Source organism: Ruegeria sp. H9, assembly GCF_056532915.1.
The window spans coordinates 614418-671670 of record NZ_JBQFNX010000002.1; the positions used below are offsets into that span (position 1 = coordinate 614418).

Annotated in this window: 53 protein-coding genes, 3 tRNA genes and 1 pseudogene (2 of these 57 only partly in view); 33 read left to right on the forward strand and 24 right to left on the reverse strand. The window is 57.0% G+C overall.

Annotation, left to right across the window (positions count from 1 at the left end; genetic code table 11):
* From trpC to lexA, 4 genes are all read left to right on the forward strand, one after another.
* On the forward strand, nt 1–275 hold the final stretch of the coding sequence (trpC, locus tag ACR0CZ_RS11595) for an indole-3-glycerol phosphate synthase TrpC (RefSeq protein ID WP_170392973.1). 538 nt of this gene lie to the left of the window's left edge; only the last 275 of its 813 coding nucleotides appear in the window; its start codon lies beyond the left edge, outside the window; the stop codon is at nt 273–275.
* The gene (gene moaC, locus ACR0CZ_RS11600; protein WP_480503277.1) at nt 275–748 is read left to right on the forward strand and encodes a cyclic pyranopterin monophosphate synthase MoaC; all 474 of its coding nucleotides are present in this window, start codon (nt 275–277) and stop codon (nt 746–748) included. The genes trpC and moaC overlap by 1 nt, the downstream gene beginning before the upstream one ends.
* Nucleotides 745–1917, forward strand: coding sequence for a molybdopterin molybdotransferase MoeA (locus ACR0CZ_RS11605; RefSeq protein ID WP_170465328.1), 1173 nt, complete (start codon nt 745–747; stop codon nt 1915–1917). Before moaC ends, ACR0CZ_RS11605 begins: the two co-directional genes overlap by 4 nt.
* 70 nt (nt 1918–1987) lie before the next feature.
* Nucleotides 1988–2686, forward strand: coding sequence for a transcriptional repressor LexA (lexA, locus tag ACR0CZ_RS11610; RefSeq protein ID WP_170465326.1), 699 nt, complete (start codon nt 1988–1990; stop codon nt 2684–2686).
* On the opposite strand, the gene ACR0CZ_RS11615 is transcribed toward lexA, so the two are convergent.
* Nucleotides 2680–4707: a ComEC/Rec2 family competence protein gene (locus tag ACR0CZ_RS11615; RefSeq protein WP_170465324.1), complete on the reverse strand. Its 2028-nt coding sequence runs from the start codon at nt 4705–4707 to the stop codon at nt 2680–2682. The genes lexA and ACR0CZ_RS11615 overlap by 7 nt on opposite strands.
* Nucleotides 4708–4785: 78 nt before the next feature.
* Here ACR0CZ_RS11615 and gltX point away from each other — a divergent pair, with 78 nt between their 5' ends.
* The 3 genes from gltX to ACR0CZ_RS11630 all read left to right on the forward strand — a co-directional run bounded on the left by gltX (nt 4786) and on the right by ACR0CZ_RS11630 (nt 8715).
* Nucleotides 4786–6192: a glutamate--tRNA ligase gene (gene gltX, locus ACR0CZ_RS11620; RefSeq protein WP_170392968.1), complete on the forward strand. Its 1407-nt coding sequence runs from the start codon at nt 4786–4788 to the stop codon at nt 6190–6192.
* A 114-nt stretch (nt 6193–6306) separates the two neighbouring features.
* Nucleotides 6307–7602 (forward strand): citrate synthase, encoded by a 1296-nt coding sequence (gene gltA / locus ACR0CZ_RS11625; RefSeq protein ID WP_170392967.1) that lies wholly within the window; start codon nt 6307–6309, stop codon nt 7600–7602.
* Between the two features lie 171 nt (nt 7603–7773).
* Nucleotides 7774–8715 (forward strand): autotransporter domain-containing protein, encoded by a 942-nt coding sequence (locus tag ACR0CZ_RS11630; protein ID WP_170392966.1) that lies wholly within the window; start codon nt 7774–7776, stop codon nt 8713–8715.
* Nucleotides 8716–8724: 9 nt separating this feature from the next.
* Here the strand turns inward: ACR0CZ_RS11630 and ACR0CZ_RS11635 are convergent, their stop codons facing one another.
* Nucleotides 8725–9792: a PA0069 family radical SAM protein gene (locus ACR0CZ_RS11635; RefSeq protein WP_170392965.1), complete on the reverse strand. Its 1068-nt coding sequence runs from the start codon at nt 9790–9792 to the stop codon at nt 8725–8727.
* A 315-nt stretch (nt 9793–10107) separates the two neighbouring features.
* Here ACR0CZ_RS11635 and ACR0CZ_RS11640 point away from each other — a divergent pair, with 315 nt between their 5' ends.
* Together ACR0CZ_RS11640 and ACR0CZ_RS11645 are read left to right on the forward strand one after the other, a co-directional pair.
* Nucleotides 10108–10806, forward strand: coding sequence for a corrinoid protein (locus ACR0CZ_RS11640; protein WP_170392964.1), 699 nt, complete (start codon nt 10108–10110; stop codon nt 10804–10806).
* Nucleotides 10807–10907: 101 nt separating this feature from the next.
* Nucleotides 10908–11573 (forward strand): DUF1638 domain-containing protein, encoded by a 666-nt coding sequence (locus tag ACR0CZ_RS11645; RefSeq protein WP_170392963.1) that lies wholly within the window; start codon nt 10908–10910, stop codon nt 11571–11573.
* A 3-nt stretch (nt 11574–11576) separates the two neighbouring features.
* Here the strand turns inward: ACR0CZ_RS11645 and ACR0CZ_RS11650 are convergent, their stop codons facing one another.
* The gene (locus ACR0CZ_RS11650; RefSeq protein ID WP_170392962.1) at nt 11577–11987 is read right to left on the reverse strand and encodes a SufE family protein; all 411 of its coding nucleotides are present in this window, start codon (nt 11985–11987) and stop codon (nt 11577–11579) included.
* A 141-nt stretch (nt 11988–12128) separates the two neighbouring features.
* On the opposite strand from ACR0CZ_RS11650, the gene ACR0CZ_RS11655 reads away from it, so the two are divergent.
* The gene (locus ACR0CZ_RS11655; protein WP_170392961.1) at nt 12129–12653 is read left to right on the forward strand and encodes a hypothetical protein; all 525 of its coding nucleotides are present in this window, start codon (nt 12129–12131) and stop codon (nt 12651–12653) included.
* On the opposite strand, the gene rnd is transcribed toward ACR0CZ_RS11655, so the two are convergent.
* The 3 genes from rnd to purM all read right to left on the reverse strand — a co-directional run bounded on the left by rnd (nt 12650) and on the right by purM (nt 15557).
* Nucleotides 12650–13807, reverse strand: a complete 1158-nt coding sequence (rnd, locus tag ACR0CZ_RS11660) for a ribonuclease D (RefSeq protein ID WP_170392960.1) — start codon at nt 13805–13807, stop codon at nt 12650–12652. The genes ACR0CZ_RS11655 and rnd overlap by 4 nt on opposite strands.
* Before the next feature lie 110 nt (nt 13808–13917).
* Entirely contained in the window at nt 13918–14514 is a 597-nt protein-coding gene (purN, locus tag ACR0CZ_RS11665) for a phosphoribosylglycinamide formyltransferase (protein WP_170392959.1), read from the reverse strand.
* Complete coding sequence (purM, locus tag ACR0CZ_RS11670; protein WP_170393681.1) at nt 14511–15557, reverse strand: phosphoribosylformylglycinamidine cyclo-ligase; 1047 nt, start codon at nt 15555–15557, stop codon at nt 14511–14513. The genes purN and purM overlap by 4 nt, the downstream gene beginning before the upstream one ends.
* Nucleotides 15558–15664: 107 nt before the next feature.
* On the opposite strand from purM, the gene ACR0CZ_RS11675 reads away from it, so the two are divergent.
* Both ACR0CZ_RS11675 and ACR0CZ_RS11680 read left to right on the forward strand, forming a co-directional pair.
* Nucleotides 15665–15741 (forward strand) — tRNA-Ile (locus tag ACR0CZ_RS11675).
* A gap of 183 nt (nt 15742–15924) precedes the next feature.
* A complete protein-coding gene (locus tag ACR0CZ_RS11680; RefSeq protein WP_170392958.1) occupies nt 15925–17025 on the forward strand; it encodes a glycosyltransferase family protein in 1101 nt (366 codons plus the stop codon).
* A gap of 24 nt (nt 17026–17049) precedes the next feature.
* Here the strand turns inward: ACR0CZ_RS11680 and ACR0CZ_RS11685 are convergent.
* Nucleotides 17050–17237 (reverse strand): annotated as a pseudogene (locus ACR0CZ_RS11685) (IS5/IS1182 family transposase); the annotation flags it as partial.
* Between the two features lie 762 nt (nt 17238–17999).
* Nucleotides 18000–19319: an ATP-binding protein gene (locus tag ACR0CZ_RS11690; RefSeq protein WP_170465322.1), complete on the reverse strand. Its 1320-nt coding sequence runs from the start codon at nt 19317–19319 to the stop codon at nt 18000–18002.
* 44 nt (nt 19320–19363) lie between these two features.
* Between ACR0CZ_RS11690 and ACR0CZ_RS11695 the strand changes: the two genes are divergently transcribed.
* Nucleotides 19364–20278, forward strand: coding sequence for an MBL fold metallo-hydrolase (locus ACR0CZ_RS11695; RefSeq protein ID WP_170392956.1), 915 nt, complete (start codon nt 19364–19366; stop codon nt 20276–20278).
* Between the two features lie 73 nt (nt 20279–20351).
* Nucleotides 20352–20426: transfer RNA gene (locus ACR0CZ_RS11700), tRNA-Asn, on the forward strand.
* 750 nt (nt 20427–21176) lie between these two features.
* Here ACR0CZ_RS11700 and fsa read toward each other — a convergent pair.
* From fsa to ACR0CZ_RS11725, 5 genes are all read right to left on the reverse strand, one after another.
* Entirely contained in the window at nt 21177–21830 is a 654-nt protein-coding gene (gene fsa, locus ACR0CZ_RS11705; protein WP_170465320.1) for a fructose-6-phosphate aldolase, read from the reverse strand.
* A 93-nt stretch (nt 21831–21923) separates the two neighbouring features.
* A complete protein-coding gene (locus ACR0CZ_RS11710) occupies nt 21924–22595 on the reverse strand; it encodes a nucleoside/nucleotide kinase family protein (protein WP_480459330.1) in 672 nt (223 codons plus the stop codon).
* Nucleotides 22592–23374 carry an ATP-binding cassette domain-containing protein gene (locus ACR0CZ_RS11715; protein WP_170402609.1) on the reverse strand — a complete coding sequence of 261 codons (783 nt, stop codon included), beginning with the start codon at nt 23372–23374 and terminating at the stop codon, nt 22592–22594. The genes ACR0CZ_RS11710 and ACR0CZ_RS11715 overlap by 4 nt, the downstream gene beginning before the upstream one ends.
* A complete protein-coding gene (locus ACR0CZ_RS11720; protein ID WP_170392953.1) occupies nt 23374–24444 on the reverse strand; it encodes an ABC transporter permease in 1071 nt (356 codons plus the stop codon). Before ACR0CZ_RS11720 ends, ACR0CZ_RS11715 begins: the two co-directional genes overlap by 1 nt.
* 117 nt (nt 24445–24561) lie before the next feature.
* Nucleotides 24562–25581: a sugar ABC transporter substrate-binding protein gene (locus tag ACR0CZ_RS11725; protein ID WP_170392952.1), complete on the reverse strand. Its 1020-nt coding sequence runs from the start codon at nt 25579–25581 to the stop codon at nt 24562–24564.
* 186 nt (nt 25582–25767) lie between these two features.
* Between ACR0CZ_RS11725 and ACR0CZ_RS11730 the strand changes: the two genes are divergently transcribed.
* On the forward strand, nt 25768–26967 hold the full coding sequence (locus ACR0CZ_RS11730) for an ROK family transcriptional regulator (protein ID WP_170393677.1): 1200 nt from the start codon (nt 25768–25770) through the stop codon (nt 26965–26967).
* Nucleotides 26968–27314: 347 nt separating this feature from the next.
* A tRNA-Asn gene (locus ACR0CZ_RS11735) sits at nt 27315–27389 on the forward strand.
* Nucleotides 27390–27407: 18 nt separating this feature from the next.
* On the opposite strand, the gene ACR0CZ_RS11740 is transcribed toward ACR0CZ_RS11735, so the two are convergent.
* The 4 genes from ACR0CZ_RS11740 to zwf all read right to left on the reverse strand — a co-directional run bounded on the left by ACR0CZ_RS11740 (nt 27408) and on the right by zwf (nt 32872).
* Nucleotides 27408–29027, reverse strand: coding sequence for a long-chain-fatty-acid--CoA ligase (locus tag ACR0CZ_RS11740; protein ID WP_170396987.1), 1620 nt, complete (start codon nt 29025–29027; stop codon nt 27408–27410).
* A gap of 106 nt (nt 29028–29133) precedes the next feature.
* A complete protein-coding gene (pgi, locus tag ACR0CZ_RS11745; protein ID WP_170396938.1) occupies nt 29134–30744 on the reverse strand; it encodes a glucose-6-phosphate isomerase in 1611 nt (536 codons plus the stop codon).
* A gap of 5 nt (nt 30745–30749) precedes the next feature.
* Entirely contained in the window at nt 30750–31421 is a 672-nt protein-coding gene (gene pgl / locus ACR0CZ_RS11750; protein WP_170396937.1) for a 6-phosphogluconolactonase, read from the reverse strand.
* The gene (zwf, locus tag ACR0CZ_RS11755) at nt 31418–32872 is read right to left on the reverse strand and encodes a glucose-6-phosphate dehydrogenase (protein ID WP_170396935.1); all 1455 of its coding nucleotides are present in this window, start codon (nt 32870–32872) and stop codon (nt 31418–31420) included. Before zwf ends, pgl begins: the two co-directional genes overlap by 4 nt.
* 163 nt (nt 32873–33035) lie before the next feature.
* Between zwf and ACR0CZ_RS11760 the strand changes: the two genes are divergently transcribed.
* Nucleotides 33036–33989: a radical SAM family protein gene (locus ACR0CZ_RS11760; RefSeq protein ID WP_170396933.1), complete on the forward strand. Its 954-nt coding sequence runs from the start codon at nt 33036–33038 to the stop codon at nt 33987–33989.
* A gap of 3 nt (nt 33990–33992) precedes the next feature.
* On the opposite strand, the gene ACR0CZ_RS11765 is transcribed toward ACR0CZ_RS11760, so the two are convergent.
* A complete protein-coding gene (locus tag ACR0CZ_RS11765) occupies nt 33993–34262 on the reverse strand; it encodes an usg protein (protein ID WP_039535770.1) in 270 nt (89 codons plus the stop codon).
* Nucleotides 34263–34456: 194 nt separating this feature from the next.
* Here ACR0CZ_RS11765 and gyrA point away from each other — a divergent pair, with 194 nt between their 5' ends.
* A complete protein-coding gene (gene gyrA, locus ACR0CZ_RS11770; RefSeq protein ID WP_170396932.1) occupies nt 34457–37180 on the forward strand; it encodes a DNA gyrase subunit A in 2724 nt (907 codons plus the stop codon).
* Between the two features lie 126 nt (nt 37181–37306).
* Nucleotides 37307–37975, forward strand: a complete 669-nt coding sequence (trhA, locus tag ACR0CZ_RS11775) for a PAQR family membrane homeostasis protein TrhA (protein ID WP_170396930.1) — start codon at nt 37307–37309, stop codon at nt 37973–37975.
* 23 nt (nt 37976–37998) lie between these two features.
* On the opposite strand, the gene ACR0CZ_RS11780 is transcribed toward trhA, so the two are convergent.
* The 3 genes from ACR0CZ_RS11780 to ACR0CZ_RS11790 are packed head-to-tail and all read right to left on the reverse strand — an operon-like array spanning nt 37999 to nt 41421.
* The gene (locus ACR0CZ_RS11780; protein WP_170396921.1) at nt 37999–39468 is read right to left on the reverse strand and encodes a carboxypeptidase M32; all 1470 of its coding nucleotides are present in this window, start codon (nt 39466–39468) and stop codon (nt 37999–38001) included.
* A 4-nt stretch (nt 39469–39472) separates the two neighbouring features.
* Nucleotides 39473–40618: a heme A synthase gene (gene ctaA / locus ACR0CZ_RS11785; RefSeq protein WP_170396919.1), complete on the reverse strand. Its 1146-nt coding sequence runs from the start codon at nt 40616–40618 to the stop codon at nt 39473–39475.
* Nucleotides 40619–40677: 59 nt separating this feature from the next.
* A complete protein-coding gene (locus ACR0CZ_RS11790) occupies nt 40678–41421 on the reverse strand; it encodes an RNA methyltransferase (RefSeq protein WP_170396917.1) in 744 nt (247 codons plus the stop codon).
* Nucleotides 41422–41585: 164 nt separating this feature from the next.
* On the opposite strand from ACR0CZ_RS11790, the gene ACR0CZ_RS11795 reads away from it, so the two are divergent.
* The 4 genes from ACR0CZ_RS11795 (at nt 41586) to ACR0CZ_RS11810 (ending at nt 44807) form a co-directional block, all read left to right on the forward strand.
* Nucleotides 41586–42206, forward strand: a complete 621-nt coding sequence (locus ACR0CZ_RS11795; RefSeq protein ID WP_170396915.1) for a thiamine phosphate synthase — start codon at nt 41586–41588, stop codon at nt 42204–42206.
* 55 nt (nt 42207–42261) lie between these two features.
* The gene (locus tag ACR0CZ_RS11800; RefSeq protein ID WP_170396913.1) at nt 42262–43155 is read left to right on the forward strand and encodes a PfkB family carbohydrate kinase; all 894 of its coding nucleotides are present in this window, start codon (nt 42262–42264) and stop codon (nt 43153–43155) included.
* Complete coding sequence (locus tag ACR0CZ_RS11805) at nt 43152–44066, forward strand: pseudouridine-5'-phosphate glycosidase (RefSeq protein ID WP_170396911.1); 915 nt, start codon at nt 43152–43154, stop codon at nt 44064–44066. Before ACR0CZ_RS11800 ends, ACR0CZ_RS11805 begins: the two co-directional genes overlap by 4 nt.
* A gap of 63 nt (nt 44067–44129) precedes the next feature.
* Nucleotides 44130–44807: a DUF502 domain-containing protein gene (locus tag ACR0CZ_RS11810; RefSeq protein ID WP_170396909.1), complete on the forward strand. Its 678-nt coding sequence runs from the start codon at nt 44130–44132 to the stop codon at nt 44805–44807.
* Here ACR0CZ_RS11810 and ACR0CZ_RS11815 read toward each other — a convergent pair whose 3' ends face one another.
* Nucleotides 44808–45833, reverse strand: a complete 1026-nt coding sequence (locus ACR0CZ_RS11815; protein ID WP_170396907.1) for a patatin-like phospholipase family protein — start codon at nt 45831–45833, stop codon at nt 44808–44810. It abuts the gene before it with no gap.
* Between the two features lie 64 nt (nt 45834–45897).
* Nucleotides 45898–46671 (reverse strand): 3-hydroxybutyrate dehydrogenase, encoded by a 774-nt coding sequence (locus ACR0CZ_RS11820; protein WP_170396905.1) that lies wholly within the window; start codon nt 46669–46671, stop codon nt 45898–45900.
* 293 nt (nt 46672–46964) lie between these two features.
* Between ACR0CZ_RS11820 and ACR0CZ_RS11825 the strand changes: the two genes are divergently transcribed.
* From ACR0CZ_RS11825 to ACR0CZ_RS11845, 5 genes are all read left to right on the forward strand, one after another.
* Complete coding sequence (locus ACR0CZ_RS11825; protein ID WP_480536932.1) at nt 46965–48791, forward strand: extracellular solute-binding protein; 1827 nt, start codon at nt 46965–46967, stop codon at nt 48789–48791.
* 32 nt (nt 48792–48823) lie between these two features.
* Complete coding sequence (locus tag ACR0CZ_RS11830; protein ID WP_170421885.1) at nt 48824–49648, forward strand: arsenate reductase/protein-tyrosine-phosphatase family protein; 825 nt, start codon at nt 48824–48826, stop codon at nt 49646–49648.
* Between the two features lie 26 nt (nt 49649–49674).
* On the forward strand, nt 49675–50151 hold the full coding sequence (locus tag ACR0CZ_RS11835; protein WP_170626896.1) for an arsenate reductase ArsC: 477 nt from the start codon (nt 49675–49677) through the stop codon (nt 50149–50151).
* Nucleotides 50148–50807, forward strand: coding sequence for an aquaporin (locus tag ACR0CZ_RS11840; RefSeq protein ID WP_170465314.1), 660 nt, complete (start codon nt 50148–50150; stop codon nt 50805–50807). Before ACR0CZ_RS11835 ends, ACR0CZ_RS11840 begins: the two co-directional genes overlap by 4 nt.
* 187 nt (nt 50808–50994) lie before the next feature.
* Nucleotides 50995–51231, forward strand: coding sequence for a hypothetical protein (locus ACR0CZ_RS11845; protein ID WP_170465312.1), 237 nt, complete (start codon nt 50995–50997; stop codon nt 51229–51231).
* On the opposite strand, the gene ACR0CZ_RS11850 is transcribed toward ACR0CZ_RS11845, so the two are convergent.
* Nucleotides 51220–51843 carry an XRE family transcriptional regulator gene (locus ACR0CZ_RS11850; RefSeq protein WP_170396891.1) on the reverse strand — a complete coding sequence of 208 codons (624 nt, stop codon included), beginning with the start codon at nt 51841–51843 and terminating at the stop codon, nt 51220–51222. The two genes, ACR0CZ_RS11845 and ACR0CZ_RS11850, sit on opposite strands and share 12 nt — an antisense overlap.
* 65 nt (nt 51844–51908) lie before the next feature.
* On the opposite strand from ACR0CZ_RS11850, the gene ACR0CZ_RS11855 reads away from it, so the two are divergent.
* From ACR0CZ_RS11855 to ACR0CZ_RS11875, 5 genes are all read left to right on the forward strand, one after another.
* On the forward strand, nt 51909–53426 hold the full coding sequence (locus ACR0CZ_RS11855) for a class I adenylate-forming enzyme family protein (protein ID WP_170465310.1): 1518 nt from the start codon (nt 51909–51911) through the stop codon (nt 53424–53426).
* Complete coding sequence (locus tag ACR0CZ_RS11860; RefSeq protein WP_170396887.1) at nt 53423–54082, forward strand: DsbA family oxidoreductase; 660 nt, start codon at nt 53423–53425, stop codon at nt 54080–54082. Before ACR0CZ_RS11855 ends, ACR0CZ_RS11860 begins: the two co-directional genes overlap by 4 nt.
* Nucleotides 54083–54155: 73 nt before the next feature.
* Nucleotides 54156–55364: a multidrug effflux MFS transporter gene (locus tag ACR0CZ_RS11865; protein WP_170396885.1), complete on the forward strand. Its 1209-nt coding sequence runs from the start codon at nt 54156–54158 to the stop codon at nt 55362–55364.
* Between the two features lie 56 nt (nt 55365–55420).
* Complete coding sequence (locus ACR0CZ_RS11870) at nt 55421–57085, forward strand: hypothetical protein (RefSeq protein ID WP_170396883.1); 1665 nt, start codon at nt 55421–55423, stop codon at nt 57083–57085.
* A protein-coding gene (locus ACR0CZ_RS11875) for an SH3 domain-containing protein (RefSeq protein ID WP_170396881.1) crosses the window boundary here: on the forward strand, nt 57082–57253 show its start. Its footprint extends 506 nt past the window's final position; only the first 172 of its 678 coding nucleotides appear in the window; the start codon lies at nt 57082–57084; the stop codon falls past the right edge of the window. Before ACR0CZ_RS11870 ends, ACR0CZ_RS11875 begins: the two co-directional genes overlap by 4 nt.

Genomic DNA, 57253 nt, shown 5'->3' on the forward strand with positions numbered 1-57253 from the left:
CATCGCAGCTGAAAAGCCCGCTGATCGGGATAAACAACCGCAATCTCAAGACCTTCGAGACGACTCTTGATACAACTCGTCATCTGTCAAAGCTGGTTCCAGCGGATCGCACGATCGTCTGCGAGAGCGGCCTTAGCACTCCGGCGGACCTCGCAGATATCGCCCGCTACGGTGCGCGCTGTTTCCTTATTGGTGAAAGCCTGATGCGTCAGGATGATGTAGCTTCGGCAACTCGAGCACTGCTCGCCAACCCGCTCATTCCCGGAGTGATGTGATGCCGCTGACCCATTTTGATGCCAAAGGTGAGGCCCATATGGTGGACGTGTCCGACAAGGCTGTCACCGACCGGGTTGCGGTTGCATCTGGATACATCAAGATGGCGAAGGAAACCTTTGATATCATTTCAGAAGGACGCGCTGAGAAAGGCGATGTTCTTGGTGTTGCCCGACTTGCGGGCATAATGGGCGCCAAGAAAACGCCTGACCTGATACCTCTGTGTCATCCGCTACCCGTGACCAAAGTCGCCATTGAACTGAGCTTAGACACGGACCTTCCCGGCGTTCAGATTGAAGCGACTGTAAAGACTTCCGGCCAGACCGGCGTAGAGATGGAAGCGCTGACAGCAGTCTCGACAGCCGCACTGACGGTTTACGATATGGCGAAGGCCGTGGACAAATCGATGGAGATCGGCGGCATTCGTGTTCTACTGAAAGACGGCGGAAAATCAGGGCGTTACGAGGCATCATGATCTCGGTTGAAGAAGCGCGGGCTCTGCTGTTCGATCTGGTCTCACCGCTGCCCGCAGAAACGGTTGCACTTGCCGAGGCTGCCGGTCGTATCCTGGCAGAAAACGTTGCAGCAACGCGTGATCAGCCGCCCTTTGCGGCGTCATCAATGGATGGGTACGCCGTTAACGCGGCCGAAGTCGAACTGCATGCAATGTTCAAAGTGGTTGGCGAAGCAGCGGCCGGACGTCGCTTTGCTGGAAGCGTCGGACCCGGCCAAGCTGTGCGGATATTCACTGGTGCGCCTGTGCCGGATGGTGCAGATTTCGTCGTCATACAGGAAGATGTCGACCGACGCGGTGATCTGATCACCATAATCGACGCCCCCGGTGAAAAGGCCAATATCCGCCCTGCGGGGATCGATTTCAGCATCGGTACGCAGATCACGGCCCCGCGCCAGCTCAGACCCGAAGATGTCGCATTAATGGCAGCGATGAACATCGCTTCGGTCCCTGTGACCCGCAAACCCGTGGTTGCACTAATCTCAACCGGTGACGAACTGGTGATGCCCGGAGAAACACCCGGCCCCGATCAGATCATCGCCTCAAATACCTTTGGTCTTAAGGCGTTACTGGAAGATGCTGGCGCACAAGTTCGTGTACTTCCTATCGCACAAGATACCTTAGCGTCATTAGAAACAGCTTTTGGCTTGGCACAGGGCGCTGACCTCGTGGTGACCATCGGAGGGGCGTCGGTTGGCGAGTACGACCTGGTTGCGGATGTCTCGGAAGGTCTTGGGCTGAAGCAATCGTTCTACAAGATTCGCATGCGACCGGGTAAACCACTGATGGCCGGGCGGCTTGGGGATGCTGCGATGGTCGGTCTACCCGGAAACCCGGTCAGTGCCATGGTGTGCGGTTACCTGTTCCTCATCCCAATGGTGCGCCGCATGTTGGGGATTGAACAGGCCCTACAGCCATTCCAACGCGCCCGCCTTTCTGCCCCGCTCGGAAAAAATGGCCCGCGTGAGCATTATATGCGGGCGGTGTTGGACAACGGCGGCATCCGCGCCTGTGATGATCAGGACAGCTCGCTGCTAAGTGTTTTGGCGCAAGCCAATGCACTATTGGTACGCCAACCCCACGATCCCGCGCGCGAGGCCGGGGATGAGGTCCTTTACCTGCCGATCTAGCAAATCCGTTGACACAAAACGTGAACATGCGTAGAACAAAAGAAAACGCATGAGCGACGAGGTATGAGCAATGCTGACCAAGAAGCAATTGGATTTGCTGGAATTCATCCACAAACGCGTGCAAGCGGACGGTGTTCCGCCCAGTTTTGATGAGATGAAGGCCGCGTTGGATCTACGGTCAAAATCCGGGATTCATCGACTGATCACCGCGCTGGAAGAACGTGGCTTTATCCGCCGCCTTGCCCATCGAGCCCGTGCCATCGAAGTTGTCAAGCTGCCCGAAAGCCTTGGGGGAGAGCCAACTACAGGTTTCAAACCCCGTGTGATTGAAGGCGATCGCCCTGAAGGTCCACGCCCCGCGAACTTTGAACCCATCACAGTTGATGCAATGGAATTGCCTGTTATGGGCCGGATTGCTGCCGGTGTACCGATCGAAGCGATCAGCCATGTGTCGCACCGCGTTGCGGTACCGGGCTCGATGGTTTCGGGCCGTGGTGAACATTATGCGCTTGAGGTTCGTGGCGACTCGATGATCGACGCCGGTATCAACGATGGCGATGTCGTGGTGATCCGCGAAACAACGGCCGCTGACAACGGTGACATCGTGGTGGCATTGGTGGAAGATCAGGAAGCCACGCTGAAACGGTTTTTCCGCCGAGGTCAGGCCATTGCGCTGGAAGCGGCGAATCCGGCCTATGAGACCCGCGTGCTGCCAGAGGACAAGGTGAAAGTTCAGGGCCGCCTGGTAGGCTTGATCCGAAGCTACTGAGGCAGCTTGGGGGACCATAGGCGGCGGCCTGAGATATCAGAACTCGCGAACAAACGCCCCTTGGATAACGCAAGACTGCCTGTCTTCCGCAGAAATTCCGTATCGTAAACGCTGCATTCACCGGTCAAAGTCAACGACACCGGGGCGACAATGATCTGATCTTTCCTGCATTCCTGAAAGGCGCTCGCAGCCCGCTTGCTAGTCAAGTGGACAAGCTCTTTGTCTCCCAGAAGAAAACGTTGAATTCCCGCTGGTGCCTCTGGCCATCGCAAAGCGGCCTTTGGTTGATCTGCCCCGTCCCCGTCATTTTCCAGCCAAACCGACGCGACAAATCCGCTGCCTTTCGGTTTGCTCAGCGCGCGCCCGTGTTCAGTCATCACTCCGACCAGCCCGCCGGTATCGGCGATCAGCACGTCTGGGCGGCTTCCCTGACCCCACAGCGCTATCGCCAATGCCGCCGGGGCGATGCCGAGCCACCGTGCGTGCCCTTGCCACAGCATTAGCCACAGAAGAGACAGAGCCAGAACAGGCAATACGAAATAGTCTGGGCTTACCACGTACCCGCGCGCGCCCTCCAGTCCCGCGACCCAATTGGCAACGGTAAGGATCCATCTCAGCCCAAGACCCATTACGTGCAATGCAATCGCTTCAAGCCCAAAAGGTGCAAGAAGGGCGGCGACCACCGCACTTGGAACGACCAGCGTTCCCATGACGGGCACGGAGACGAGATTTGCCAACAACCCGTAGTGTGAAATAGCGTTGAAATGCGCCGCCCCGATCGGAGCTGTCGCGATCCCCGCGATCGCCGAGGATGTCAACAAGGCCAGCATAGGCCGCAGCCATTTTGGGCCTGGCATTGGGCCATAGCCCCGCAACGCGCCAAACCCTGCGACCAAGGCGGTTGTGGCTGCAAAAGACATCTGAAATCCGGGGCTCAAAAGAGTTTCTGGGCGAAAGGTAAGAACAATCAGCGCAGCCACGGCCACCGCCCGCAACGAAATCGCGCGCCGGTCCAGCAATACGGCCCCCAGCATAACGCAGACCATCACAAAGGCGCGCTCAGTCGCGACGTTCCCACCAGACAGAAGCAGGTAGATTGTCGACGCGAATAACGCGCAGAGCGCTGCCACCTTGCGTACGGGCATGCGAAGCGCGATGACAGGTACCATTGAGAACCCCATGCGGCACGCCACAAAAACGAAACCGGTCAGCAAACCCATGTGCAGGCCCGAAATCGCCAGAAGATGAGCCAGGTTGGACGCGCGCAACGCCTCTAACGAGGCCTGCCCCATCCCGCTGCGATCACCGGTAGTTACGGCGGCGGCAAAGCCCCCGACTTCGCCCGGCAGGATCGTGCGCACCCGATCCGAGATCTCCATGCGCCAGGCCGTGATACGCACTCCGTCCAAACCATCTTGCGCCGCAGCCGACGTCAGGACCGGAACCCGAGTGTATCCAACAGCGCCGAGTTGCTGGAACCAGGCGTGGCGGCGAAAATCAAAACCTCCGGGTTCAACTGGCCCTTGCGGCGGCGAAAGATGTGCTGTGGTCATAATCCGCTGACCCGGGGACAGCGCAACTGACTCCCCGTGAATAGACAGCCGGATGCGCCGGGGTCTTTGATCAGCAGGAACGTCCCCGATCCGCACCTGATCCAATGTCACCCTCAGCGCATCCGACGCAGAGCGGTCTAGCGCTACGACCCTCCCCTCGACCGGGCCATAGTAACGCCATTGCAGGACCGGCTCCGCAACCATATGTGCCCGCGCCCCGGCCAGAGCGAACCCCATCGCGATCAGGGCTAAGCCAGTGGCTAGCGGTGACCACGCGGCCCCCATGAAACGGGTGGAGGCAAGCGCCAGCAAGGCAAGCGCCAGGACGCCGACATAGAGCTCAACCTCGGGTTCGAACCTGAGGCTGAAATACCAACCAATCCCGACCGCCAGGCAGATCGGGGACCACGGAAACAAGTGTCCCCGCTGGGTCAGCAATGCGGTCTCGACCCGTGTCAGAACACGCATGGTTGCCCCCGTCCTTCGGGCTGGGTAGATAGTCGCCAAACTATGCCCGCTAAGGTTACCAAAAGGTTAATCCACACCATGTCCGATCAGGTCGTCACCCGTTTTGCCCCCTCTCCCACCGGATTTCTGCATATCGGTGGCGCCCGCACTGCTCTGTTCAACTGGCTTTATGCGCGGGGTCGCGGCGGCCAGTTCCTGTTGCGGATCGAGGATACCGATCGGGAACGTTCCACGCCGGAAGCAACAGCGGCCATACTGCAAGGCATGGACTGGCTAGGGCTTGATCATGACGGTGAGGTGGTCAGCCAATTCGAGGGTGCCCCTCGACATGCAGAGGTCGCGCATCAATTGCTGTCCGACGGCAAGGCATACAAGTGCTTTTCGACGCAGGAAGAAATCGCTGCATTCCGTGAACAGGCGCGGGCCGAGGGGCAGTCGACCCTGTTTCGCAGCCCGTGGCGCGAGGCTGACCCTGCCATACATCCCGACGCACCTTACGTGATCCGCATCAAGGCTCCGCAAGACGGTGCCACTGTGATCCGCGATCAGGTGCAGGGCGATGTCACCATTCGCAACGATCAGTTGGATGACATGATCCTGCTGCGTTCGGATGGGACTCCGGTCTATATGCTGGCCGTTGTGGTTGACGATCATGATATGGGCGTGACTCATGTGATCCGGGGCGACGATCACCTCAACAACGCCGCCCGTCAGATGATGATCTACGAGGCGATGGGTTGGGATGTACCAGTCTGGGCGCATATCCCTTTGATCCATGGACCCGATGGAAAAAAGCTCAGCAAACGTCACGGTGCGTTGGGGGCGCAAGAATATCAGGCCATGGGATATCCGGCATCCGGAATGCGCAACTATCTGGCTCGGCTGGGCTGGAGCCATGGGGATGATGAGTTCTTTACCGATGCCCAAGCTAAAGAGTGGTTCGATCTGGATGGCATTGGCAAAAGCCCGGCGCGGTTTGATGTGAAGAAGCTTGAAAACCTTTGTGGACAACATATTGCCGTCGGGGAAGATGCCGCGCTGCAGCATGAAATTCAGGGATATCTGAAGTCAGCTGGTTTGCCGCCGCTTTCCGAAACACAATCCAGTGATTTGGTCCGTGCGATGTATTGCCTCAAGGACCGCGCACGCACGTTCCCGGAACTCATTGAAAAAGCTCATTTTGTGCTTACGTCGCGACCTATCCAGCCAGATGAAAAGGCCGCAAAGGCGCTGGCATCTGTATCCGACGGTATACTGAAAGAATTGACGCCGCAGCTGCAAAATGCTAGCTGGTCCCGGAACGAACTGGAGGAGACCCTGAATTCGTTCGCAGAGGCGAATGGGGTTAAGTTCGGCAAATTGGCTGGTCCGCTGCGGGCGGCACTAGCGGGCCGGGCAGTTACACCTTCGGTATTTGACATGATGCTTGTGCTTGGGCGCGATGAAACCCTGGCGCGGCTTTCTGATGCAGCGAACCCGGCCTGATTTCACATAAGGGTAACGCTGCTCCGTTAAGAACGGACTGCGCGACGGAACGCAGTCGTTGCCTGCTTTGTCGGACAGCGATCCGGCATGCGCACGAATGAAGAAGGGACAAACATGACCGAGAGCAAAAAATCAGCCAAACTGACTGTCCACGGCGAAAGCTATGATCTGCCGGTGTTTTCTCCGACCGCTGGGCCCGATGTGATCGATATCCGCAAGCTCTATGGTCAGGCTGGCGTCTTTACTTATGATCCGGGTTTCACGTCCACCGCAAGCTGTGACAGCACCATTACATTCATCGACGGTGACAAGGGCGAGTTGCTGCATCGCGGTTATCCGATCGAACAGATCGCCTCGAAGTCGCATTTCCTCGAACTCAGCTATCTGCTGCTGTATGGCGAGCTGCCTTCGGCGAAGGATCTGGAGAACTTCGAGACCACAATCACCCGCCACACGATGCTGCACGAGCAGATGCAGTATTTCTATCGCGGATTCCGCCGGGATGCGCATCCGATGGCCATCATGGTGGGTGTGGTTGGTGCCATGTCCGCGTTCTATCACGATTCGACCGACATCGCGGACCCGCGTCAGCGTGAAGTAGCTTCGCACCGTTTGATCGCAAAAATGCCGACCATCGCGGCCTGGGCCTACAAATACCATATCGGTCAGCCCTTCGTGTACCCGCGCAACGACCTGGACTATGCGTCAAACTTCCTGCGCATGTGTTTTGCCGTTCCTGCCGAAGATTACGAGGTGAACCCGATTCTGGCACGCGCCATGGATCGTATCTTCATGCTGCAGGCGGATCACGAACAGAACGCCTCGACTTCGACGGTGCGTCTGGCATCTTCTTCGGGTGCAAACCCATTCGCCTGTATCGCGGCCGGTATCGCCTGTCTCTGGGGTCCGGCCCATGGTGGTGCGAACCAGGCTTGCCTTGAAATGCTGGAAGAGATCGGCAGCGTGGACCGCATCCCCGAGTTTATCGAGCGCGCCAAAGACAAAGATGACCCGTTCCGTCTGATGGGCTTTGGCCACCGCGTCTACAAGAACTTCGATCCACGCGCGAAAGTGATGAAGCAATCGGCAGACGAAGTACTTGACCTGCTGGGCGTAGAAAACAATCCCAAACTACAGGTCGCGAAGGCGCTGGAAAAACAGGCTCTGGAAGATCCGTATTTCATCGAAAAGAAACTGTTCCCGAATGTCGACTTCTATTCGGGCATCGTGATGGAAGCGATGGGTTTCCCAACGTCGATGTTCACGCCAATCTTCGCGTTGTCACGTACCGTTGGCTGGGTTAGCCAGTGGAAAGAAATGATTGCCGATCCACAGAATAAGATCGGACGCCCACGTCAGCTTTATCTGGGCGCGACCAACCGCGATTACGTGGACATCGAAAACCGCTGATACACACACAATATCGATGTTAAGACCCCGGTTATCCGGGGTCTTTTTTTCCGTAGCGTTACCAAAATGAGACCGTTCGAAACCAATCGTAAATGACTGTTTCGATGCATCTTTCCGCACTGCCTCAGTCCGCCTAATGTTGCCACGTCCGGCGAATACTGTTTGGTTCTCATGCGTTTCATCTTCTTGTTCATTATGTTGCTACTTGCGCAATCGGCTTCCGCTCAAAGCGTGCTGGAACGTGCTTTTGAGAAGCAGCAGCAGGAAAACGCCGCCGGGTCGCTGGCAATCTTAGGGCTAGCAGGCATCCCGGACGATTCTGCCAGCGCAATCTCGCTGCAGTCAAATACAGACAATCGCGATTACGATTTCAAATCCGCCCAGCTGGGCGGCGGGTTTCGCCTTGCTGAGGGCGTGCCGATCTATCTTGAGGGGTATATAGGCTACGCGCGCTATGACCCCGTTCTGACCTTCAGCGGCACCGGAGATACCACGCGTATTCCGCTGAAATGGACCAGCCTCGCCCTGACCGGCGGTGTCGGCTATCAGTTCGACATCGGCGAGTATTGGAAAATGACCCCGATGGCCCATATCTCGGTCGGACGTACGCAATCCGACGCATCTGTCGGTGCGCAAGCCATCGCCAACCGCCTGGGGCTTGATCGAGACTTTCTCGAAAGCGGCGGCATCTGGGCTGGTGGCGCAGGCGGATCGATGACGGTCTCGTACGAGAAAGCTCTGTCCAACGACCGAGAATTCGAGGCAAGCCTGCGCTATACCCATATCGAATACTGGCCTATCGGAGACAACGAGGACTTGTTGGTTGAATCAACTGCCGCAAATGCAGTTCTGTGGTCACGCTACCGCTTTCCAACTGGAAAACGCATGTTCGGTCGCCCGGTCCGCTGGGTGGGCGATCTGTCCCTGTCCTATCTGATCGGGGATCAGTCACTTGTATTGGGCACCGACTGGCTGGCCCGCGTAGGTGGCGGGATCGAGGTTGATCTGTCCGACACATGGGTGCCTTGGGTATCAACGACACGGTTTATGGTCCGTTATTACGGCAGCGATACGGTTAACGGATTCTCCGCCGGGATTGGCATCAGTTTCTGAACAAAGGTTTCAGAACAAAGCCAGCTGATCACCGGGCTGAGGTGGCGGCGCAAAAGCCGCACAGTTTAGTGGCGGCATATCAGTCGACAGCCCGAGACGTTTGACTGCGGCCTTGAACCGTCGCGCAATCATCTCGGCATAGGTCCCTTCGCCCCGCATGCGATGGCCCCATCGGGGATCATACTCCCTACCCCCATGCATTTCGCGCAGCCGTGCCATCACCTTCTCAGCCCTGCCCGGCTGATGTTCGATCAGCCACTCGCGCCAGAGCGCGGATACTTCACGGGGAAGCCGCAGCATGATCCAGCTTGCAGCATCGGCGCCAGCCTGCTTTCCGGCCTCCAGCAGATTTTCCAGCTCATGATCGGTTAATCCGGGCACGATTGGAGACGTCATAACGCGCACAGGCACGCCAGCCTCGGTCAGGTTGCGGATCATTCCGAGCCTGCGCTGCGGTGAAGGCGCCCGGGGTTCCATCCGTCGGGAAAGATCGCGGTCCAATGTGGTCAGCGAGATGCCAACCCGGACAAGGCCATTGCGGGCCATCGGTGCCAGAATATCAAGATCACGCTCGATCAGAGCCCCCTTGGTCACAATACCGACCGGATGTTGAAAATCTCTCAGAACCTTTAGACAGCTTCTTGTTATCTTGCGGTTTTTTTCGATCGGTTGATAGGGATCGGTGTTGGTTCCCAGTGCAATCGTGGCCACCTTGTAAGAACGTGCTGAGAGTTCGCGACGCAATAGCTCAGCCGCATTGGGTCGCGCAACAAGGCGGGTTTCGAAATCCAAACCCGGAGACAGCCCCAGATACGCATGCGTTGGCCGAGCAAAGCAATACACGCATCCATGCTCGCAGCCCCGATATGGGTTTATGGATCGGTCAAAAGGTAGGTCCGGCGACTTGTTATAGGTGATCAGATTGCGCGCCATTTCTTCCCGAACTTCGGTCCGCAACGGGGGCAGTTCCTCTGGCAAATCCCAGCCATCTTCGGTCAACTCGGTTGTAAACCTCTCGAATCGACCTGCTTCGTTTGAGGTTGCTCCGCGCCCAGGGCTTTTGATGGCAGCAGTCATTTGTTCGCTTTTTGTTCCTATCACTAGATGTAATTAAAACCAGTTTCACTGGCAAGATTCATGTTTCGATTTCCAAAAATCATCAGATGCTCGAAACAGGCGACGCATTAGACTGCAGGTGAATTTACCGTGGCTAATGAAACCAATGCAGGATGATCTTGCAAAATTCGATGTCGCTGAGTGCGAATATTCGGCCTATAGGTCGGTCTCAGAACGACCTAGGTCGCAATCGTCACAGTAGACCTGCGACGAAATGGCCAAAACGGTGAAAATGCCACCACGGGCCGCAGGCCCGCACAGCTCAGGGAAATACCCATGTCTGATGAAGAAGACATCGTCCTGTCCGAACTGAATGACGACGAACTCGTCGAACAGATGTTCGATGACCTTTATGACGGCCTGAAGGAAGAGATCGAAGAAGGTGTGAACATCCTGCTCGAGCGCGGATGGCAACCCTATGACATCCTGACCAAAGCGCTGGTTGGCGGCATGACAATTGTCGGCCATGACTTCCGCGACGGCATCCTGTTCGTGCCTGAGGTTCTGCTGGCGGCCAACGCCATGAAAGGCGGTATGGCGATCCTGAAGCCTCTGCTGGCTGAAACTGGTGCTCCGCGCGTTGGCAAGATGGTGATCGGCACCGTCAAGGGCGACATCCATGACATCGGCAAGAACCTTGTTGCGATGATGATGGAAGGCGCCGGGTTCGAAGTTGTCGATATCGGCATCAACAACCCGGTCGAGAACTACCTCGAAGCGCTGGAAAACGAACAGCCCGACATTCTGGGCATGTCCGCTCTGCTGACGACGACGATGCCTTATATGAAGGTCGTAATCGACACGTTGGTCGAACAAGGCCTGCGTGATGAGTACACCGTTCTGGTTGGCGGCGCTCCGCTGAACGAAGAGTTCGGCAAGGCGATCGGCGCTGACGGCTATTGCCGCGACGCAGCCGTGGCGGTGGAAATGGCCAAGGACTTCATGTCGCGCAAGCACAACCAACTGGCCGGCTAAGGCGCGAGATCATATCGTGAGACAGGCCGTCCTTTTTGGGGCGGCCTTTTTTGTCCGAACCTCGGGCACATATATAGCTAAAGACCAGCCAGAGAGATCAGATGACCGACTCACAGATCCCAGACGATGACAGCCTGACCCGTCAGGGCTATGTCGCAGCGCACAGCGCCGAGTCGATTCTTCTGATCGCATGTGGTGCACTGGCCCGCGAGATTCTGGACCTGAAAGAACGGAACGGCTGGGATCACATGGCCCTGACTTGCCTGCCCGCCATTTTGCATGTGCACCCGGAAAAGATCACACAGGCGGTCGAGGATGCGGTTGCCAAGCATCGAGACTCATACGACCGCATCTACGTTGTCTATGCCGATTGCGGAACCGGTGGGTTGCTACAGGCAGCGTGCAAGCGACTGGGGGTCGAGATGATCCAAGGGCCCCATTGCTATTCCTTCTTCGAGGGCAATCTGGCCTTTGCAGCGCATGGCGACGATGAAACCACCGCTTTTTATCTGACAGATTTCCTTGCGCGGCAGTTTGATGCGTTTGTCTGGAAACCGCTGGGTCTGGACCGTCATCCTGAATTGCGAGAGATGTATTTCGGCAATTACACCAAGCTCGTTTATCAGGCGCAAACCGATGATCCCGACTTGACCCGTCGCGCGCAGGAGTGCGCTGATCGGATGGGGCTGGAATTCGAACGTCGGCAAACCGGCTATGGCGATTTGGAAACCACGCTTGCTGACTGGGCAGCGCGCAAATCCACCTAAAAGTCAGGCGCTGGCCAATGCCACTTCGCGAATACGTTCTATCATAGCGCGTAACCCGTTCGAACGTTGGGCAGACAAATGATCCTGCAACCCCAGTCGCGCGAGTTCTCCACCGGCATCAACACTGGGCACCTCGGCCACCGGCAAGCCGTTATACAGGCTACGCAGAACCGCAATCAGGCCCCGAACAATCAGGGCATCGCTGTCACCGTCAAAGCGGAATTGACCGCCCTCAATGGTTGGATGCAGCCAGACCTGACTGGCGCAACCATTCACCTTGGTCGCAGGGACTTTGAATGCATCATCCAGAGGCTCCATCGCTTTGCCCTGCTCGATCACATGGCGATAGCGGTCTTCCCAGTCCTCCAGGAACTCGAAATCCTCGACTATCTCTTCGAAGGCTGGCGTTGCCATATCGGGTCCGTCCTTGCGTTACGCATTCACAATTGTGAACTATGCTCAGCGCTACCGACTGTCCAGTCCCCAGCGTGGCTTTTCAAACGATCGAATTTGCGTTAACCCGATGCAGGTAAAGTTGCACAAAGTACTGGGTCCATGCACAAAACTCTGCCTGTTCTGATGATCTTCACAATGGCTCTGTCCGCTTGTAGCAACTGGAGCAACTCAAGCGCGAATCCATCGAACTGGTTTGGCAGCAGCACACCCAGCCCATCCGAAGTATCAGCCGATGACGCTAATGCCTTGGTTCCCGAAAATGCCGACAAAAAAGGCCTGTTCGAGCGTCCGGACGCCGAGGATAATAGCGTTCCAATCGCCGTGATCAACGAATTGCGGATCGACCCAACCTCGACGGGTGCAATCATCTATGCGGCTGGCACAGCCATTCGACAGGGTGCGTTCAACGCGCAGCTCGCGCGCGTAAGATCTGAAGAACTCAGCAAAAATGGCGTTATGGAATTCACCTTCCGCGTGGATTACCCGGACTACGCCACTGCGCAGGGCACCGAACGGTCGCGGATGGTTTCAGAGGCCGTCAATGTAAGCCGGAAAGAACTGGAAGGTATTCGTTTAGTTCGGGTCAAAGGCCAGCAGAACGCGTTGGAATCCCGTCGCCGTTAAAGCGAGACAACCTGCACGGCCTGTCCCTTGGCGGCCAAAGCAATCTTGCCTTCGCAAAGCTTCAGCGCGTCCTCGCCAAAAACCTCGAACCGCCAACCAGACATGGCGGGAACTTCTCGTTCTCCTGCAGCGATCTGATCCAATTCCGCGCTGGAGGCGATCAATTTTGCGGCAACGCCTGCGCTTTCGGTCTTTGATTTCAAAAGAACGCGCAGCAAATCTGCAAGTGCAGGGTTGACCTTCAGCTTGTCGCGGCTGTTGTCAATTTTCGGCAATCGGTCTTGCGGGCAACCTACGCCCCGTTTTACCGCCTCCAGAATGCCTTCTGCGATCGCCCCTTTGCGCGCTTCGCGCAGCAACAAGCGCGATCCGCCCAGATCAGAGGGCGTCTTGGGCTTGGTCGAGGCCATCTCGATCAACGCATCGTCTTTGAACACACGGCTTCGTGGCACATTGTTCTCTTGCGCATAGGCCTCGCGGAACTGCGCCAGCTCTCGAACCACGGCCAGAAACTTGGCAGAGTTGGTCCGCGTTTTGACCCGCCGCCACGCCTCTTCCGGGCGAATGTCATATGTCTCGGGTCGGGTCAGTATGCGAAGCTCTTCTGCGACCCAGTGATCCCGGCGCGACTTCTTAAGTTCTGCAGCCAGATGCTCATAGATTTTCCGAAGATGGGTTACATCTGCCAATGCGTATGTTTTCTGCGCTTCCGTCAGAGGGCGCCGTGACCAGTCGGTGAAGCGAGAAGTTTTATCGACCCCTTCCTTGCAAATCTTCCGGACCAGAGTCTCATAGCCAACCTGTTCACCAAAACCACAGACCATCGCAGCGACCTGAGTATCAAACAACGGAGTCGGAAAGACTCCCGCGTCGACCCAAAAAATTTCAAGATCCTGCCGCGCGGCGTGGAAAACCTTGACCACGCTTTCGTCGCTGAACAGCTGGTACAAAGGCTCCAGCGACATGCCGTCAGCCAATGGATCAACCAGAACGGCGCTGTCTTCATCTTCCGATGGCACTGCAAGCTGCACCAGACAGAGTTTCGAATAATAGGTCCGTTCGCGCAGAAATTCGGTATCTACAGTGACATAAGGATATTGTGCAGCAGCCGAGCAGAATGCGGCCAGCTCTTGCGTCGTCGTCAGGGTTTTCATGCGCGGTGCTGTTCTTGCTTTTGGTTATTGTGACTGCCCGTGCCGTCCTCGTCCCGAGCGATATGCGACCATAAGACGAATAACCTTTGCGTGTAAATCACCCCGCCGCGTTAGGGCAGAAGAACTGGGTCTTTGTTGCCCATACAATAACGGCGAAGCACGGCAGGGTAGAGTTTGTGCTCCCAGGTCAACACGCGGGCGGCGAGCTCCTCAGGTGTGTCCCCTACCCGTACACCCACGCGCGCCTGACCCAGAATCGGTCCGTCATCCAACGCGGCAGTAACTTCGTGAACGGTGCAGCCATGTTCGGCGTCGCCTGCTTCAATTGCGCGTGCATGGGTGTTCAAACCCTTGTACTTAGGCAAAAGCGATGGGTGGATGTTCAGCATCCGGCCCTGGAAACGCGTTACAAATTCACCCGTCAATACACGCATGAAACCGGCCAGACAGACAACATCCGGCTGGGCTGCCATAAGCGGCTTAAGCAGTTCTGCTTCAAACGCAGCGCGATCTTTGCCAAAGGGCTTGTGGTCGACGGCTGCGGTCGGAATTCCGCGCTGTGCAGCTTTCTTCAGCCCTCCGGCATTTGCGTCGTTCGACAATACCAGACATGGTCGGCCTGGATGATCGCCATTCATGCTGTCGACCAGCGACAGCATGTTCGATCCGCCCCCGGAGATCAGGATCGCGACGCGCTTGTGGCTCACAGAAATTTGCCTGAATAGGCCACACCCGGCGCTGCGGTGACCGTTCCGATGCGCGCAACGGATTCGCCTGCCTCTGCAAGCAGTGTTGTAAGATCATCTGCCTGATCTGCAGCGCAGACAACAATCATACCGATGCCGCAGTTGAAGGTCTTCAACATCTCGGACTCGGCGATGCCACCGGTCTCGGCCATCCATTTGAACACAGGCGGCAAGTCCCAAGCATTCAAATCAATCTCGGCCCCGAGCCCTTCGGGCAATACGCGCGGCAGATTTTCGGTGAGGCCGCCGCCGGTGATATGGGCAAGCGCGCGAACGCCGCCAGCCCGGATCGCCTGCAGCGCTGGTTTCACATACAGCCGCGTGGGGGTCAGCAGAGCCTCACCCAATGTTCCGCCACCGAAAGGCGACTCTGCCTCCCAGCCCGACCCCGAGATCTCGACCAGCTTGCGCACTAGCGAATAGCCGTTGGAATGCACCCCGTTCGAAGCCAGCCCCAGCAGGACATCACCCTGTTCAACGCCCTCGGGCAATGCGGTCCCGCGTTCCATGGCACCAACCGAGAAACCGGCCAGATCGAAATCGCCGTCAGGGTACATACCCGGCATCTCGGCGGTTTCACCACCAATCAGGGCGCAGCCAGATTGGACACACCCCTCGGCAATTCCTTCGATAATCCGCGCGGCAGTATCGGTGTCCAACTTACCGGTGGCAAAATAATCCAGGAAAAACAGCGGCTCAGCACCTTGGCAGATCAGATCGTTGACGCACATCGCCACCAGATCGATTCCCACGCCATCGACAACGCCGGTATCAATTGCGATCCGCAGCTTGGTGCCCACACCATCGGTTGCGCCCACCAGAACCGGGTCTTTATAGCCAGCCGCTTTCAGGTCGAACAGAGCGCCAAACCCGCCTAGCCCACTCATCACGCCCGAGCGGTTGGTGCGCTTGGCCGCAGGCTTGATCCGATCGACCAGAGCGTTGCCTGCGTCGATATCTACACCTGCGTCGGCGTAGGTGATTCCGTTCTTGCCCGCTGTCATGGCCAATCCCTCATGAGTGCTTTGCGCGCGGGTTATTCGATTGTGGGCCATGTTGCAACGGTCAGGCTTGACGCGGGCTGCCATCGTGATAGGCAAAGCCCTCAGGCGGGCCTGTAGCTCAATTGGTTAGAGCAGAGCGCTCATAACGCTTTGGTTGGGGGTTCGAGTCCCTCCGGGCCTACCAAAACCGCCATTTTCCATATAAATCAACGCCAAATTGCCCCAAGAACTATTGATAGTACCCTCACGTGATTCCAATGGGACAAACAAAAGACAGAGCTTCAACAAAAAAATTTTCGCCAGCCAATACGCCGTCACACTTGTCAGCACAAACTATCATGCCCGGACTTGACCCGCATAGTTGGGTATGATTGAACCGAGCGAGGCAGTTAGCGTCATCCTCATTCCAATCAAAACAAAACAGGCTGACAGCGTGAATTCCAAGCGTCCCAAAATTTACTGCCAATTTCTTGATCGCCCTGTCATGGAGCCTTTGTCTGGGGATCGTATAAACGAAATGCGATTCTACCGAAGTCTCTCCAGCTTTGCAGATGTTTACTACAACGACGTCCTCGTTGACTGGGAACGCGGAATCATAGGTGATCCGGGAGGCTTGAGAACACCGACGCGCGACTATGATCTGTATTATGTTCGGGCGAACCCAGAGTTGTTCAAAAGCCTTCCCCACCCTAAGATAACGCTAGCATATCCTTACGACCCGGAAGCCTTTCGTGTAGCCGATGCTCTGGTGGTCACGACAGAGGCGTGGCAGAATTTGTTGTATGAGCATTCCACCAGTGCTGCAGTACGAAAAAAACTATCCAAATGGTATCCCGACAAGATCGTGCTGCCCGATATGATCCTAAACATCCAGCAAGCTATCGATCCCCTTTTTCTTCAACCAATCTCTTCCAAGTCGAAATTCATTTGGCACGCAAAGATGACTGGTTCTAAGTCTTTTGGATTCTTTGGGCGTGTCACTAAAGAGACAATTCCAATTGAGTTGATCGACAACCTCAGCATTGTCCGAGAACGGCTTGGCTCTTCAACTAATCCGTTGGCCGCATTTGCTGGAAGCATCCGCACAACATTACCCATGCCAGCATTGTCCTTAGGTCACATTCCCTATGGAGAAGTACCCGGAGCGCTTGCAGCCTGCCGCGGGACACTTGGGCAAATGTGCGCAGACAGCGATTATTTGGGGTCTGGGAAACTGCTGGATGCAATGGCAACCAAAACCCCCATTGTCACCCGGCGAAATGCGGTTCGTGACGAACAACTTGGTTCTGCGTATCCTGGAACGTACGACCACAGTGAGGAGGCTTTGGACATTCTCTGGCGACTTTGTACCGAGGATACGTTTCATAGTGATTTGCAGAATTATCTTGCAGAGCGAACGGGGCATTTTTTGCCGACATCAACCGGACAGCGAATAAGTCAGAAGCTTGAGAGAGCTGGCTTTCTCTAGAAATAGCGCTGTTTGGTTTGATCGTGTTGACAAGTGGCGCGACCAGAGACGGATCGATTTGATGTCGATAAGACTAGGTTGCATTCCGCGGTATTGTCGACACGGTGGGCATTCTTTGGCTTGCTGAAGCAACGTTCTCCCAATTTACGAACGTAATATAGCGATCTGTCGGCAGCAACACACTTCTTGCGTGATTTCCAAATGGGGATGACGGCAGAACTTCGCGGTTGTCCATTATTTTGTGAGTGTGAGCCTCCCCATGATTCGTCAAACGACACGGTTTTGTTTCGGTCAGTACACGATAAGGAACCTTGATCGTAGCCAGACAACACTTTTGTAATCACGCCCTACAAAAGCTACGACATCATTGTTGGCAACGTCGTTTAAATCCTGTGGATCGCTTGTCACCTCGTCCGTATCCGGCACGAGCATGTTAAATGAGACGTCTTTGTAAATCATTGTCATGCGACATCTCTCCATAATTCGGGATGGTTGACCGGTATACGTCATGTTCTGGCTTTGGAAACTTGAGAGCGCAGGTTCCTGCAACCTCGGCATCAAAACGCATTGTCGACAGATCGGAACGAACAGCACCGCTAGCTGTCGATATTCCCATAGATGATCCGGCTACTTCAGCTATCGACTGGCCCTCGCCGGCCGCTTCAGACGAACTGCTCGACTACCCAGCTCTTTCACTTTGACGAGACCCTCACCAGTAGCCCTCGATGATTCATAAGGCGATCCATCACCTTCTCGTCCTTCGTGGAGTTACTCTATACGAGATCATGTCCATTCACGAGCGCGCCCAGGCAAATACTGAAAGGGTTGAACGGATGAGACTGGTTGGAATGGGGGCATCAAAACAGGCCAGGGTGGATTGGAAAGCTGAGTCAAACGGTATTCCAGCCTGGGACACTCACGTTGATAATAAAGGGCAAAACTTAATTCCTGGCAGACCCTCCGGGCCTACCAAATCACCGTCCAATCACGATATCCGCGCTTAATCCGCCCAGCCTTTCGCTGCTGCCCAGTCGCAGAATACCACCATGTACGCGGGCGATATCGGCAACAATGGCAAGGCCCAATCCCACGCCGGTGCCCTGATTCTGGTTTCGCGCCGGATCAAGTCGCGTGAAGGGTTTGACGGCCTCGGTGCGTTGTTCGACCGGGATACCGGGGCCGTCATCTTCAACCCGAATGCGTAGTGACTTTGGCGTCATCGAAAGGCTGACCTCGGCGCGTGAACCATAGCGATTCGCGTTTCCAATCAGATTCTCTACTGCCCTGCGCATGGCCGATGGGCGCAGCATTGCCGTTCCACGCCCCTCGACCGAGATTAGTTCAACGTGCTGGCCCGCGCGCTGTGCATCGTCAACGATTTGGCTCAACCAATTTTCGGGTTCAATCTCTTCGGGTGCGCTCTCTGCAGCGCCACGCGAGAAGTCCAAGAATGCATCCAGCAGCGATTGCATCTCGTCCACGTCTTGCAACAACGGTGCGGCCTCGTCCTCGGGCAACATAGCTAATCCAAGTTTCAGACGCGTCAGAGGTGTGCGCAGATCGTGGCTGACCCCCGACAACATGAGCGTGCGCTGCTCAATCTGCCGCTCGATTCGGGCGCGCATGTCAACGAAGGCATTGCCCGCAGCGCGTACCTCGATTGCGCCACCGGGTGAATAAGGCACGACCCGCCCGCGACCAAAGGCCTGCGCCGCGTCCGCAAGGCGCGTGATCGGGCGCAACTGATTGCGCATGTAGAGAAACGAGATCGTTGTCATCAGAGCCGCAAAGAACACCATCGTCACAATCAGCTGATGCGGTGCAGTCGGCGACAGGCGTCGGCGATCAAACTCTAGCTCAAGCATGCCCAGATTGGTTGCCAGAAAAAGACTCACTTCCTGTCCATTTGGCAGAGCCACATACTGGGTTTCAGGCAACAAGCTGCGCATTTCCGCATCCACCTGCGGGGCAATGAAATCGTACCATCGACGCGGACTGTTTTTCGGCTCTTCATTCGGCGGCAGAAAACGGGCGGTCATGTTCAAGACCGACAAGTCCTGCCGCGCAGCTGCCAATGCCTGCTGCTGGGTTTCCGCACCCTCCATCACGTCCAGCACCAGTGTCACCTCGCGCGCCGCCGTGCGGGTCATCTGGGCGGTCACTTCTTCAAGATGTTTTTGCAAAAAGGCAATCGCCACCACCAAAAGCACGACAATGACCGGCAGTACCAGAATGAGTGCGGCACGCGCATATAGGCTGCGCGGCATATAGGGTTTGAGCCATTGGGTCGACATGCGCTAAACCTAGCGGGCTGCCCGGGCAAGAGGAAGAGGTCAGAATGCAAGCCCCCGACGATTTCAACCCTCTCCCTGGACAGGTTGCCGTGCTTGCCCCGGGGCTAAGGCGCATTCTTGCGCCCAATCCCTCGCCAATGACTTATCGTGGTACGAATACCTACCTTCTAGGCGATAAGGACATTGCTGTCATCGACCCTGGGCCATTGAGTGATGCCCATTTGCAAGCCATAGTTGATGCGCTGGAACCCGGGCAGCGGATCAGCCACATATTTGTTACGCACACCCATCTGGATCACTCGCCTTTGGCCGCCCCGCTCGCATCCCGCACCGGCGCTCCGGTTCTGGCTTTTGGTGGTCCGCAAGCTGGACGCAGCGAAGTCATGACCGAGCTGGCCCAGAACGGGCTTGCCGGAGGTGGTGAGGGAATCGATGCCGATTTCCGCCCTGATATCGAGCTTGAAAACGGTGAACGCGTCGCGGCAGAAGGCTGGCAACTCGAAGTGATCCACACACCCGGCCATCTGGGCAACCATATCGCGTTGGCCTGGGGGGATGTCTGCTTTACGGCTGATCACGTCATGGGCTGGGCCAGCTCTCTGGTCTCGCCCCCGGACGGGGACCTGACGGATTTCATGGCAGCCTGTCGCCGCCTGCGCGCGCGCAAATGGTCGGTTTTTCACCCCGGGCATGGTGCCCCCATTACGGGTCCTGACAAACGCCTGGATTGGCTGATAGACCACCGATTGCAGCGAGAATCACAGATACTCGACGCCCTGGAAAATGGCCCTGAAACGGCCCAACAGCTTGCCCAGCGAATCTATATCGAAACCCCCGCCGCGCTGCTTCCCGCGGCCGAGCGTAATGTCTTCGCCCATCTGGTTGATCTGACCGGCAGATCCCGTGTAGCGCCCTTGGGGGATCTGTCAGTTGCGTCTCGTTTCAAGCGCATCGCGTGAATCGGAAAAAATTGGCGGCCCGTGCGCTTCCCCTCTGGACGCCGAAAATACGGGTTGTTATACGCCCCTCAGTTCCGGCGTAGCTCAGCGGTAGAGCAGTTGACTGTTAATCAATTGGTCGTAGGTTCGATCCCTACCGCCGGAGCCAATTTTCCCCATTTAGATCATAGACTTAATGGAAAGCCTCGCATTTAGGGGAAGGAATGTAGGGCCGTGTTGCCAGTTTGTTGCCAAGAATCAGGTGGCAATGAAGTGACAACAGCTCCCAGCAAAACCACCATTCAGCCAGCAACCACCTGTTATTGCTTGATTTTCAGGCAGAGCAAATCGGTAGGTCAATTGATTCGAGATCAATCGATCATAGGCTACCTCAAAGCTGATGTTTGCGGCACCTTTCGCGAACATCTGGAAACGAGGAAGCCGGTCGTTTACTTTCGCCCGAGCGGAGGGCTACTTTGCCGACAAAGCTGCTGTCAAAGTTTTCCGGCGGAACGTCCGCTTTGTGCACTTTGCGACCGAGGCAACAAATACGGAGGACGGAAAGCTGTTATTCCCTGGAGACGCCAAAGGTAATTGGCACGGGAGTGAAAGCGGACGTTTACGGGAAGATGACACTATGAAATGAAGGCGTCTGGCTGCCAAGGTCAAACCGGAATTTCGCCGCGACCTCGCCGATTGCTCTAGCCATTTTCCTACCGTTGACCTTATATTGGTCTGCCGTTGCCTTAGTGTTCATCCCGCCAATAGTGAGGAGTGACGACGGTTTTCCACAAAGCTCGACGTACTTGACAAAGCAGAAAGGCTCTCTTTGAGACCTTATTTCTTAAAATGCAGCAGTGCCGCTTAGAGGTAAATCATTTGGGACAGGTCGCTCCTCCCCAATCGAGTTGGCAATCCATCAAAGGATCGATTGCCCAGTCGAATTCCAATCATTGAGAAACTTCTCGATGCCGATATCGGTCAATGGATGCATGATCAGTTTGCGAATAACGGACGGCGGGATCGTGGCGATGTCGGAACCGGCCAATGCCACCTTTGTAATATGATTGGGGCTTCTGACGGATGCCGCAATGATTTCAGTTTCAATACTATAGTTGTCGTAAATGCTACGGATATCACGGATCAGATTGACTCCGTCCAGATTGATGTCATCCAATCTGCCAATGAACGGAGATACATAGGTCGCGCCAGCCTTTGCCGCCAAGAGAGCCTGATTGGGTGAAAAGCACAGTGTGACGTTTGTTCTGATACCTTCACTTTTGAAATGAGCACAGGCCCTGAGGCCATCCAATGTCAGCGGCAGTTTGACAACGACGTTGTCTGCGATCGCCGCGAGGTGCACTCCCTCTGCGATCATTCCCGCAGCATCCAACGCTGCAACCTCTGCCGATACTGGCGTATCCGTCAGAGTGCAAATTTCTGCAATGACCTCTTTGAAATCGCGACCGGACTTGACGATCAAGCTTGGATTGGTGGTCACGCCATCCAATAATCCGAAGCCCATCAGGTCTTTGATGTCGTTTACTTCTGCGGTGTCCACGAAGAATTTCATGAGGTTTCCTCATTACGTAAGGGGTGACTTGGGTTGCACCTGAGGCTGCCTAGAGGCACTGCATCAAGGGTTGGCTGAAGCCAGTGCGCAGATTCAGAATGCGTTGCGCATCCCGAATTCAGTGTAGTTCTGGCTCAGTATAAGATCGGCTTTCCGGCTATCACGGATGACACGTTCAGCGTTTGGCAGATCGTTCGCTATTGCGCGTTGCAGCGCGGTTTGCGGGTCAAAGCCATGGCTGATCCAGCGGTGTTGCAGCCTGTTTTCAAGCTCTTCCAAAGTTGGGCTGATAAAAACCGTCGCGGCATAAACATCCGTCAGGTTTCTCCATGGGTCGCTGTCCATCAGAAGATAGTTACCCTCAACGACGACGACCGGAGTTGCCGGGTGAACCGCAATGGCGTTGGCAATAGCTAGGTCCATTGTGCGATCGAATTTGGGATGAAAGCACTCGTGGCGCGTAACTTGAAGCTCTCTGATTGCAGCGCAAAACCCGACCCCGTCGAAAGTCTCTGGCGCGCCTTTTCTCGCCAGCAATCCACGCGTTTCCAGCACGCAGTTGTCCAAATGGTAACCATCCATTGGTACAAGTGTGGCTGACGGAACCGCCGAGCTCTGTTGTGTGTTCAGCGATTGCACAACGGCTTCCGCTAAGGTCGACTTACCGGATGCAGGGGGGCCGGCGATTGCGATAATCGTCCGGACTCCAACTTGCCGCCGGGAGGAGATCAGGTCGCAGACGCGCTGTACGTCCTGCTCGATCACGCTGCGTCCTCTTTTGGGGGTTCCTTGGCACCGGTCATGAAGGCGACTGCATCGGACATCGTGTAATCCTTGGGATCAATTGTGCAGAGCCTTTTGCCCAACCGATGCACATGAATGCGGTCGGCAACCTCAAAAACATGAGGCATGTTGTGGCTGATCAGGATGATCGGAATGCCACGCGCACGCACGTCCTGGATCAGTTCAAGCACCTTGCGGCTTTCCTTGACGCCCAAAGCAGCCGTCGGTTCGTCCATGATGATAAACTTGGTTGCAAAGGCAGCGGCACGAGCAACGGCAACACCTTGGCGTTGGCCACCAGAGAGAGTCTCAACCGCCTGATTGATCGACTGTACAGTCATCAGCCCAAGCTCGGTCAGTTTTTCACGGGCAAACTTCTCCATCGCTGGACGGTCAAGCTTACGCATGTATTTGCCCATGAACCCCTGCTTGCGGATTTCGCGCCCCATGAACATGTTGTCCGCAATCGAAAGGGCAGGAGACATGGCGAGCTGCTGATAAACAATCTCAATCCCCATATTCCGCGCATCGATCGGAGAGGTGAAGTTAACCTTTTTGCCTTCGATCAGAATCTCGCCTTCATCCGGGATTGTGGCGCCGCAGATCGCCTTCACGATGGATGATTTGCCCGCGCCGTTATCTCCGATCACTGCCAGGATTTCCCCCTGGCGCAGTTCAAAGTCGGAATGGTCGATGGCGGTGACGTGGCCATAGCGCTTTACGATCCCGCGGCCTTGGACGACTGGAGTTGAGTCTGACATTAGCCCGATACCTTTCTAATCCACTGGTCGACGGCAACCGCAGCGATAATGAGAAGTCCGATAAGTAAGAAGGTCCATTGTGCGTCTGCGCCCAGAAGCCTAAGCCCCAAAGTGAACACGCCAACAATCAGCGCGCCAAACAGCGATCCCAGGATGGATCCCCGCCCGCCAAACAAAGAGATGCCCCCGATCACAACCGCGGTGATGCTTTCGATATTGGCCAACTGACCGGATGTAGGTGAAACCGACCCGATGCGCCCGATCAAGGCCCAGCCCGCAAAGGCACAGATCAAACCGGATAACATATAAACGGACATCAGCGTTCTGTGCACGTTCACACCGGATAGTTCAGCCGCCTCAGGGTCATCCCCCACTGCATAGACATGCCGGCCCCAGGCCGTGTGTTTGAGCGCGTAAGCCAGAACGAAAATCAGAACGAGCATGAATATCACGCCAACCGTGAAGGTCGCGCCACCGATGCTGAATTTGGTACCAAAGAATTGCAGGAACGGGGCGTTGGCCTCGATATCCTGGCTGCGAATTGTTTCGTTTGCGGAATACAGGAAGTTTGTCGCCAGAACGATCTGCCACATGCCGAGCGTGACAATAAAGGGTGGCAGCTTTACGCGACTGACCAGCCAGCCATTGAGAGCCCCGATCAGCGTACCCATTGCCAGCCCGCACATCACAGCAATGGGCACGGGGATACCGTAGCGGAAGGTGAACTGACCCATGATGACGGATGAAAACACCATGATCGCACCGACGCTCAAGTCGATGCCGGCGGTCAGAATGACAAGGCTTTGCGCTGCGGCCACGATGCCCACGATCTGAACCTGCTGCAGGATCAGCGTCATCGCAAAGGGTGAGAAGAATTTGGACCCCAGCAGCAGGCCGAAAATTACGATGGCGCCGACCAGAACGATCAACGGCACAAAGGAAGGGTTGACATGGAGAAGATGCTGCAACTTCCCCAGAACACCACGCCGGTGATCTTCAAATTCCGCTACGGTTTCTGACGCGTTGGCGGCGGTTTCGAATTCCTGGGCGTTTTGGTTTGCTTCAGACATCTCTCCCCCTTTTCGTGGCTGGCATCGCGTCCACGAAATCAGTTTACAGGAAGTTTAGGTTTGCTGGTGAAAGGATTGATGAGGCGCTGCGGCGCGCCTCACCTAATAGAGCTGTCTTTAGCCCCAGCAGAGATCCAGGCCTTCTGCGACAGACAGCGACTCGACCCCATCAACCGGCTGGTCAGTGATGAGTGCCACACCCGTGTCATAGAAGTCTTTGCCGGGTGTGTTTTCGGGCTTCACGCCCTCTTCGGCCCATTTTTTCACGGCCTCAACCCCAAGCGAGGCCATCAACAGCGGGTATTGTTGGCTTGTCGCCCCGATTACACCGGCTTCGACGTTTTGAACGCCGGGGCACCCCCCGTCAACCGAAACGATCAGTACGTCGTTTTCACGCCCGATGGATTTCAGCGCCTCATATGCGCCCGCAGCAGCCGGTTCGTTGATCGTGTGAACAACGTTGATGGATGAATCCTTAGCCAGAAGGTTTTCCATCGCGCGGCGCCCGCCTTCTTCATTACCGTCGGTCACGTCACTGCCAACCAGCCGCGCATCGGTTTCGTCTCCGATGACATTTGGGTCCGCCAAGTCCACGCCGAACCCGTCGAGGAAACCCTGATTGCGCAGAACGTCTACTGTCGGCTGACTGACGTTCAGATCCAGCGTCGCGATCTTGGCATCGGCCGCGGCGTCGCCCATTTTGGCCTTAGCCCATTGACCGATCAGCAGACCGGCCTTGTAGTTGTCCGTCGCGAATGTCGCGTCCGCTGAGTCAATCGGGCTAAGCGGAGTATCCAGCGCAATGACCAAAACCCCCGCATCCCGCGCCTGTTTGACCGCAGGAACGATTGAGCTGGTGTCGGATGCTGTCAGCAGAATGCCTTTTGCGCCATCGAGAATGCAGGTTTCAATGGCCTGAACCTGAGTTTCATGGTCGCCATCAACCTTGCCGGCAAACGCCTTGAGCGTCATGCCCAGCTCTTCTGCCTTGGCGGTTGCGCCTTCCTTCATCTTAACGAAAAAGGGGTTGGTGTCGGTCTTGGTAATCAGGCAGACGGTTTCACCAGCCGCTTGCGCGGATGCAGCGGCCAAAGTCAGCGCAGTCGCGGATGCGGCGAGCTTGAGTAGATTTCTCATGTTGTCCTCCCAGAAAATTGTTGTGGCCCCGCGCGGAATAGCGACAAGGCGGGCCTCCATCCTCCAATGAAGGTCCCGTTCAAGAAACCGTGATTCTAGCCTCTGTGTCAATAAATAAATAAAGTTTATTTATTAATTTGCCCACGTATCTTTTCATAAGAAAACAAGGTGTTTATGTTTAAGGTTATGGAAAGAGAGGCGTTGAAAATACTAACCGGCGGGGTAAGCCAAAGCGGTGTTCGTGATCATAACGAACGCCTCATTCTGACGGTTTTACAACGGCATGGACCTGCTGCCGGGGCGGACGTCGCGCGGCTGACGGGCCTGTCACCCCAGACCGTGTCGATCATTCTGCGTAAGCTCGAAAAGGACGAGATTCTCAAACGTGGGACGCCGTTGAAGGGCAAAGTTGGGAAACCTTCGATCCCCATGGAGCTCAATCCCGAAGGCATTCTGTCGGTGGGAATGAAGATCGGTCGCCGCAGCGCCGATCTTCTTTTGATCGACTTCACCGGTAAGCCACGCCAACAGCTCTCGACGACTTATGACTACCCGCTACCCGAAGCAGTGTTCGGGTTTCTGGAGGTAGGATTGGAAGAGCTTCTGGCCAATGAACCCCAGAAACTTCGGGACCGTGTATGCGGGATTGGAATCGGAACACCGTTCGAGCTGTGGAAGTGGCACGACCTTTCTGGGCTTGCGGCTCAGAAATTCAGGTCCTGGAGAAACGTGAACTTCTTTTCCGAGGTGGCCAAGTTCAGCGAACTGCCGGTCTTTGTGGTCAATGATGCTACTGCCGCGTGTCACGCGGAGCACCTCTATGGCCGCGGGGCTGAGTATCGAGACTATTTTTATTTCTTCATAGGCTCAATGATTGGCGGAGGCGTTGCATTGAATGGCACCGTATTTGAGGGCAACCAAGGCAATGCCGGTGCCTTGGGTGCCATGCGGACGACGGGTCCTTTGGGTGAAAGCCAGCAACTGATTGACACTGCATCGCTGTTCCTGCTCGAGGACAGGTTGATAGAAGCGGGTGTTGATCCGGGAATTTTGTGGAAAAAGCCGCAGGACTGGAGCGGCATTTCTCGCTATGTCGAACCATGGATCGGTACCACCGCGCAGGAACTGGCCAAAGCTGCGCTGTCTATTTGCGCGGTCATCGACTTTGAGGCAATTTTTATCGACGGTGCATTCCCATCTGAAATACGTGAGGAGCTGGTCTCACGGGTTCGTCGTTACCTAGTCAACCAAGATAAACGCGGTTTGATTCCTCCGGTTGTAGAAGCTGCGGCTGTCGGAGAAAACGCCCGCGGGATTGGGGCGGCAAGCAGCCCGATTTTCCGCCAGTTTCTATTGAACACTAATGCTGGGCTTTCTGGGATGTAGTCGAAACTCATAGGGGGCAGTCTTAATCAAGTAAGAACCGCTCCTACTCAATTTGGAGGCCTTAGAACGGCCGCTCTGACGCAGCTGCAGGTAGCCATCCAATTGGGTAACTGTGCACTGCTTTAGGCCGCCTCGAAAGCGGCCGACGTCGGCTTTCTGCGCATTGATGTCGTTGGAGCATCGCGCAGCATTGGTCGAAGCGGGCTCAAATAGGCCGTTGGCTACGCTATTAGGGAAGGTCCACACTGAGTCGCCTCCGAATTAGATGAGAGGCCGTGCACTTCACCCACAAAAAAACGTTTTTGCATCTGGACCTCCACTTTACCTGTTGATACACGCCCCTCAGTTCCGGCGTAGCTCAGCGGTAGAGCAGTTGACTGTTAATCAATTGGTCGTAGGTTCGATCCCTACCGCCGGAGCCATTCTTCCCAGACTGGCACTTATCCCATCAGCGCATCACTGAAATCCGAGCGCAACGTGCGCTTCAGGACCTTTCCGGTCGCGTTAAGGGGCAAGGCGTCGACGAACACGACCTTGTCGGGCACCTGCCATTTGGCGATTTTGCCGTCGAAGAATGCCAACAAATCCTGCTCGGTCGGTTCTTCGCCCTCGGCCTTCACTGCTACTAAGAGCGGGCGTTCGTCCCATTTCGGATGCGGCACGCCCACAACGGCAGCCGTCGCTAGCTGAGGGTGTGCGACCGCGATATTCTCCAACTCGACAGAGCTGATCCATTCACCCCCCGATTTGATGATGTCCTTCGACCGGTCGCGGATGGTCATGAACCCATCTGGGTCCAGTGTTGCAACGTCGCCAGTCGCGAACCAGCCTTCTTGCAATAAGTCCTCGTCCTGCATGTGGAAATAACTGTCCAGAACCCAATGGCCGCGCACCATCAGATCGCCCTGCGTTTCGCCGTCATGAGGAAGATCGTTGCCATCATCATCAACAATTTTCAGTTCAACCCCAAAGGGCGGGCGGCCCTGGCTTTCGCGCAGCTTGTGTTGCGCTTCGATGGGCATGTCCAGATGTTTGGCCATCGGATAATTCGTCGTGCCCAGCGGGCTCATTTCGCTCATGCCCCAGGCGTGGACGGTATCGACGCCATAGGTTTCGCGGAACGTTTCAATCATTGAGGGCGGGCATGCCGCACCACCGATTACAGTACGATTGAGGCTTTTCAACTTGGTCCCGCATGTCGCGGCATGGGCCAGCAGACCTTGCCAAATGGTCGGTACGCCCATCGCCAGCGTGACGCCATATGTGTCGATCAGATTGACCAATGCCTCGCCATGCAATCCCGGCCCCGGCATCACCATTCGCGAACCAGACATAGCGCTGGCATAGGGCGAGCCCCAAGCGTTGACGTGGAACATTGGCACCACCGGCATCACCACATCCATGGCGGAATAGCCGATTACGTCGCGCGTGTTCGACGCGAAGCTATGCAGAACTGTAGAGCGGTGGGAATAGAGAACGCCTTTGGGGTTCCCAGTGGTACCCGAAGTATAACAGAGGCTGGAGGCAGTGTTTTCATCAAAGCTGGGCCACGCGTAGTCTGTATCACCGGTTTCAATCATCTCGTCATAAAAAACCAACCCCGGCACCTGAGACAGCGCAGCCTCGTCCCGCGCACCCATCAGCACATAGTACTGCACCTCGGTCAGATGCTCTTGCAGCGCGGCGACCAATGGCAGGAAAGTCGCATCGAAGAACAGGACACGGTCCTGCGCGTGGTTGATGATATAGGTTAGTTGTTCGGGAAACAGACGCGGGTTGATCGTGTGGCAGACAAAGCCCGCGCCGGACACCGCATAGTAGATCTCAAGGTGGCGGCGGTTATTCCAGGCCAGCGTGCCCACGCGATCCTGCGGTTGCAGCCCCAGTTTCTCTAACGCCGAAGCCATCCGTCGGGCGTTCTGCGCGATCCCGGACCAGTTGGTCTCGGTCACGGTTCCGTCGGTCTCGACCGAGATGATCTCGGTCTGCCCGTGATAACGTTCAGCATGTTCAATCAGCGACGAAATCAGCAAAGGCTGCGTCATCATCTGTCCCAGCATGGACATTCCTCCCATCGTCAGCGCTTGGCCGCGCCGTTATGTCTTGGCAACAACCCTGCCAAGAATTCAATTGTCTGACAATAAGAGAGTGCGGCAGGGTGCCGCGTCAACCGCGATGTCGCAAGGCGTATCCAACCAGCGCCGAGGTCGAGCCATCTTTGCCATCGGCGCTAACCTCACCGTCCACGATCGGTCCCAGAGACGTTGCCAGCTCCTTGCCCAGCTCAACGCCCCACTGATCGAACGAGTTGATTCCGAGCAGCACGCCTTCGACAAACACACGGTGTTCATAAAGCGCAATGATTTGACCCAGCACAAACGGGGTAAGCTGCGGATAGATCAGCGTGGTTGACGGGCGGTCGCCCGAAAACACACGATGGCGTGCCTGACGCTCCAACTCGTCGCCTGTCAGGCCCTTTTCGGCCATGCGTGCGCGTGCAACATCCAGCGACCGACCCCGCATTAGCGCTTCGGACTGGGCCAAGCAATTAGCCAATAGAAGGCGATGATGATGGGCCAGTTCCGGCTCATGCCCGTTTGCTGCAACCATGAATTCGCAGGGAATCACATCGGTGCCCTGATGGATCAACTGATAAAATGCATGCTGCCCATTTGTGCCGGGTTCGCCCCAGACAACCGGACCTGAAGGCATGGTCAGCGCGCTGCCATCCATCGCGACAGATTTACCGTTCGATTCCATCTCAAGCTGTTGGAAATAGGCAGGCAGGCGCAGCAGACGCTGATCATATGGCAGAACTGCGCGGCTGGCATGCCCAAGCACCTGACGATGCCAGACCCCCACAAGCGCCAGCATAACTGGCAGGTTTTCTGCCCATTCGGCGGATTGAAAGTGCATATCCATCGCCTGACCGCCCCGTAGAAACGCGTCAAACGCGTTCGAGCCAACGGCGATCATTACCGGCAGTCCGACCGGCCCCCAGACCGAGTACCGCCCGCCGACCCAATCCGCGAAGCCAAACACCCGCGCCTCGGGAATCCCGAAGGCCTGAGTCTTGTCAACAGCGCTGGAGACCGCTGCGAATTGCCGCGCCGGATCACCGCCACCATCGACCATCCAAGCCCGCGCCGTGCGTGCATTGGTCATCGTCTCGATGGTCGTAAAAGTCTTCGACGCGACAATCACCAGAGTCCGTGTCGGATCAAGCGGGCGCAGCGTATCCGCAATATGCGCACCATCCACGTTTGAGACATAATGCAGCCTTGGCCCGTCGTGATAAGGTGCCAAGGCATGCGTCGCCATCACCGGCCCAAGGTCCGAGCCGCCGATGCCAATATTGACCACATCCGTAAAGCTGCCCCCTGCCCCTTTGATCGCCCCGCCACGCACTTCTTCGGCAAAGACGCGCATTCGCTGTAAAGTGCCCAGTACGTCCGGCATTACATCCTGACCATCGACCTCGACCGGGCCTCCGTCGAGATTGCGTAGCGCGGTATGCAATACAGCCCGGCCTTCGGTTTCGTTGATCTTTTCACCGGAGAACATCGCGGCCCGACGCTCTGCCAATTCGACTTGATCGCAAAGCTGGATCAGTGCCGCGCGGATATCTTCGTCGATTTGTGTCTTCGAATAGTCAAACAGCAGATCTCCGGTCGAAGCCGAGAAACCCTGCGCCCGGTTTGGATCGGCGTCAAACAGATCGAGTATCCGACGGCCCGTCTGTGTGGCTGCGAGTGAGTTCAATTGATCCAGCTGCATCGTGATTACTCCGCCCAATGTACGGTCATGCCGCTGAGCACGGCCGCGATCGGAGCTTCCTCGGGTGGCAATGACATGGCACGATCCAGGGCATTCCGTTTAGTTTCTCCGAATATGACGAGATGCTTGGACAGAGCGCCGTCCAGAACCGGACCCGTCAGCGTGATACGCGCTTCGGGCTGCACGTCGGTCCGCGCTACCGCCAGTGTCGGGGCGTTGTTGTTCAGAGCAGCAGACAAGCCCTGCATCCCCGGAAAGAGCGAGGCGGTATGCATGTCCTCACCCATACCCAGCACCAGAACCGATAGCGGCAGATGCGGGTTAATCAGGCTTTCGATCTCGGGCAAAACCGCCTCAGGCTCATGTTCCGCAACATAGAGCGGCATGTATTGTGCAATGGATGCGCGACTGGTCAGCAACCGTTCCCGGATCAACCTCTCGTTCGAACGCTCGTGATCACCCGGCACGCATCTTTCATCGGTCGGCAGTATGTGCACACGATCCCATTCCAGATCCGCAGCGCACAATCCATCAAAGATCGGCCCCGGTGTGGTTCCGCCCGGAACGGCCAACGAGACAGTATCATGATGTAGCAATGCGGCCTCAAGATCTCCGGCCAATGCATTCGCGACATCAATCGCCAGCATGTCGCGATCGGCGTATTCTTTGATATTCATGGATTTATTCCTTGCCAGCGGCGGTGGTCTCGTTTCATCAGCAGCTCGGCGTCGCCCGGGCCGGTGCTGCCGTTTTCATAGGGTTTGGGAACATCACCGCGCGCCTCCCAGCCCGCGATAATCGGATCGGTCCAGGCCCATGCGGCTTCTACTTCATCGCCGCGCATGAACAGGGTTTGGTTGCCGCGAATGACATCCATCACCAGCCGCTCATAAGCGTCGGGTGGATCCTGGTTTTCAGGCCCAAGCGCTTCGGCAAAGCTCATGTCCAGCGGAACGTCAACCAGACGCATGCCTCCCTGCCCCGGCTCTTTAATTGTCACTTTCAAAGTGATGCCTTCATTGGGCTGCAACCGGATCGACAGGGCATTCGCATGACGCCCGGCCTCTTCGCCAAAAATCGAATGCGGAGCATCCTTGAACATCACATTGATGACCGAGGACCGCGCCACCAGCTCTTTGCCCGTGCGCAGATAGAACGGTGTACCCGCCCAACGCCAATTGCTGATATGTGCGCGCAATGCGATGTAGCTTTCCGTCGTCGTCCTTTGATTGCCGACAACTTCACGATACCCCCGGCCATCGGCACCGCCTGCAAACTGACCTCGTACGATATGGTGCGGCTCAACCGAATCCAACGCGCGTATGACCTTGAGTTTCTCATCGCGCACCGCGTCCGGGTCAAATTTTGCGGGTGGTTCCATCGCGATCAGACACAAAAGCTGCATCAGATGGTTCTGCATCATGTCGCGCATGGCGCCGGCGCGCTCGTAATATTCTTCACGACCGTCAATGCCGACGGTCTCGGCCACAGTGATCTGAATGTGATCGACATACTGACTGTTCCAAAGCGGTTCGAACAGCATGTTGCCGAACCGAACGGCCATCAGATTCTGAACGGTTTCCTTACCCAGATAATGATCGATCCTATAGATTTGCCCTTCGTCAAAATGCGCCGCCAGTGTCGCATTCAACGCGCGTGCACTTTCCAGATCGTGCCCAAAAGGCTTTTCGACGACGATACGGGTTTGCGGGGTGGCCAGATTGTGCGCCCTGATTTGTTCGGCCAGCGGGCCAAACAAACGGGGGCCTACCGAGAAATAGAAGGCCCTGATACGATCCGCATTCAGCATTTCGGCCAACTGGGCCCAACCATCTTCGGACAAAGCGTCAAGCGGGACATACTCCACGCGCTGAAGAAAACCGTTCACAGCCTCCTGATCTTTTGCCCGCTTCGGTGCGTGCTGGCGCAACGATTCGGCCACCATCTCGCGAAAGCCATCAACGGTCAGAGCGCCCCGCGCTGCGCCGATGATCCGGGTGGCCTCGGGCCACTGCCCGGCGCAGTAACGCCGAAACAGGGCCGGAACGATCTTGCGCTGTGCCAGATCGCCGGTTCCGCCGAATATGACCAGATCAAATGGGTCAACAGGTATGACACGAGAAACCATGGCTTTTCCTTACCTTGCCGCTTGGGGCATGTCCAATGTTAGCGCAACCAATCAGCAACTTTCTTCCCACATCAAAACTCTGTCAGCGAGGGGTAGATGCTCTTAACTAAACCGGCACGAACGGTTAAGTCGGTTTGGCACAAGCACAGAACCGGATGCCGGAATGAAAGACAACGCCCTACAGGCTGCGAATATCGGGAAGTTTCAGAACAGTTTGGTGACAGCAGACGGGCAAACGCGCGCGTCCGTTGCGCTGACTCATCCCGAAACCCTTTGGTTCAACACCGGAACGCTGTGCAACATCGAGTGCGTAAACTGCTATATCGCCAGCAGCCCAACCAACGATGCTCTGGTTTACATCACCGCCGACGAAGTCCGCGACTATCTGGATCAGATCGAACAGCGCCAATGGCCGATCCGCGAGATAGGCTTTACTGGTGGTGAGCCCTTCATGAACCCCGAGATGATCGAGATGACGCGCGTCGCGCTAGAGCGTGGGTACGAAGTTTTGATCCTGACCAATGCAATGCGGCCGATGATGCGCCGCAAAATGCGCGAGGGTTTGCTGGAATTACAGCGCGACTACGCAGAAAAACTGACGCTGCGTGTCTCCGTCGACCACTACCGCCCCGATCTGCATGACGAAGAACGCGGCAAAGGCAGTTTTGCCAAAACTCTGACGGGGATGGAGTGGTTGCGGGACAACGGCTTTAGGATGGCAATTGCCGGGCGCTCAGTCTGGGGGGATAGCGACGCTGAAAGCCGCGCGGGGTATGCAGCATTCTTTGCCAAGCACGGCTTTGACATTGATGCGCAAAATCCGGGCCAAACAGTTTTGTTTCCCGAGATGGACGAAACAGTTGAAGTTCCTGAAATTACAGCCGCTTGCTGGGGCATCCTGGACAAATCCCCCGATGCGGTGATGTGCGCCAGCTCGCGTATGGTCGTCAAACGCAAAGGCGCCGAGCGCCCGGTAGTGCTGGCCTGTACGCTGCTGCCTTATTCACCGGAGTTTGAATTGGGCGAAACCCTTGAAGAGGCCGAGGCCGACGTGCATCTGAACCACCCGCACTGCGCCAAATTCTGTGTATTGGGCGGCGCGAGTTGTTCGGCCTGAGGGCTAGTTCACCCGAAACTCACCCACCATGTTGCGCCATTCCCCAGGCGCGATCATTTTACGGTGCGTGAACCTGACCGAGTGCAGCGGACCTTCAATCTCTTTCTGCCAGAATTCTACGAATTCGAACAGCTTCGGATGGTCCGGAGCAAGGTCGTAATCCTGCCAAATAAACGTGTTCAGTACGTGAATATAGTCGGGCATGTGGTAGAAAAATTCCGCAGTGGTCAGCCCGTACCCCTTAAGCATGAGTTCAGTTTCACTTTGCGCCATGCAGACCTCCAATCTTGTTACAAGGTCTACTCAGAGTAACACGGAACTGTCCTAATACTTAGATAACAATATGTTACTCAGGTGTTACCGACCTAATTTGGCCGGGGAACGGTTGCTTGCTTGCACCTTATATGCCGGGTCTGATAAAGTGTATCCACAAGATATAGATCAAGAACAAGACACGGGCAGCCTACGTGAGCGATACGCCAGAAATCCCTGAAAACATGGACGAAACCCCGCCCGAGCGCCCCGTTTATGACGGCCCGACGGTATCCATCGAATCCGAAATGCGCACGTCCTATCTGGACTATGCGATGTCGGTCATTGTCAGCCGTGCGATCCCCGATCTGCGCGATGGGCTGAAACCGGTGCATCGGCGTATTCTCTACGCGATGCATGAGACCGGGAACACTCATGACAAGTCCTATCGCAAGTCGGCCCGTCCGGTTGGCGACGTGATGGGTAAGTACCACCCGCATGGTGATAGTGCGATCTATGACGCGCTGGTGCGGATGGCGCAGGATTTCTCGATGTCGCTGCCGCTGCTTGATGGTCAGGGCAACTTTGGCTCAATGGACGGCGATAACCCGGCGGCGATGCGTTACACCGAAGTACGGATGGACAAGCCCGCCGCGTCCCTATTGGCCGATATCGAAAAAGAAACCGTCGATTTTCAGGACAACTATGACGGCAAAGACAAAGAGCCGACCGTCCTACCCGCCCGTTTCCCGAACATGCTGGTCAATGGTGCCGGTGGTATTGCCGTGGGTATGGCAACCAACATCCCACCGCATAACTTGGGCGAAGTGGTCGATGCCACGCTGGCGCTGATCGACGACCCGGATCTGACATCAGAGCAACTGATCGAGTATGTGCCCGGCCCCGACTTCCCGACTGGCGGTGTGATGCTGGGCCGCTCAGGTGCGCGCAAAGCGTACCTTGAAGGCCGTGGCAGCGTTATCATCCGCGCCAAGACCCGCGTAGAAGAGCTGCGCAAGGATCGGTATGCCATCGTTGTCGACGAGATCCCCTATCAGGTGAACAAAGCCTCGATGATCGAAAAGATCGCCGAAGCCGTGCGCGAAAAACGCATCGAAGGCGTCAGCCACGTACAGGACGAATCCGACCGCAATGGTGTGCGTGTCGTGGTCGAACTGAAACGCGATGCAACGCCCGAAGTGGTGCTGAACCAGCTCTACCGCTTCTCGCCGATGCAGACCTCATTTGGTTGCAACATGCTGGCGTTGAACGGTGGTCGGCCTGAACAGCTGACCCTGCGCCGCTTCCTGACCTCGTTCATCGACTTCCGCGAAGATGTTGTTGCCCGCCGCACAGCCTATGACTTGCGCAAGGCGCGTGAGCGCAGTCACATTCTGTGTGGTCTGGCCGTGGCCGTTTCGAATGTTGACGAAGTGGTTGCCACGATCCGCTCGTCGGCAGACGCTGCTGAAGCGCGCGAGAAACTGATGACCCGCCGCTGGCCTGCATCCGAGATCGAAGGCTATCTACGCCTGATCGACGATCCGCTGTCCAAGATGAATGACGACGGCACCTATAACCTGACCGAGGTACAGGCCCGCGCCATTCTCGAACTGCGGCTGCAGCGTCTGACCCAACTGGGTGTCAAGGAAGTCACGGACGAACTGGAAGAACTGGCCGACAAGATCAAGGAATACTTGGATATTCTGTCTTCGCGTGAGCGCATCATGGGCATCATCGCCGATGAGCTACGCAGCGTGCGCGAGCAGTTCGCCGTCGACCGCCGCACCGAGATCGTTGACTGGTCCGGTGATATGGAAGACGAAGACCTGATCGAACGCGAAGATATGGTCGTGACTGTCACCTCAGGCGGCTACATCAAACGCACCCCGCTGGCCGATTTCCGGGCGCAAAAGCGTGGCGGCAAAGGCCTGTCGGGTATGCAGACCAAGGAAGAGGATGTTGTCACCAATCTCTTCGTGGCGAACACGCATACGCAACTGCTGTTCTTCACCACCGAAGGCATGGTCTACAAGCTCAAGACCTGGCGTCTGCCGCAATCCAGCCGGACCGGTAAGGGCAAGGCGATCGTCAACATCCTGCCGATCCCGACCGGTGTTTCGATCGCGGCGATCATGCCCGTGGATGTGCCGGATGAAGAGTGGGAGAACCTGCAAATCGTCTTCGCCACCAGTGCAGGTGATGTCCGCCGCAATCGTCTGTCAGATTTCACGAACGTTCGCCGCAATGGCAAGATCGCGATGAAACTGCCCGAGGATGTGGAACTGGTAAACGCCCGCATCTGTTCAGAAGATGAAGACGTGATGCTGGTCACCAATTCGGGCCGTGCGATCCGCTTCCGGACCACTGATGTGCGCGTTTTCAATTCGCGCGAATCTACCGGTGTGCGCGGCATCAGGCTGAGCAATGGCGACCGTGTCGTCTCGATGTCCGTAATTCGCCATTTCGAGGCCGACCCGGACGAACGCGCCGCCTACCTCAAGATGCGCCGCGCAGTCGCGGGCATTGCGGATGACGGCGAAACGGACGAGGACGAAGCCGCGCCTGGCAGTATCACGCAGGAACGCTATGCCGAGATGTCGGCAGCCGAGAACCTGATCTTGACCATCACGTCGGGCGGCGCGGGCAAGCTGAGCTCCAGTCACGACTACCCTGTCCGCGGTCGCGGTGGCATGGGTGTGGCGGCGATGGACAAAGCCATGCGCGGTGGCGAACTGGTTGCCTCCTTCCCCGTAGAAATCGACGATCAGATCATGCTGGCTACCTCGAAAGGCCAATCGATCCGGGTGCCGGTCGAGGGCATCTCCTTCCGCTCCCGCAGCGCGGGTGGTGTGCGTGTATTCAACACCGGTAAAGGCGAAGAAGTCGTCAGTGTGGCCTGGATCGCCGATCAGGGTGACGAAGAAGCCGAGGAATAACAAAGCACTACAGAAGTGTAACAAAACGCCCGTATTGCGGGCGTTTTTGTTACTCAGTGTCACGTTCCTGCCAACGGCACGAGGGTGGGCTTGCCCCAGCAGACCCGGCACGCCTAGCATTTCGATATGTGGTCATTCGCCCATATCCGACCTGCCTACAGCCGTGCTGAGCGAATAAGTGACGGTGTTGTTCATGTGCTGGGTGTTTCTTCGGCGGTGATCGCAGCGCCTATGCTGATCATCATGACAGTCTTCTATCGGTCAGACCCGGCGGCGGTTTTGGGCGCCTCGATCTATGGAATAACTCTGGTTTTGATGCTGACGTTCTCGGCGCTCTACAACATGATCGAGCATGATGAGTGGGCAGAGTTTCTGCGCCGCCTTGATCACTCGGGTATCTATGTGAAGATCGCAGGAACTTATACGCCGTTCCTGCTGCTCTCGTCTTCACAACCTCCGGGACTTTTGCTGGGGCTGTGGTCTTCTGCGACGCTGGGCTCTGTTCTGAAGATGATCGACCCGAACCGCTTCCGCTGGTTCGGGCTGGCGCTGTATCTTCTGATGGGATGGGCAGCGGTTTGGGCCGGACAATCCATGTTGGCCGAACTTTCACCCCTTACCCTTACTTTAATGATCGCCGGAGGCCTCATCTATACCGCAGGCGTGGTATTTTACCTTCTGGACTGGCTGCCCTACCACAACACCATCTGGCACGTGTTTGTATTGGCAGGAAGCGGCCTTTTCTTCGCCGCTGTTGCCTTGCGTATCGAAATGGTACCGTCAGGGCCAGTGTAACGCCGGAGCGCCACGAACACGCCTCAAAGCCCGTACAACGCCCCGAACTTCTGCTCCAGATAAGCCAACAGCGGCTCCGGCCCTGGTTCCACCCCACTGGCGCGCTGAATGATTTCGCGGGGCGCGTACAGTCCTCCATGCTGCTGCACATGCTCTCGAAGCCAACCGGTCGCCCCGGAAGTATCGCCAGCTGCCAACTGCCCCTCAAGTCCGGGAATTGCCGCGCGCAGTGCTTGATACAGGCATCCGGCATATACATTGCCCAGTGAATAGGTCGGGAAATAGCCAAACAGGCCAACCGACCAGTGTACGTCCTGCAAGCATCCATTCGAGGGCTTGTCGACCGCATAACCAAAATCTGCTTTGAAGCGGTTGTTCCAGGCGGCTTCAAGGTCGCCGACCTGCAAGTCACCGGCCATCAGTGCGCGTTCCAAATCAAACCGCAGCATGATGTGCAGATTGTACTGCACCTCATCCGCCTCGGTCCGGATATAGCCGTTGTGGACGCGGTTGACGGTGGCATAGAACGCATCTGCATCGGCGATGCCAAAATCACCGAACGCCTCTTTCATCTGGTCAAACAGCCATCCGGTAAAGGCGCGCGAGCGGCCCAGCTGGTTTTCGTAAATCCGGCTTTGGCTTTCATGCACACCCATCGACACACCACGTCCCAGCGGGGTCAGCAGGTAATCGCGGTCGATGCCCTGCTCATAGGCGGCGTGGCCAACCTCGTGAATGGTCGAGTAAAAGCAGTTGAACGGATCGGTCTCGCTGGTGCGAGTGGTGATCCGAACGTCCAGCCCGCTGCCCGAGCTGAACGGATGCACAGCCTTGTCGACGCGGCCATTGTTCAGGTCATAGCCGAATGTCGTTGCCAGTTTCTGCGTCAGGCGCATCTGGGTCAGTTCGTCAAAGTTGCCGGTCAGCGCGACAGGTTCCGGGCGATCCAGAACGGCGGCGCGAAGAGCCACCAGACGTGGGCGCATTTCGTCAAAGATCGCAGCGATCTGAGCGCCGGTTGTGTAGGGCTCGTAATCCTCGACCATCGCGTCATAAACGTCGCCACCCTGTGCCAGCGCTTCACCTTCTTGCCGTTTCAGCGAGACAACTTCTTCCAGCACCGGCAGGAAGGCTGAGACATCTTCGTCCGCTCGCGCCTGGGCCCATGTGCCCTGCGCGGCGGATGTCACGCGTGCAATCGCCGTCGCCAGATCGGCGGGCACCTTCACCGCGCGGTCATAGGCGCGGCGTATCTCACGCAGTTGTGCCTTGCCGACCTCATCTTGCGGTGCGGCCTGCTCCAACCATTCGGCAACGCGAGAGTCAGAGCGGCGAGCATGCAATACAGCCTCGATCGCTGCCATTTCCTCGGCCCGTTGCGGCGCGGCACCGCGCGGCATCACCGTTTCCTGGTCCCAGCCGAGCCTACCGGCAATCTGGCCCAGGGCCGAGGTTTCGCGCTGAAAGGCCATCAAGTCGTTGTATGCTGTCATGGGGTCATGCTCCGCGCACAGATGTTGCGATAGGGTAAGCTGTCAGGAAGCGGGCGCGCAGGATCAGGGTCCAGACGACCACGGCCATGAACTGGTGGAAAATGGCGATCTGCCAAGGTGCCGCATAGACGACTGTGATGATGCCCACGACCACTTGCAGTGACAAAGCTGCGAACATGGCGTTGAAGGCAAAGCGGGTCTGTGGGTGCGCGCTGCTGCCACCGCGCCGCCAGACTATGATGGCGAAAATAAAGAGCAGATAACCGACGCAACGGTGGATAAACTGCACCAGACCGGGACTTTCAAAGAAGTTACGCCACATCGGTTCCAGCATGGTCGCATCGGGCGGCAGCAACTGACCGCCAATCAGGGGCCAGTCAGTGTAGGACCTCCCCGCGTCGATCCCGGCCACCAGCGCACCGATGAGGATTTGCAGGAAGGTGAAGTGCAGCAGTCCGGTCGATATCGAGAAAAGCTTAGCCTCTTTCGCGCGGCGGGCCTGCATCAGGTCACGTTCGTCACGGCCAAGTTCAAAGATGTACCAGGCAAGAAAGCCGAGGATCACGAAGGCCAAGCCAAGATGCGTTGCCAGACGATAGCTGGCAACGGCGGTCATGCCTTCACCCTGTGTGACGCCCGAGGCGACCATCCACCAGCCTACAGCACCCTGAACACCGCCAAGCAGGCCGGGGATCAGCAGCTTACCAGCCCATCCTGTCGGAATCTTGCGGGTCACAAGGAAACCGATAAATCCAACGGCCCAAACCAATCCTATCACGCGGCCCAACTGGCGATGGCCCCATTCCCACCAATAGATGGTTTTGAAATCATCCAGCTCCATCCATTGGTTCTGAATGCGCCACTGGTCAATCTGCTTGTATTTGTCGAATTCGGCTTGCCAGTCGGCAGCGCTCATCGGTGGGATCGCACCCGTAATAGGTCGCCATTCGGTGATCGATAGTCCACTGTCGGTCAGCCGCGTGAGCCCGCCCACGGCAATCATGATCACGACCAGCGCGAACAGGATCATCAGCCAAACCCGGATCGCGGCCCGCGCACCGCCACGCCCCCGGTCGATCATACCGGGTTGGACGGCCTGTTGTTTTTCGCTGTCCGAGACCTCTTCGAAGATGCTGCGCTTACCGCTCATGCTGTCCTCATGTCCTGATTTCGTCGCAAGCTATGGTTTGGCGGAAGATAGGTCCAGCCTCAGCTTTTGTCTTTCCAGCGGACCATCTGCCGCATGATCCCGTGAAGCATCTGTACATCGGCCCGTGTCATCCGCATCCGCGACCAAAGATTGCGCAGGTTCACCTTCATTCCTTCGGCTTTTTCCGGCGGATAAAAGAACCCGGCCTGTTCCAGACGGTCCTCATAATGCTCGACCAACTTTTCAACCTCGATCCCGGTCGCCCAATCGCCCTTGCCCAGATCAGTTGCCTCATGCACGACATCCCCGGTCTGGCGCATCCATTCGTAGGCGGTCAGCAGAACGCACTGCCCGAGGTTCAACGACGCATATTCAGGATTCACCGGCACCGAGATAATCGCATTGGCCTTGGCGATATCCTCATTCTCAAGCCCTGCCCGTTCCGGGCCAAACAGAACAGCGACCTTTTCGCCCGCCGCCACTTTCTGCGATGCAAGCTGCATAGCGCGCTCTGGGCTATAGACAGGCTTGGTCAACCCACGTTGCCGCGCTGTGGTGGCGAAGACAAAGGTGGTGTCCTCCAGCGCGCCCGCCAGATCGTCAAATAACTGCGCCTCATCCAAAAGCCGCCCGGCCCCGCTGGACATCGCCACCGCCTTGGGGTTGGGCCAGCCGTCGCGCGGTGCCACGATCCGCATCCGATCCAGCCCAAAGTTCCACATCGCCCGCGCGGCAGCACCGATGTTCTCACCCATCTGAGGGCGCACCAGAACAAAAGACGGCTGTGATGTATCGCTGGGCATGGCTAACTCCGAAAAACTCCGATTGCTCTAATGGCCGCTTGGGTCGAGGGCAAGTCGGCCCGGCGTCTTCTGTTCGCAAAAGGGTACGTAGCCGGCATAAAAGTTTGCTTCCCCCGCGCAATCCGCTAAACCGCGCGAAAGATGACAAACCCGAAGGACGCGCCATGGACACCCCCGAGCAGCCGCAGATTTACCTGATCACGCCTCCGACCATCGCGCTGAGTACATTCCCTGATCAATTGGGTCACGTATTGGACGGGGCTGAAATTGCATGTATCCGCCTCGCCTTGGCTGGAAGCGACGAAGATACCATCGCGCGCGCCGCCGATGCTTGCCGCGAAGTTGCGCATGCGCGCGATGTAGCCATCGTGATTTCCAACCATGTATTGCTGGCGCAGCGGTTGGGTCTGGACGGGGTGCATCTGGATGACGGCGCGCGGTCTGTCAGGGCAGCCCGTAAGGAGCTGGGCGCGGATGCGATTGTCGGCAGTTTTTGCGGGTCTTCCAGCCATGACGGGATGACTGCTGGTGAAAGTGGCGCGGATTACGTGGCCTTTGGCCCGGTTGGTTCCGCCACGCTGGGCGATGGTACTCAGGCCGAAAAGGACCTGTTCCAATGGTGGTCCGAAATGATCGAGGTTCCCGTCGTGGCCGAGGGCGGCCTGACGTCCGATCTGATCCGAGACCTCACCCCCTGCACCGATTTCTTCGGCATCGGAGAGGAAATCTGGTCGCAAGATAACCCGTTGGAGGCGCTGAACTCTCTGATTGCCGCAATGCGCTGAGGGATGCGAGCGTTAACCCTTGCACCCGCGTCGGGGCTGCGGCATGACACAAGGCATGAACAAGAACAGCGAAATTTTGTGCATCGGCTCGGTCCTTTGGGACGTGATCGGTCGCTCAGCCAGCGCCATGCGACAGGGCTCGGATGTACCCGGCCGCATTACTCGCCTGCCCGGTGGCGTCGCCATGAACATCGCCATGACGCTGGTGCGGTTCGGAATGACCCCAACTCTACTGACCGCAATTGGCCGCGATCCCGAAGGCGACGAATTGGTCCGGTCCTGCGCGCGTTTGGGGATGGTCACCGATCACATCTATCGCTCGCAAGACCTGCCGACCGACCGTTACATGGCGGTCGAAGGGGCCAACGGATTGATTGCCGCCATCGCCGACGCGCATTCGCTTGAAGCCGCCGGAGCTAAAATCCTGCACCCCCTGATGCACGGGCCACTGGGCTACGAGAATACCCCATTTGAAGGACCTATCGCGCTGGACGGCAACCTGACGCTGACCTTGTTGGAAGAGATCGCCCAAAGCCCCGCCTTCGCTAAAGCCGACCTGCGTGTCGCACCGGCCTCACCCGGCAAAGCCGAGCGGCTGTTGCCCTTCCTCAAACACGCCCGCGCGACGCTATATGTAAATCTCGAAGAAGCCGGTCTGCTTTGTCAGCGCGAGTTCGACGACTCAGAGAGCGCCGCCAAAGGCCTGCTGGACCGTGGCGCGTTGCGGGTTCTTGTGACCGATGGCGGCAACTCGGCCACCGTCGGGGATGCTGATGCTGTCTTGACCCAGACACCCCCGTCCGTTCTGGTCACCCGCGTGACCGGCGCGGGTGACACTTTCATGGCCGCCCATATCGCGGCCGAGGCGAATGGCGCCGACAGCGACGCGGCACTCAGCCGCGCGCTGCGCGCCGCTGCAACTTATGTTTCCGGAGAAACCCCACTGTGATCACCATTCATTATTCTGCAGAGGTCCGCGCCGCCAAGGATGCGGGCCAACCGATCGTGGCATTGGAAAGCACCATCATCACCCATGGCATGCCCTACCCCCAGAACATCGAGGTCGCGGCACAGGTTGAACAAGACATTCGCGATGCGGGCGCCGTTCCAGCAACGATTGCCGTTATTGACGGAGTTTTGCACGTCGGCCTCGAAGCCGACCAGCTGAGCGCACTGGGTCAGGCGCAAGGCGTCGCCAAACTGTCACGCGCTGACATGGCCGCCTGCCTTGCCACAGGCGGCACCGGGGCCACCACCGTCGCCGCAACAGTGATCGCCGCACATTATGCAGGCATTGAGGTCTTCGCCACCGGAGGCATCGGTGGGGTGCATCAGGGGGCCGAAACCTCCTTCGACATCTCCGCCGACCTGCACGAGCTCGCACAGACCCCGGTGACTGTGGTCGCGGCCGGGGCCAAAGCCATCCTCGACCTCGCCAAAACGCTTGAAGTTTTGGAAACGCTCGGCGTCCCCGTCATCGCCCACGGACAGGACGAGTTCCCGGCCTTCTGGTCCGCAAAATCACCCTTGGCAGCCCCGCTGCGCATGGATGATGCCGCTGACATAGCAAAAGCCCACGCAACACGGCGTGCGTTGGGGCTGCCGGGTGGTCAGTTGGTCGCTAACCCGATCCCGCAAGCCGACCAGATCCCGTCCGAGGAACTGGCCCCGATCATCGCGTCCGCACAGGCCGATGCAGAAACTCACCGGATCACTGGCAAAGGCGTCACACCTTATCTGCTACAGCGTATCTATGAACAGACCGAAGGCCGTTCGCTTACCGCCAACATCGCATTGGTACGCAACAACGCCCGACTGGCAGCGGTCATCGCGCGTGCGCTGACGGAATCAGCCCACTGACCCCAGCTATTGCACCAAGCGCCCGGACTGCTTACCTAATTCCGCAAACCACTCAGGACCGCAATGAACACTCCGTTTGACGAAGAACCCCACCGACGCCCCGGCCTGTTCTCCCGGCTACGCGCGTCCTTTCTGACTGGTATCGTCGTCATTGCTCCGGTGTGGCTGACCATCTGGTTAATCTGGTCTGTGGTTGGCTGGATCGACAGCGCCGTCCTGCCCCTGATCCCACAACGGTTCCAACCCTCGGAATATGTCGGCATCAACCTGCGCGGCGTTGGCGTGGTCATATTCCTGCTGTTCACGATTATCGTCGGCTGGATCGCAAAGGGCATCCTGGGCCGATCGCTGATCCATTTCGCCGAAAGTGTCGTCGACCGCATGCCCGTGGTCCGTTCGGTTTATTCCGGCATCAAGCAAATCTCGGAAACTGTATTCGCCCAGACCGAGCGGTCTTTCGAAAAAGCCTGCCTGATCCAGTATCCGCGCCGGGGCATCTGGGCAATCGGCTTCGTCTCGACAACAGCGCGCGGTGAAGTGAGCGATCGTGCCGAAACCGGGGGCGAGTTGCTAAGCGTGTTTGTCCCGACAACCCCAAACCCCACATCCGGGTTCCTGTTGTTTTTCCCCGCAGAGGATGTGATCCTGCTGGATATGTCCATCGAGGATGCAGCCAAGCTGGTGATCTCAGCGGGTCTGGTTTACCCGAATGACAAAGACCCAACCCAGCCGCCTGAATAATCAACCAAACATTGCGGGCAAATCGACCGTGCTGCGCTGACCCAGATCGTCCTTATGCGCGCTCAGAAACTGATCCGCCGCATCGCGGCCGGACTGTTTCAGCCGGTTCAGCACAACCGGGTTTGGCACGATCTTGGTGGCCGCCGAAAGGTCGTTCATCAAGGCGTCATCAGCGATCATATGCACCAGCACCCGGCTCATCTCACCAGCCTTCAGCTTGCCTTCGGCCAGAAGCCGTTGAACAAAATTGATCGCACGCAGCTCGCGAAACAACGATGAGTTAAAACTGATCTCATTGATCCGGTTCTGAATCTGCTGCGGCGTTTTAGGCACCTCATCGCGTTCCAGCGGGTTGATGTTCACAATCACCACATCATCTGGCAAATCCCCACCGAACAACGGATAAAGCGCCGGGTTTCCGGTATAGCCGCCATCCCAATACGCTTCGGTCCGCTCGGATTTCGGGTCATAGATTTCAATCGCCTGAAACAGGTTCGGCAAGCAGGCCGAGGCCAGAATCGCATCGGTCGAAATCTCCTCGCCTGTGAAAACGCGAATCTTGCCGCTGCGCACACAGGTGGCGCAGACAAACAGCGCGGGCCCTTCGTCTGCACAAATCTCATCAAAGTTGAACCGATCCACAACCGGGGTGAGCGGATTGCGATAAAACGGCCCATAGGCGTAAGGCGATACCAGCCGCGACCATGCTTCGGCCATCGAGAACGGAACGGAGTACTCTAACGCTTGTGCAACATGAGCAGGCTCAATGCCCCGCATCCAATGGGCAATTCGCATATCGCCGACGGCACCCATGCGTTTCCAAAGCCCATCCAGACACGCCCGCGCCCCGTCGCGCCCTGCATGCACCATCCCTGATTTGAACGCTGCCCCGTTCAAAGCGCCGGCCGAAGTCCCAGTGATCGCGGCAACCTCGATATCCTCTTCATCCAGCAATCGATCCAGTACACCCCAGGTAAACGCGCCATGCGCCCCACCGCCCTGCAATGCCAGATTGATCCGTTTCATGGTTCCGCCTCTTCATCTGGCCAGAAATACCTCGGGGGTATGGGGGCAGAGCCCCCATGGTCCCTCACAATGCCGTCCATCCCCCATCCACGGATATCGTCGTTCCTGTGATCTGTGCCGCTGCATCCGAGCACAAGAAGATCGTAGTTCCGCCCAGCTGCTCGACCGTGGCAAACTCCTTCGATGGCTGCCGCTCCAGCAGGATGTTCTTCACCACATCCTCGCGGCTCATATTGTACTCTTTCATCGTGTTGGGAATTTGCGCCTCAACCAATGGAGTCAGTACGTATCCCGGACAAATAGCATTGCAGGTGATCGGCTCCTGCGCAGTCTCCAGCGCCACGGTCTTGCTCATCCCGACGACACCATGCTTTGCCGCGATGTAAGCCGCCTTGTAGGGCGAGGCCGTCAGACCGTGAGCCGAGGCAATATTCACGATCCGCCCCCAACCCGCCGCGCGCATCTTCGGAAGCGCTGCCGCCATCGTATGAAAGACCGAATTCATGTTGATCGCGATGATCGCATCCCATTTGTCCGACGGAAACTGATCGATCGGAGCCACATGCTGAATGCCGGCGTTGTTCACCAGAATGTCACAAGCACCTGCCTGTTCGATCAGTGCACGGCATTCATCGCCCTTGGACATATCTGCCTTGATGTAGCGCGCGTTGGTTCCCGTCTCTTTGCCAATCTCGGTGGCCAGCGCATGATCTTCATCCCGGTCGGTGAACGAATTCAGCACCACATCCGCCCCGGCCTTCGCCAGCTCACGCGCGATGCCCAGCCCAATCCCCGAATTCGACCCCGTGACGACGGCTGTTTTGCCCGACAGACTCATGGCACTCTCCTTATGAGTTTTTGTTTCTCAAACACAGTGCCATGCTGCACCTGCAAAGAAAACGGGGAATGATCTGATCCGCGCGCCCGCACGAGTTTTGCCAAAAAAAACGCCCGCACGAAGCGGGCGTTAAGTTATTGAGGCAGGTTTCATACAGGCAAGAAACCTATCGAGCAGTAGAACCTTTATAAGCAATTCCACGCCCTCGTCCAAGCTAAAAGTTTGATAATAAGAAAAATCATGGCTACGGTGAATCCCAAACAAAATAAGGCCAGAGCAGGATTGTTTCCAAAATGAGCCCCGATTATCTCCGCCCCCTTCGTCCCGCGATTGTGGGAATCACCTGTATTTTCGCCGCCTCAATGGCGTCAGCAGAATCGGCCCATGGCATAGCTATGTATGGTGACCCGGCCCTACCACCGGATTTTGTGTCGCTACCCTACGCAAATCCTGACGCGCCCAAGGGCGGCAAGGTCGTATTTGGCAATACCGGCGGCTATAACAGTCTGAACCCGTTTGTGCAAAAAGGCACCGCGCCGTGGCAGTTGCGATTTTGGACTCATGAAAGCCTGATGGGCCGCTCCTGGGACGAACCTTTCACTCTTTACGGGTTGTTAGCCGAATCAGTTGAGACAGATTCGGACCGAACTTGGGTCGAATTCACGCTGCGCGAAAATGCTGAATTCTCGGATGGATCGCCGGTCACTGTCGATGACGTGATCTGGTCGTATGAGACACTGGGCACCGAAGGCCACCTGCGATATCGCGGGCTGTGGGGCAAGATTGATAGCATTGAACAGACTGGACCGCGCAGCGTTCGGATCACCTTTAACGAACCGGATCGCGAACTGGCCCTGATCGCCGGAATGCGCCCGATCCTGCAAAGAGCGCAGTGGGAGGGAAAGTCGTTCGCTGACGCTCAACTACACGATATACCCATCGGTTCCGGACCATACGTAATCGATGACTATGAGGCTGGCCGCTATGTGAACCTGCGTCGCAATCCTGACTATTGGGGTGCCGACATCCCCTACCGCAAGGGCACGATGAATCTGGATGACATGCGGATTGAGTTCTACGGAGACGGCACAGTCGCGTTTGAAGCGTTCAAAGCTGGCGAGCTTTCGGCCGTTCGTGAATTCAACGCGGATAAATGGAACACGCAGTACAACTTCCCAGCGGTTCAGCGCGGTGATGTTGTGAAGACGGAAATTCCCCATCAAAAGCCGTCAGGCATGACCGGCTTTGTCATGAACACACGCAAGGCCCCATTCGATGACTGGCGCGTACGCGAGGCACTAACGCTGGCCTTCAACTTCGAGTTCATCAACGACACCATTACAGGCGGGGCGCAGCCCAGGATCATCTCATATTTCTCGGGTTCGGAATTGGGGATGCAACCCGGACCGGCCACTGGTCGTGTCGAGGAATTGCTTCAACCTTATGCCGCCGAGTTGGCACCGGGCACACTGGATGGATATGAATTGCCTCAAAGCGATGGAACCGAACGCAACCGCCGAAATATCCGCAAAGCGCTTAAACTGCTGGAAGAGGCCGGATGGATCATTCAGGACGGCCAGCTTCGCAACGCCAGCGGTGAGCCGTTTGTGATTGATCTGGTCATCAGCCAGGGCAGCCTGAATGTGGTGCAGGATGTCGGCGTGATCGCGGAAATCTACGCCCGCGCCCTCGAACGCCTGGGTATCCAGTTGACAGTCGAGAAAGTAGATGACGCGCAATATACTTCACGCATCGATGCGCAAGATTTTGACATGACCCCGTTCCGTCGTGCGCTGTCGCTCTCGCCAGGCAACGAACAACGCCTGTATTGGGGCAGCGAAAACGCAAATGCTCCCGGGACGCGGAATGTTATGGGCCTGACCTCGCCCGCCGTGGACGGGCTGATCGACGCGATGCTGGCCTCGGAAAGCCACGAGGATTTTGTTGCGGCAACGCGCGCGCTGGATCGTGTTCTGACAGCGGGTCGCTATGTCATTCCTATCTGGAGCTTTGATGTCGGCCGTATCGCCCATGTCAAAGAGCTGAAACAACCCGACACTCTGCCAATTTATGGCGATGGGCCAGAATATATGCCACAGGTCTGGTGGTTTCAGGATTGACGAATCCTCTCTATTTCCATATTTCTTGAATTATGGAAATAGAGATTCATGACAGGCTGAACGCACTCGCACATCCCAAGCGGCTGGATCTGTTCCGGCTGTTGATGCGTCGCTATCCAGATTCCGTAGCTGCGGGTCAGATTGCCGAGGCTTTAGCGCTGAAACCCAATACTGCGTCAACCTACCTGAATGCATTGAAATCCGCCGGGCTGATCCAGCAGTCGCGCAGCGGGACATCATTGCAATATGCCGCCAACTTACCAGCGGTGCGCGGGCTGTTTGATGAGTTGCTGGGCGGTTGCTGTCAAAATCGTCCTGATCTGTGCATGCAACCCTCGGATGACCCCGTTATGGCGTCCCCTGACCGCGTAATGAATGCGCTTTTCCTCTGCACCGGAAACTCGGCCCGTTCGATCATGGCGGAGGCCATCCTGAACAATGAAGGTAACGGCTTGTTTCGCGCTTATTCGGCAGGAACGGCACCATCGGACGGACCAAATTCAATCGTTTTGGAACTCTTGAAGCAAAAAGACTACGACACGACCTCGCTCCGCTCAAAATCACTGGAAGAATTTGCCGCTGCTGATGCCCCAAAGATGGATTTTGTCTTTACCGTCTGCGACCACGCGGCGAACGAGGCCTGTCCCGCTTGGCCAGGACAACCGATAAGCGCGCATTGGGGTCTGCCCGATCCGGTCAAAGTTGAAGGAACCGACGCGCAAAAGCAGCTGGCATTCCAGCAGGCCTACGGATTGCTGCGCAACCGTATCACCGCCTTTGCAAGCCTCCCGTTCGAAACGCTCGACCGCATCTCACTACAGCACAAGGTGGATGATATCGGTCGAATGGCCGAATAGTCCTCGATCAATCCAAGGATACCCCCATGAACATACTGGTTCTATGCACCGGCAACTCGGCTCGGTCGATTCTGCTGGAGTCGCTCTTCAATCACACCGGCGAAGGGCGTGTACGCGCCTATTCAGCAGGCTCCAACCCGACCGGGAAGGTGCATCCGCAATCCTTGACGCTGCTTGGTGCCGAAGGCCATGACATCCGCGATTCCCGCTCTAAAAGCTGGGATGAGTTTGCAGCAGAAGATGCTCCGGAAATGGACATAGTGATCACGGTTTGCGGCTCAGCCGCCGAAGAGACATGCCCCGTCTGGCCCGGCGCCCCTGTACGCGCGCATTGGGGTGTCGAGGACCCGGCTGCCGCGTCTCAGTCAGACTGGGAAACCGCCTTTAGGACCGCATATGACATTCTTGGGCGCCGCGCCGAGGCACTTCTGGAGCTGCCCATTGAAACCATGGACAGCGTTGAACTCTCGGCCCATCTCAAACGTATAGGAGCCCTGCTGTGAGCGCCCGCCAATACTTTGCCGAATTCCTCGGAACCGCCTTCCTGCTGATCGGCGTTGTCGGATCAGGCATCATGGCGCAAACCTTGTCCGACGGGAACATCGCGCTGGCGTTGCTGGCCAATGCAATTGCGACCGGCTGCATCCTTTACGCTATCATCACTACGCTCGGCCCTGTCTCGGGCGCTCACTTCAACCCTGCAGTGACATTGGCCTTTGCGCTGCGCGGTGAACATCCCTGGCGTGCGGTCACCCCTTACATGCTTGTTCAGATTGCCGGAGGTATCGCGGGGGTCTGGGCCAGCCATTACATGTTTGACCTGCCGATTCTGCAAACTTCGGAAACGATGCATCGTACCGGGGCTCATCAGTGGTTTTCGGAAATTGTCGCCACTTTGGGTTTGCTGTTTGTGATTTTCGGCGGAATTCGGCACAAGCCGGACACGGTACCAGCCCTTGTGGGCCTCTATATTACCGGCGCCTACTGGTATACGTCTTCCACAAGTTTTGCTAATCCGGCCGTTACAATCGCAAGGGGCTTTACGGATACCTTTGCGGGGATATACCCTGCGCACATTCCGATGTTCATAATTATGCAGTTAATTGCTGTATTTATCGGACACAAAATACTGAACTGGTTATTCGAACCAGCAGAATAACGGACCGGCCGCCACTCACTTTACAGCAGGTCCGTGGGCCCGTTGCGGTATCTCCGCAGCGGGTTTTTTGCATCTTATCTCCCGACTGCGGCTGCGACATTTTGTCATGTCTGCAGCAACGCACGGCGCTCCGTAGGCTGTCTTGGGGGAGAGCAATCCTGAAACACCAACTAAGGAAGGCTCGCAGATGCTAAACTGGGCTGATCTGACGCAAGACTGGGACGCGTCATATGCGCGTGCAAAACGTAGGTTCCCGAACCTGCGGGATAGGGATATGGCGCGCGTTGGCGAAGATCGCAAACAGTTCGAAGCTTACCTGGCCGAGCGTCACCACCTGACCGTAAACGAGGCGCGCGAAGAGCTTGAGGATTTCCTGTTCACCGAAGCATTGAACCGTGAAGCGGCCCAATCCCTAAGCAAGTGACGTCACCCACAGGATCGTCGCATCCTCATCACTGACCGAAATGACGTTATGCCCCATGCTGCCGTCGTAGTAAGCGCTGTCGCCGCGGCGCATTTCGACCGGCTCATAGAACTCGGTAAACAACCGCACCACTCCGGTCAGGACATACAGAAATTCCTCACCATCGTGACGCACCCAGCCGTCAAATTCTTCCATCGAGCGTGCACGTACACGGGCGCGATAGGGCAGCATCTGCTTTTTGGTCAGCGTTTCTGCCAGCAACTCATGTTCGTAGGTGGTGGTCGCATGGGCCGCCCCCCCGCCCATCTTGGTCACTGCCATTCGACCGATCACCTGATCGCGTTGTGGCGGCGTAAAAAGCTGAGGCACCGAAATCTCCAATCCGGTCGCCAGCTTTTTCAAAGCATCATAGGTCGGAGACATCTGACCATTTTCGATCTTGCTGAGTGTCGACCGGGCCAGACCCGCCTGACTCGCCGCCTGTTCCAGCGTCCAGTTGCGGGCTTTACGCAGTTCGCGCACGCGCGCGCCCAGATCGACCGGCTCCAACTCGGTGTTGACACCATTGTCGCGGGCAATTCTGACGATAGATTTATGATCATTGGTGGCCATGGGTCTTTCTATAGGGCGAGCATGCCCTGCTTGCAACGCGCCTCGCACGGCGATAGCCAGTTCTCATGTTGTCGATCTTTGATCAGGGGCCGCCCGCGCCCTGCCCGCGCCCGTTCAATCTTGCCGCGCATGTGCTGCGCCATGCGCAAAGTTCAGCTGAGAAGACCGCGCTTTCAGTGCTGAGATCGGATGGTGCTACAGACTGGACCTATGGCGATCTGCATTCGGCGATAATGGGCACCGGTTCAGGATTGCTGCAGAGCGGCCTTCGCGCCGAAGACATTGTTCTCATGCGATTGGGCAATACCGTCGATTTTCCGATCGCCTATCTGGGCGCAATCGCCGTGGGGCTGGTCCCCGTGCCCACCTCATCACAACTGACCGAGCAAGAGACCGCAAAGATCATCGACGATCTGAATCCCGCCGCCATTTTGCGAGATCCCCAGGTCGCCTGCGCGCCGCACCCGGATCAGATCATGCTGCCTGAACTGGCCCGGATGCGATCACTGCCACCTGCAAGTTTTGCCATGGGTGATCCCGAGCGGCTTGCCTACGTGGTCTACACTTCGGGCACTTCGGGCAAACCCCGTGCGGTTGCGCATGCACACCGCGCCATCTGGGCTCGGCAGATGATGGTCGACGGCTGGTATGGCCTGAAATCCTCGGACCGGCTGTGCCATGCGGGGGCATTCAATTGGACCTACACGCTGGGCACCGGCTTGATGGACCCTTGGGCCATTGGTGCAACGGCTCTGATCCCTGAACCCGGGACAGACATACGCGATCTGCCTGCCCTGTTGAAACAACATCGCGCCACCATCTTTGCAGCCGCACCGGGGGTCTTTCGGAAGATGATGCAAAGTGACACGCAGCCCGGCCTTCCCAATCTGCGCCACGGCCTTTGCGCCGGGGAAAAGCTGTCGCGACACCTGCATGAACAATGGGTGCAGTCCACCGGCACCGAGCTTTATGAGGCTTACGGCATGTCCGAATGCTCGACCTTCATCTCATCCAGCCCAAGCCACCCGGCACGCGGCACAGCGTTGGGGCAGCCGCAGCCCGGGCGTCGGATTGCCATCCTCGGGCCGGATGGCCCTGTGCCACAAGGTCAGGAAGGTACAATAGCCGTACATCGCGAAGATCCGGGCCTGATGCTAACCTATCTGAATGCCCCGGACGAGGCCGCTGCTCGGATGCAGGGGGATTGGTTCCTGACCGGTGATCAAGGCGCGATGGCCGTTGATGGGCAAATCACCTATCTGGGTCGAGATGACGACATGATGAATGCGGGCGGATATCGCGTTTCCCCGGTCGAAGTCGAGGCGGCCTTATCCACCCATCCCGAGATCACCCAGGTCGGGGCGGCTACGGTTGAGGTAAAACAGGACAGTTCGATCATCGTTGCCTTCTACACTGGCCCCGAAGAACTGGACGCGGCGGACCTGCACGCCTATGTGTCTGACAAGTTGGCGCGCTACAAACAGCCGCGTGCCTTTGTCCATCTGCCCGCCTTACCCACCGGAGGCAACGGCAAACTTCTGCGCCGCGCCCTGCCGGCCTATTTCAAGGCGACGTCCGAATGACACACACTGTAAAGCTCGACATCATGTCCGATCCGATTTGCCCCTGGTGCTATATCGGCAAGACCCATCTGGACAAAGCGCTCGCCGAAGTGCCAGACCACCCCTTTGTGATCGAGTGGCACCCCTTTCAGCTGAACCCCGATATGCCCGACGAGGGCATGGATCGGCGCGAATACCTTGAACGGAAGTTCGGCGGCAAGGACGGAGCAGTTCGCGCATACGCGCCCGTTGTTGAACATGCCGAAAACGCAGGTTTGAATATCGATTTCGAAGGCATGAAACGCACGCCCAACACGCTGGATGCCCACCGCCTGATCCACTGGGCGGGGATTGAGAGCAAACAGGATGCCGTGGTCGATGCACTCTTTAATGCTTACTTCGTCGAGGCGCGTGATATTGGTGATCATGAGGTGTTGGCTGATGTCGCGGACAGCGTCGGCATGGACGCAGCGGTCGTACTGAAACTGCTGCAGTCAGACGCCGACCGCGAAGATATCCGTAACCGCGACAGCCATTCACGCGAAATGGGCGTAAATTCGGTTCCCACATACATCGTTGCAAACCAGCACGCCGTTCCGGGCGCGCAACCTCCTGAATTGTGGGCAAAAGTGATCTCTGAGATCATGTCTCAGATTGAGGCTTCCCCTGCAGAATAGCACATACCTCTGTGCATTTCTGATCTAGTCCAACCCGAAACGCCGTGATAGCGCATTCGGGAAGGAGTTCCCCATGGCCGACCGCATGTCCCGGGGCGAATTCATTGCGTTGATCGCGATGATGTTCGCCACGATAGCCTTTTCGATCGATTCAATGCTGCCAGCCCTGCCCGAGATCGGCGCAGAGCTCAGCCCCTACGATCTGAACAAAGCACAGTTGATCCTGACCTCTTTTGTGCTGGGCATGGGGATCGGCACATTCTTTACTGGGCCAATTTCCGATGCGGTCGGGCGCAAGCCGGTGATTTATGGTGGTGCCGCTCTCTATATACTGGCCTGCGCTGTTGCGTGGTCCAGCTCATCGCTTGAACTGGTGTTGGCTGCGCGCATCGCGCAGGGCCTCGGGGCGGCCGGGCCGCGCGTTGTGGCTATGGCGATCATTCGTGACTTGTTTTCAGGGCGCGAGATGGCGCGCATCATCTCGATTGCGATGATGATCTTTACTCTGGTCCCCGCCGTGGCACCGCTGCTAGGCGCAGGCGTTATTGCACTGGTCGGCTGGCGCGGCATCTTTGTGTCCTTCATCATATTCGCCACGATCATCGTGATCTGGATGGCCACGCGCCTGCCTGAATCTTTGGCACCCGAAAACCGGCGCCCCTTCCGCCTGCCCCTGATGATTGCGGCAGTGCATGAGATGTTCGCACACCCCACCGTGCGCCTCTCGATCCTGGTGCAGACGCTGTGCATGGGGTTGCTGTTCACCATGCTAACGATGGTTCAGCCGGTTTTTGACGTCATCCATGATCGGGCAGACAGCTTTCCCTTCTGGTTCGCCTTCGTGGCGCTGATCTCGGGTTCGGCCAGCCTTTTGAACGCTGCCGTGGTCGTGCGCGTTGGCATGCGCCGCATGGTGACCTGGGCCTTGGGCGGGCAAATTCTGATAACAAGCATTGTGATAATCCTGAACATGACACCGCTATCACCGGGCGCATCCTTTGCTGTGTTCGTGGCATGGCAGACCTCGATCTTCTTTATGGCCGGTGTAACCATGGGCAACCTGAACGCCATTGCCATGGAACCTATGGGTCATATCGCGGGAATGGCTGCCTCGGTCATTGGATCGATCGCCACAATTCTGGCGGCTGCCATCGCGGCCCCTATTGGGCTGTTATTTGACGGGTCGATCACACCGCTGACGACCGGAGTACTGACGATGTGCATACTTGGCTTTGGCCTGATGCTACATATGGGCCGGATTGAAAACAGACTGCCCGCCTGATCTGTGCAGAGCCGCTGAAACACGCTAACCTTCCCGCAAATCGTGGGGGGGGCGCCATGAGCGACTATTATGATCTGGGCACGTATTCCTGTGCCGTCACCACAGCATCACCCGAAGCACAGCTTTGGTTCGATCGCGGATTGGTCTGGACGTATGGCTACAACCACGACGAAGCGGTCACGTGCTTTCAGAAAGCTGCCGAAATTGACCCGGATTGCGCCATGGCCCATTGGGGCGTCGCCTATGCGGCAGGCCCAAACTATAACCTGCCTTGGGAATTGCGGGACGATCAGGGCCGGGCCAAATCACTGGCCATCGCCTATGATGCAACACAGAAGGCGCTGTCGCTGCTCGACGGGTGCACAGCGGTTGAGCAAGCGTTGATCCGCGCCCTACCCGCCCGATACCCTCAGCGCGACCCCATCGAAAACATGCACCAGTGGGACTATGACTATGCGGATGCCATGCGCGCCGCATTTGCCGAACAGCCTGATGATCTGGACCTGCGCACGATCCATGTCGAGGCGCTGATGAACCTCACCCCGTGGCAGATGTGGGACCTGAAAACGGGCCAACCGGCCGAGGGTGCCGCGACCCTTGAAGCGCAAGACGCTTTGGAGACCGCTATGGTCAATGACCCGGCGTCGATGTCTCATCCCGGTCTACTTCACCTATATGTGCACCTGATGGAGATGTCGCCGACGCCAGAAAAGGCGCTGCAGGCCGGAGACATCCTGCGTACACTCGTACCCGATGCCGGTCACCTGGTGCATATGCCGACCCATATCGACGTGCTGTGCGGCCACTATCACAACGTTGCCTACTGGAACGAAAAGGCTACCGAGGCCGATCTGAAATATTATGAGCGTGAAGGCGCGTTCAACATTTATACCGGCTATCGTCAGCACAACTATCACTTCACCATCTATGGCGCTCTGTTTCTCGGTCAGATGGAACCAGCCCTGCGTGCCAATCAGGACCTGTGGGATACCACCCCCGAAGATATGCTTCGGATCGAAAGCCCGCCCATGGCGGATTATTTTGAAAGCTACATGTCCATGGGCCCGCATATCCTGATCCGCTTTGGCCGCTGGGAAGAGGCCAAGGCACTGAATTTGCCAGACGACCCTGACCTTTATCGCACTTTGACAGCAACAACACATTATGCTCGCGCCATCGCCCATGCGGCCACTGATGAGGTGGCGCAAGCCGAGGCCGAAGAGCAGTTGTTCCTTGCCGCAAAAACCTGCGTGCCCGAGACCCGCCGCCTGCACAACAATCGGGTCATCGACCTTCTGGAGATCGCAGCGGAAATGCTGCGCGGAGAAATCGAGTATCGCAAAGGCAACTACGAGATTGCCTATGCACATCTACGCCGCTCGGTCGAGTTGGATGACACGCTGCCCTATGACGAGCCATGGGGTTGGATGCAACCAACGCGCCATGCGCTTGGTGCGTTGTTGTTCGAACAAGGGCATGTGAACGAGGCCGAGGCAGTCTATCGTGAAGATCTAGGCTTGGGTGGCACGCTCAGCCGCGCCTCGATCCACCCTGACAATGTCTGGAGTTTGAAGGGTTTGCATGATTGCCTGAAAGCACGCGGCGAGACAGTAGAAATCCGCCAAATCAAGCAACGCCTTGATCTTGCCTTGGCGCGCGCGGACCGCACCGTCGGCGCGTCGTGCTTCTGTGCCCAAGCCGCCATGAGGGCTGCGGAATGAAGCTATTCCTTTTGGTGGCAGGCCTGCTGCTTGCCAGTCCAGCGCTGGCACAGCGCCAGACCTTTCCACCTATCGACGAGGCAGGTCAAAATCCATCACTGGTCGCATTCCGAGCTGACTTGCTGGCGAAAATCGAGGCACGCGATACCGATGCAGTTGTCGCCGCCG

Coding starts and splice junctions, on each gene's coding strand:
- ACR0CZ_RS11825 (WP_480536932.1), top strand. CDS start 46,965: ATGAGCCCCGATTATCTCCGCCCCCTTCGTCCCGCGATTGTGGGAATC.
- ACR0CZ_RS11720 (WP_170392953.1), bottom strand. CDS start 24,444: ATGTCTGAAGCAAACCAAAACGCCCAGGAATTCGAAACCGCCGCCAAC.
- ACR0CZ_RS11865 (WP_170396885.1), top strand. CDS start 54,156: ATGGCCGACCGCATGTCCCGGGGCGAATTCATTGCGTTGATCGCGATG.
- ACR0CZ_RS11725 (WP_170392952.1), bottom strand. CDS start 25,581: ATGAGAAATCTACTCAAGCTCGCCGCATCCGCGACTGCGCTGACTTTG.
- ACR0CZ_RS11820 (WP_170396905.1), bottom strand. CDS start 46,671: ATGAGTCTGTCGGGCAAAACAGCCGTCGTCACGGGGTCGAATTCGGGG.
- ACR0CZ_RS11650 (WP_170392962.1), bottom strand. CDS start 11,987: ATGGCAACGCCAGCCTTCGAAGAGATAGTCGAGGATTTCGAGTTCCTG.
- ACR0CZ_RS11690 (WP_170465322.1), bottom strand. CDS start 19,319: ATGTCGACCCAATGGCTCAAACCCTATATGCCGCGCAGCCTATATGCG.
- ACR0CZ_RS11615 (WP_170465324.1), bottom strand. CDS start 4,707: ATGCGTGTTCTGACACGGGTCGAGACCGCATTGCTGACCCAGCGGGGA.
- moaC (WP_480503277.1), top strand. CDS start 275: ATGCCGCTGACCCATTTTGATGCCAAAGGTGAGGCCCATATGGTGGAC.
- ACR0CZ_RS11730 (WP_170393677.1), top strand. CDS start 25,768: ATGGAAAGAGAGGCGTTGAAAATACTAACCGGCGGGGTAAGCCAAAGC.
- ACR0CZ_RS11830 (WP_170421885.1), top strand. CDS start 48,824: ATGGAAATAGAGATTCATGACAGGCTGAACGCACTCGCACATCCCAAG.
- ACR0CZ_RS11855 (WP_170465310.1), top strand. CDS start 51,909: ATGTTGTCGATCTTTGATCAGGGGCCGCCCGCGCCCTGCCCGCGCCCG.
- ACR0CZ_RS11680 (WP_170392958.1), top strand. CDS start 15,925: ATGATTGAACCGAGCGAGGCAGTTAGCGTCATCCTCATTCCAATCAAA.
- ACR0CZ_RS11695 (WP_170392956.1), top strand. CDS start 19,364: ATGCAAGCCCCCGACGATTTCAACCCTCTCCCTGGACAGGTTGCCGTG.
- ACR0CZ_RS11815 (WP_170396907.1), bottom strand. CDS start 45,833: ATGAAACGGATCAATCTGGCATTGCAGGGCGGTGGGGCGCATGGCGCG.
- ACR0CZ_RS11810 (WP_170396909.1), top strand. CDS start 44,130: ATGAACACTCCGTTTGACGAAGAACCCCACCGACGCCCCGGCCTGTTC.
- ACR0CZ_RS11630 (WP_170392966.1), top strand. CDS start 7,774: ATGCGTTTCATCTTCTTGTTCATTATGTTGCTACTTGCGCAATCGGCT.
- purM (WP_170393681.1), bottom strand. CDS start 15,557: ATGACAGCGGGCAAGAACGGAATCACCTACGCCGACGCAGGTGTAGAT.
- fsa (WP_170465320.1), bottom strand. CDS start 21,830: ATGAAATTCTTCGTGGACACCGCAGAAGTAAACGACATCAAAGACCTG.
- ACR0CZ_RS11635 (WP_170392965.1), bottom strand. CDS start 9,792: ATGACTGCTGCCATCAAAAGCCCTGGGCGCGGAGCAACCTCAAACGAA.
- rnd (WP_170392960.1), bottom strand. CDS start 13,807: ATGAAAACCCTGACGACGACGCAAGAGCTGGCCGCATTCTGCTCGGCT.
- ACR0CZ_RS11715 (WP_170402609.1), bottom strand. CDS start 23,374: ATGTCAGACTCAACTCCAGTCGTCCAAGGCCGCGGGATCGTAAAGCGC.
- ACR0CZ_RS11605 (WP_170465328.1), top strand. CDS start 745: ATGATCTCGGTTGAAGAAGCGCGGGCTCTGCTGTTCGATCTGGTCTCA.
- ACR0CZ_RS11790 (WP_170396917.1), bottom strand. CDS start 41,421: ATGCCCAGCGATACATCACAGCCGTCTTTTGTTCTGGTGCGCCCTCAG.
- ACR0CZ_RS11850 (WP_170396891.1), bottom strand. CDS start 51,843: ATGGCCACCAATGATCATAAATCTATCGTCAGAATTGCCCGCGACAAT.
- pgi (WP_170396938.1), bottom strand. CDS start 30,744: ATGCAGCTGGATCAATTGAACTCACTCGCAGCCACACAGACGGGCCGT.
- ACR0CZ_RS11740 (WP_170396987.1), bottom strand. CDS start 29,027: ATGCTGGGACAGATGATGACGCAGCCTTTGCTGATTTCGTCGCTGATT.
- ACR0CZ_RS11645 (WP_170392963.1), top strand. CDS start 10,908: ATGACCGACTCACAGATCCCAGACGATGACAGCCTGACCCGTCAGGGC.
- gltA (WP_170392967.1), top strand. CDS start 6,307: ATGACCGAGAGCAAAAAATCAGCCAAACTGACTGTCCACGGCGAAAGC.
- pgl (WP_170396937.1), bottom strand. CDS start 31,421: ATGAATATCAAAGAATACGCCGATCGCGACATGCTGGCGATTGATGTC.
- ACR0CZ_RS11870 (WP_170396883.1), top strand. CDS start 55,421: ATGAGCGACTATTATGATCTGGGCACGTATTCCTGTGCCGTCACCACA.
- lexA (WP_170465326.1), top strand. CDS start 1,988: ATGCTGACCAAGAAGCAATTGGATTTGCTGGAATTCATCCACAAACGC.
- ACR0CZ_RS11800 (WP_170396913.1), top strand. CDS start 42,262: ATGAACAAGAACAGCGAAATTTTGTGCATCGGCTCGGTCCTTTGGGAC.
- zwf (WP_170396935.1), bottom strand. CDS start 32,872: ATGGTTTCTCGTGTCATACCTGTTGACCCATTTGATCTGGTCATATTC.
- ACR0CZ_RS11795 (WP_170396915.1), top strand. CDS start 41,586: ATGGACACCCCCGAGCAGCCGCAGATTTACCTGATCACGCCTCCGACC.
- ACR0CZ_RS11765 (WP_039535770.1), bottom strand. CDS start 34,262: ATGGCGCAAAGTGAAACTGAACTCATGCTTAAGGGGTACGGGCTGACC.
- ACR0CZ_RS11845 (WP_170465312.1), top strand. CDS start 50,995: ATGCTAAACTGGGCTGATCTGACGCAAGACTGGGACGCGTCATATGCG.
- gltX (WP_170392968.1), top strand. CDS start 4,786: ATGTCCGATCAGGTCGTCACCCGTTTTGCCCCCTCTCCCACCGGATTT.
- ACR0CZ_RS11780 (WP_170396921.1), bottom strand. CDS start 39,468: ATGACAGCATACAACGACTTGATGGCCTTTCAGCGCGAAACCTCGGCC.
- ctaA (WP_170396919.1), bottom strand. CDS start 40,618: ATGAGCGGTAAGCGCAGCATCTTCGAAGAGGTCTCGGACAGCGAAAAA.
- ACR0CZ_RS11860 (WP_170396887.1), top strand. CDS start 53,423: ATGACACACACTGTAAAGCTCGACATCATGTCCGATCCGATTTGCCCC.
- ACR0CZ_RS11655 (WP_170392961.1), top strand. CDS start 12,129: ATGCACAAAACTCTGCCTGTTCTGATGATCTTCACAATGGCTCTGTCC.
- ACR0CZ_RS11640 (WP_170392964.1), top strand. CDS start 10,108: ATGTCTGATGAAGAAGACATCGTCCTGTCCGAACTGAATGACGACGAA.
- ACR0CZ_RS11835 (WP_170626896.1), top strand. CDS start 49,675: ATGAACATACTGGTTCTATGCACCGGCAACTCGGCTCGGTCGATTCTG.
- trhA (WP_170396930.1), top strand. CDS start 37,307: ATGTGGTCATTCGCCCATATCCGACCTGCCTACAGCCGTGCTGAGCGA.
- ACR0CZ_RS11760 (WP_170396933.1), top strand. CDS start 33,036: ATGAAAGACAACGCCCTACAGGCTGCGAATATCGGGAAGTTTCAGAAC.